The sequence below is a fragment of the Clostridia bacterium genome, assembly GCA_035628995.1.
Classification (GTDB): Bacteria; Bacillota; Clostridia; order Lutisporales; family Lutisporaceae; genus BRH-c25.
The window spans coordinates 1-57,671 of sequence record DASPIR010000028.1; the positions used below are offsets into that span (position 1 = coordinate 1).

The 57,671-nt window shown below is 41.2% G+C and carries 49 protein-coding genes (1 of these 49 running past the window's edge); 4 read left to right on the forward strand and 45 right to left on the reverse strand.

What is annotated here, in order from left to right; translation table 11 throughout:
- Window positions 1-165: 165 nt before the first annotated feature.
- The 18 genes from VEB00_12425 to VEB00_12510 form a co-directional block, all read right to left on the reverse strand.
- Window positions 166-1,452, reverse strand: coding sequence for a sialidase (locus VEB00_12425; GenBank protein ID HYF83820.1), 1,287 nt, complete (start codon window positions 1,450-1,452; stop codon window positions 166-168).
- 221 nt (window positions 1,453-1,673) lie between these two features.
- Window positions 1,674-2,924: a nickel-dependent lactate racemase gene (gene larA / locus VEB00_12430; GenBank protein HYF83821.1), complete on the reverse strand. Its 1,251-nt coding sequence runs from the start codon at window positions 2,922-2,924 to the stop codon at window positions 1,674-1,676.
- 34 nt (window positions 2,925-2,958) lie between these two features.
- A complete protein-coding gene (locus tag VEB00_12435) occupies window positions 2,959-4,131 on the reverse strand; it encodes a malic enzyme-like NAD(P)-binding protein (GenBank protein HYF83822.1) in 1,173 nt (390 codons plus the stop codon).
- Window positions 4,132-4,169: 38 nt separating this feature from the next.
- The gene (locus VEB00_12440; protein ID HYF83823.1) at window positions 4,170-5,150 is read right to left on the reverse strand and encodes a transketolase family protein; all 981 of its coding nucleotides are present in this window, start codon (window positions 5,148-5,150) and stop codon (window positions 4,170-4,172) included.
- Entirely contained in the window at window positions 5,147-5,995 is an 849-nt protein-coding gene (locus tag VEB00_12445) for a transketolase (protein ID HYF83824.1), read from the reverse strand. The genes VEB00_12440 and VEB00_12445 overlap by 4 nt, the downstream gene beginning before the upstream one ends.
- Before the next feature lie 24 nt (window positions 5,996-6,019).
- Window positions 6,020-7,279 carry a phosphoglycerate kinase gene (locus VEB00_12450; protein ID HYF83825.1) on the reverse strand — a complete coding sequence of 420 codons (1,260 nt, stop codon included), beginning with the start codon at window positions 7,277-7,279 and terminating at the stop codon, window positions 6,020-6,022.
- Window positions 7,270-8,292, reverse strand: a complete 1,023-nt coding sequence (locus VEB00_12455; GenBank protein ID HYF83826.1) for a type II glyceraldehyde-3-phosphate dehydrogenase — start codon at window positions 8,290-8,292, stop codon at window positions 7,270-7,272. Before VEB00_12455 ends, VEB00_12450 begins: the two co-directional genes overlap by 10 nt.
- A gap of 46 nt (window positions 8,293-8,338) precedes the next feature.
- Window positions 8,339-9,361, reverse strand: a complete 1,023-nt coding sequence (locus VEB00_12460; GenBank protein ID HYF83827.1) for an alcohol dehydrogenase catalytic domain-containing protein — start codon at window positions 9,359-9,361, stop codon at window positions 8,339-8,341.
- A gap of 155 nt (window positions 9,362-9,516) precedes the next feature.
- Entirely contained in the window at window positions 9,517-11,055 is a 1,539-nt protein-coding gene (locus tag VEB00_12465; protein HYF83828.1) for a tagaturonate epimerase family protein, read from the reverse strand.
- A gap of 30 nt (window positions 11,056-11,085) precedes the next feature.
- Window positions 11,086-11,799 (reverse strand): ABC transporter ATP-binding protein, encoded by a 714-nt coding sequence (locus VEB00_12470; GenBank protein HYF83829.1) that lies wholly within the window; start codon window positions 11,797-11,799, stop codon window positions 11,086-11,088.
- The gene (locus VEB00_12475; GenBank protein ID HYF83830.1) at window positions 11,792-12,553 is read right to left on the reverse strand and encodes an ABC transporter ATP-binding protein; all 762 of its coding nucleotides are present in this window, start codon (window positions 12,551-12,553) and stop codon (window positions 11,792-11,794) included. Before VEB00_12475 ends, VEB00_12470 begins: the two co-directional genes overlap by 8 nt.
- Window positions 12,537-13,511, reverse strand: a complete 975-nt coding sequence (locus tag VEB00_12480) for a branched-chain amino acid ABC transporter permease (protein HYF83831.1) — start codon at window positions 13,509-13,511, stop codon at window positions 12,537-12,539. The genes VEB00_12475 and VEB00_12480 overlap by 17 nt, the downstream gene beginning before the upstream one ends.
- Before the next feature lie 53 nt (window positions 13,512-13,564).
- A complete protein-coding gene (locus tag VEB00_12485; GenBank protein ID HYF83832.1) occupies window positions 13,565-14,434 on the reverse strand; it encodes a branched-chain amino acid ABC transporter permease in 870 nt (289 codons plus the stop codon).
- 174 nt (window positions 14,435-14,608) lie between these two features.
- On the reverse strand, window positions 14,609-15,787 hold the full coding sequence (locus VEB00_12490; protein HYF83833.1) for an ABC transporter substrate-binding protein: 1,179 nt from the start codon (window positions 15,785-15,787) through the stop codon (window positions 14,609-14,611).
- 329 nt (window positions 15,788-16,116) lie between these two features.
- On the reverse strand, window positions 16,117-17,130 hold the full coding sequence (locus VEB00_12495; protein ID HYF83834.1) for a LacI family DNA-binding transcriptional regulator: 1,014 nt from the start codon (window positions 17,128-17,130) through the stop codon (window positions 16,117-16,119).
- 271 nt (window positions 17,131-17,401) lie between these two features.
- Window positions 17,402-19,276, reverse strand: a complete 1,875-nt coding sequence (locus VEB00_12500; GenBank protein ID HYF83835.1) for an ABC transporter ATP-binding protein — start codon at window positions 19,274-19,276, stop codon at window positions 17,402-17,404.
- On the reverse strand, window positions 19,273-21,000 hold the full coding sequence (locus tag VEB00_12505) for an ABC transporter ATP-binding protein (GenBank protein HYF83836.1): 1,728 nt from the start codon (window positions 20,998-21,000) through the stop codon (window positions 19,273-19,275). Before VEB00_12505 ends, VEB00_12500 begins: the two co-directional genes overlap by 4 nt.
- 47 nt (window positions 21,001-21,047) lie before the next feature.
- The gene (locus VEB00_12510) at window positions 21,048-21,473 is read right to left on the reverse strand and encodes a MarR family transcriptional regulator (GenBank protein ID HYF83837.1); all 426 of its coding nucleotides are present in this window, start codon (window positions 21,471-21,473) and stop codon (window positions 21,048-21,050) included.
- Window positions 21,474-21,838: 365 nt separating this feature from the next.
- Here VEB00_12510 and VEB00_12515 point away from each other — a divergent pair, with 365 nt between their 5' ends.
- Complete coding sequence (locus VEB00_12515) at window positions 21,839-22,429, forward strand: protein kinase (GenBank protein ID HYF83838.1); 591 nt, start codon at window positions 21,839-21,841, stop codon at window positions 22,427-22,429.
- 45 nt (window positions 22,430-22,474) lie between these two features.
- Here the strand turns inward: VEB00_12515 and VEB00_12520 are convergent, their stop codons facing one another.
- From VEB00_12520 to VEB00_12530, 3 genes are all read right to left on the reverse strand, one after another.
- Window positions 22,475-23,221 carry a GNAT family N-acetyltransferase gene (locus VEB00_12520; GenBank protein HYF83839.1) on the reverse strand — a complete coding sequence of 249 codons (747 nt, stop codon included), beginning with the start codon at window positions 23,219-23,221 and terminating at the stop codon, window positions 22,475-22,477.
- A 180-nt stretch (window positions 23,222-23,401) separates the two neighbouring features.
- Window positions 23,402-24,049, reverse strand: a complete 648-nt coding sequence (locus VEB00_12525) for a TrkA C-terminal domain-containing protein (GenBank protein ID HYF83840.1) — start codon at window positions 24,047-24,049, stop codon at window positions 23,402-23,404.
- 106 nt (window positions 24,050-24,155) lie between these two features.
- Entirely contained in the window at window positions 24,156-25,520 is a 1,365-nt protein-coding gene (locus VEB00_12530) for an MATE family efflux transporter (protein HYF83841.1), read from the reverse strand.
- Between the two features lie 214 nt (window positions 25,521-25,734).
- On the opposite strand from VEB00_12530, the gene VEB00_12535 reads away from it, so the two are divergent.
- On the forward strand, window positions 25,735-25,986 hold the full coding sequence (locus tag VEB00_12535) for a TM1266 family iron-only hydrogenase system putative regulator (protein HYF83842.1): 252 nt from the start codon (window positions 25,735-25,737) through the stop codon (window positions 25,984-25,986).
- 182 nt (window positions 25,987-26,168) lie between these two features.
- The gene (locus VEB00_12540; GenBank protein HYF83843.1) at window positions 26,169-26,693 is read left to right on the forward strand and encodes an ECF transporter S component; all 525 of its coding nucleotides are present in this window, start codon (window positions 26,169-26,171) and stop codon (window positions 26,691-26,693) included.
- A gap of 45 nt (window positions 26,694-26,738) precedes the next feature.
- Here VEB00_12540 and VEB00_12545 read toward each other — a convergent pair whose 3' ends face one another.
- The 9 genes from VEB00_12545 to VEB00_12585 form a co-directional block, all read right to left on the reverse strand.
- The gene (locus VEB00_12545) at window positions 26,739-27,536 is read right to left on the reverse strand and encodes an XdhC/CoxI family protein (GenBank protein ID HYF83844.1); all 798 of its coding nucleotides are present in this window, start codon (window positions 27,534-27,536) and stop codon (window positions 26,739-26,741) included.
- A gap of 1 nt (window position 27,537) precedes the next feature.
- Window positions 27,538-28,341, reverse strand: a complete 804-nt coding sequence (gene yqeB, locus VEB00_12550) for a selenium-dependent molybdenum cofactor biosynthesis protein YqeB (protein ID HYF83845.1) — start codon at window positions 28,339-28,341, stop codon at window positions 27,538-27,540.
- Entirely contained in the window at window positions 28,334-29,683 is a 1,350-nt protein-coding gene (gene yqeC, locus VEB00_12555; protein HYF83846.1) for a selenium cofactor biosynthesis protein YqeC, read from the reverse strand. The genes yqeB and yqeC overlap by 8 nt, the downstream gene beginning before the upstream one ends.
- Window positions 29,684-29,687: 4 nt before the next feature.
- Complete coding sequence (locus VEB00_12560) at window positions 29,688-30,707, reverse strand: molybdopterin-binding protein (protein ID HYF83847.1); 1,020 nt, start codon at window positions 30,705-30,707, stop codon at window positions 29,688-29,690.
- A 79-nt stretch (window positions 30,708-30,786) separates the two neighbouring features.
- Entirely contained in the window at window positions 30,787-32,307 is a 1,521-nt protein-coding gene (locus VEB00_12565; GenBank protein ID HYF83848.1) for an aromatic amino acid ammonia-lyase, read from the reverse strand.
- Between the two features lie 39 nt (window positions 32,308-32,346).
- On the reverse strand, window positions 32,347-34,608 hold the full coding sequence (locus VEB00_12570; GenBank protein ID HYF83849.1) for a molybdopterin cofactor-binding domain-containing protein: 2,262 nt from the start codon (window positions 34,606-34,608) through the stop codon (window positions 32,347-32,349).
- Window positions 34,608-35,501, reverse strand: a complete 894-nt coding sequence (locus VEB00_12575; protein ID HYF83850.1) for an FAD binding domain-containing protein — start codon at window positions 35,499-35,501, stop codon at window positions 34,608-34,610. The genes VEB00_12570 and VEB00_12575 overlap by 1 nt, the downstream gene beginning before the upstream one ends.
- A 25-nt stretch (window positions 35,502-35,526) precedes the next feature.
- Complete coding sequence (locus tag VEB00_12580) at window positions 35,527-35,985, reverse strand: (2Fe-2S)-binding protein (GenBank protein ID HYF83851.1); 459 nt, start codon at window positions 35,983-35,985, stop codon at window positions 35,527-35,529.
- A 118-nt stretch (window positions 35,986-36,103) separates the two neighbouring features.
- Complete coding sequence (locus tag VEB00_12585; GenBank protein HYF83852.1) at window positions 36,104-38,077, reverse strand: glycine betaine ABC transporter substrate-binding protein; 1,974 nt, start codon at window positions 38,075-38,077, stop codon at window positions 36,104-36,106.
- 342 nt (window positions 38,078-38,419) lie between these two features.
- Between VEB00_12585 and VEB00_12590 the strand changes: the two genes are divergently transcribed.
- Complete coding sequence (locus tag VEB00_12590; protein HYF83853.1) at window positions 38,420-40,039, forward strand: BCCT family transporter; 1,620 nt, start codon at window positions 38,420-38,422, stop codon at window positions 40,037-40,039.
- A 59-nt stretch (window positions 40,040-40,098) separates the two neighbouring features.
- On the opposite strand, the gene VEB00_12595 is transcribed toward VEB00_12590, so the two are convergent.
- The 15 genes from VEB00_12595 to VEB00_12665 form a co-directional block, all read right to left on the reverse strand.
- Entirely contained in the window at window positions 40,099-43,152 is a 3,054-nt protein-coding gene (locus VEB00_12595; GenBank protein HYF83854.1) for an AAA family ATPase, read from the reverse strand.
- 198 nt (window positions 43,153-43,350) lie between these two features.
- A complete protein-coding gene (locus VEB00_12600) occupies window positions 43,351-44,511 on the reverse strand; it encodes a pyridoxal phosphate-dependent aminotransferase (protein HYF83855.1) in 1,161 nt (386 codons plus the stop codon).
- 131 nt (window positions 44,512-44,642) lie between these two features.
- The gene (locus tag VEB00_12605; GenBank protein HYF83856.1) at window positions 44,643-45,368 is read right to left on the reverse strand and encodes an amino acid ABC transporter ATP-binding protein; all 726 of its coding nucleotides are present in this window, start codon (window positions 45,366-45,368) and stop codon (window positions 44,643-44,645) included.
- Window positions 45,352-46,014: an amino acid ABC transporter permease gene (locus tag VEB00_12610; GenBank protein ID HYF83857.1), complete on the reverse strand. Its 663-nt coding sequence runs from the start codon at window positions 46,012-46,014 to the stop codon at window positions 45,352-45,354. Before VEB00_12610 ends, VEB00_12605 begins: the two co-directional genes overlap by 17 nt.
- Before the next feature lie 287 nt (window positions 46,015-46,301).
- The gene (locus VEB00_12615) at window positions 46,302-47,141 is read right to left on the reverse strand and encodes a transporter substrate-binding domain-containing protein (GenBank protein ID HYF83858.1); all 840 of its coding nucleotides are present in this window, start codon (window positions 47,139-47,141) and stop codon (window positions 46,302-46,304) included.
- A 103-nt stretch (window positions 47,142-47,244) separates the two neighbouring features.
- Complete coding sequence (gene larA, locus VEB00_12620) at window positions 47,245-48,540, reverse strand: nickel-dependent lactate racemase (GenBank protein HYF83859.1); 1,296 nt, start codon at window positions 48,538-48,540, stop codon at window positions 47,245-47,247.
- A 257-nt stretch (window positions 48,541-48,797) separates the two neighbouring features.
- Window positions 48,798-49,226 (reverse strand): RQC domain-containing protein, encoded by a 429-nt coding sequence (locus tag VEB00_12625; protein HYF83860.1) that lies wholly within the window; start codon window positions 49,224-49,226, stop codon window positions 48,798-48,800.
- 156 nt (window positions 49,227-49,382) lie between these two features.
- Entirely contained in the window at window positions 49,383-50,228 is an 846-nt protein-coding gene (locus VEB00_12630; protein HYF83861.1) for a DUF368 domain-containing protein, read from the reverse strand.
- Between the two features lie 75 nt (window positions 50,229-50,303).
- The gene (locus tag VEB00_12635; protein HYF83862.1) at window positions 50,304-50,825 is read right to left on the reverse strand and encodes a nitroreductase family protein; all 522 of its coding nucleotides are present in this window, start codon (window positions 50,823-50,825) and stop codon (window positions 50,304-50,306) included.
- Between the two features lie 108 nt (window positions 50,826-50,933).
- Window positions 50,934-51,197, reverse strand: coding sequence for an HPr family phosphocarrier protein (locus tag VEB00_12640; GenBank protein HYF83863.1), 264 nt, complete (start codon window positions 51,195-51,197; stop codon window positions 50,934-50,936).
- Window positions 51,198-51,210: 13 nt separating this feature from the next.
- A complete protein-coding gene (gene ptsP, locus VEB00_12645) occupies window positions 51,211-52,944 on the reverse strand; it encodes a phosphoenolpyruvate--protein phosphotransferase (protein HYF83864.1) in 1,734 nt (577 codons plus the stop codon).
- Window positions 52,945-52,998: 54 nt separating this feature from the next.
- Window positions 52,999-54,255, reverse strand: a complete 1,257-nt coding sequence (locus VEB00_12650) for a zinc-binding dehydrogenase (protein ID HYF83865.1) — start codon at window positions 54,253-54,255, stop codon at window positions 52,999-53,001.
- Between the two features lie 18 nt (window positions 54,256-54,273).
- Complete coding sequence (gene pfkB / locus VEB00_12655; protein ID HYF83866.1) at window positions 54,274-55,209, reverse strand: 1-phosphofructokinase; 936 nt, start codon at window positions 55,207-55,209, stop codon at window positions 54,274-54,276.
- Window positions 55,210-55,650 (reverse strand): PTS sugar transporter subunit IIA, encoded by a 441-nt coding sequence (locus VEB00_12660; GenBank protein ID HYF83867.1) that lies wholly within the window; start codon window positions 55,648-55,650, stop codon window positions 55,210-55,212.
- A protein-coding gene (locus tag VEB00_12665; GenBank protein HYF83868.1) for a BglG family transcription antiterminator crosses the window boundary here: on the reverse strand, window positions 55,647-57,671 show its 3' portion. It continues 33 nt past the right edge of the window; 2,025 of the gene's 2,058 nt are visible here — the last part of the coding sequence; its start codon lies beyond the right edge, outside the window; its stop codon occupies window positions 55,647-55,649. The genes VEB00_12660 and VEB00_12665 overlap by 4 nt, the downstream gene beginning before the upstream one ends.

A 57,671-nucleotide genomic window follows, 5' to 3' on the forward strand; every position in this document is an offset into this window, starting at 1 on the left:
ATGCGGAATGCTTCGTATTTCATCCACCCAGGATAATGTTTCATACCTTTTTTCCCTGCCATAGCAAAACCTCCTATCATAGTTTTATTCTACAATAGGAGGCTTTTAGTTTCACTGTCCGTTTTTTAGGGTTCTATTCAATAAAATATGGTGCTTTCTATACTCTTATACTCTCCAGATGTGCCACAGATGGTCGTTTTGCCCCTTTGCAAATACATCGAGACGATTTCCTCCCCAGGATACTGCTGCAGGTGCTGAGGTTATTGTGCCTCCAAGTGACTGCCATCTGCTCCATTGAATTCCGTTCCAGGTTCTAAATTGCAAATCATTTCTTTGACCTCTTGCAAAGACCTCCAAACGGTTAATGCCCGTAGAAGCTGCCGCTGGTGCAGAATTAATCTGCCCTCCTCCAAGATCCTCCCAAGCGCTCCACCTGGTTCCATTCCAATATTTATGCCATAAGGACTGATTCTGTCCTCTGCCGAAAACGTCAATTCTGTTTGGTCCCCAGGATACCGCTGCCGGTGCTGATGTCAATACTCCCCCAAGATCCTCCCACTCACTCCAACGGGCTCCATCCCAGTACTTATGCCATAATGCCTGGTTTTGTCCCCTTGTGAAGACGTCCAAGCGGTTTGCCTGCCAGGATGCAACTGCGGGCTCAGAAGTCATGACTCCGCCTAGATCCTCCCATGCACTCCATCTAGTCCCGTCCCAATACTTATGCCATAATGCCTGATTCTGCCCTCTGCCGAAAACGTCAATTCTGTTTGGTCCCCAGGATACTGCTGCCGGTCCTGAGGTCAATACGCCGCCCAGGTCTTCCCACTCACTCCAGCGGGTTCCATTCCAGTATCTATGCCATAGTGCTTGATTCTGCCCTCTTGCGAAGACATCTAAGCGATTTGGCTGCCATGATGCAACTGCCGGTGCTGAAGTCAAGATACCGCCCAGGTCTTCCCATTGACTCCAACCTGCGACCGGAACTCCTTCAATATTCGCCAGGGTAAAGCGTATTATATCCCTTATTATTTGGTTGATACGAGCATTTGGAACTCCACGTCTACTCAGTAAAGCGAAAGCTGCTGGATTATCCCTGCGCAAATCATTCAATATAGCATTTGTTCTCTGATCAATTGTTCCGGTGTAATTGTTTTCATTTCTCAACACATAGCTTACTGTGTTTCTAAAGATATTACGCGTATCTGCACGCTGCACCCTATATCGTTGAAGCTCTGCATAGTAATTATCAAACCTTCTGTTTATAAGTGCCATGATGCGGTTTATATCCTGAGGTCTTTGCCTCATCCCTTCATATTCATCTTCTTCGTAACCATCATCCCTAAAATATACCTCGTCGTCGTAATCTTCTTCAGATGAATACTCAAATAAATTCTCATTTTCCAGTCCATCCAATTGATTATAAAATGGACAGAAATAGTTCGGATTCATCGGGCACATGTAAGAATCCTTATATATTTTCATTCCTATCTCCTTCCTCATTAAACGAATCATTACATCATATGCAGCATAAGTACGTAAGGTTAAAAATATGCAAAAAAAGCTTAAGCACCATACCGCACTTAAACTTTTCTCACATTGGCTACCCTGTCATATACTTGGATTAAAATACCCCCGGTTCCAGTTCATCCAATCTGGAATCGGGGGTTACTTTAACCTAACTCAAACACTGGCAGTGTCGAACCTCCTGACGGCATCAACAATACTTTCGCGTTCTCTCCTTGTTCACTTAATGCTGCATCGACCGCCTTTTGTATATCATTAAAGGGTACCATGAATAGCTTTCTGACAAAGTCTGCTTCCAGGTCCGATACAAGGTAAATCTTCGCACCTTGCATCACCATCGCTATTGCAGCCGCTTTATGCCCACCCAGTTCAAACTTCCTTTTAATTCTTTCAATCAAATCCTCGGGTTTCTCAGCTTCCAGCAGCCACTGCTGGAATACTTCTTCCCCAAGACCTTCCTTACAGGATGCTGCAAGAATTACGATACCGCCATCCTTCACTGCATGTTTAGCATTATCGAGAGCTTTTTGTGCTTGATACAAGTTGATATCCTTTGGGTACCCGCCCGGAGTAGTTATAACAATGTCTGCCTTCTGTTGAATTCTTGCCTTATATGCGTTGTCCAGGAATGCGCAGCCTTCTCTGTGCGCTTTGATATAGTGGCCCGCAACCGCTCTAATTATGTTTTTCTTGCTGTCCAGTACCACATTAAGTATAAAATCAATTGTTATGAATTCCCCCACTTGGTCTATGTCCTGCCTTACAGGATTATCTTCAATACTTCCGGCCTTTGCTCTGGGATTCACCATGTTGCTGTGGTTAGCCTGTATCGCTTCTCTTGTAGAGACTCCCGGCATTATGGCTTTTGCCCCGCCGCTGTATCCTGCAAAATAGTGATATTCAATATTGCCTAAGCATATTATCCTATCAGCCTCTGCAACTGTTTTGAATACATCGACAGGTGTGCCATTGTTGCAGGTTCCAAGATGTTTGCAGTTGTCAGGATCACTGTCAACGCATTTGATTCTGCTGTAAACTTCTTCCCCTACAAGATACCGGACTTCTTCCGACTTATGCTTTCTATGGCTTCCCAGAGCGAGTACTATAGTAATATCTTTTTCCTCTACGCCGCCCAGCTTCAGCTCTTCTATAACAAGTGGAAGCACTGTCCTGCTCGGCATTGGCCTGGTTATGTCGCTTGTTATGATTACAACACTTTCACTTGGTCTTGCGATATCTTTGAGTCTTTTTGTCCCTGTAGGGTTTTCTAATGCTCTTTTCACTTCAGCCTCTCCCGTAAGTCCTGTTTCCATTCTGTTCGGAAGAATCTCCCCGAGGAAGTTCTTTTCGTTTATAAAAAACTCAATTTCTCTTTTGTCATAACCAATTTTGAACATTTTACAATATCTCCTCAAACAACAATATTTTGAGCTAAATTCCAGCTGCGCCTGAAGCAACTGCCGCTTTATAGACTGCTTCCGCCACTTTATTTGCAACCCTCTCATCAAAGGCCTTTGGTATCACATACTCCTCATTGAGCTCCTCATCACTTATGAGAGCTGCTATTGCATATGCAGCTGCAATTTTCATTTCTTCGTTTATATCGGAAGCCTTTGCATCCAGAGCTCCTCTGAAGATTCCAGGAAAGGCCAGTACATTGTTGACTTGGTTTGGAAAATCAGATCGGCCTGTACCAACCACCCTAGCCCCTGCAGCTTTCGCATCCTCCGGGAAAATTTCCGGTGTTGGATTTGCCATTGCAAATAGTATGGAATCCTTTGCCATGGTCGCAACCATTTCTTTACTAACTGTATCTGGAGCTGATACTCCGATGAATACATCAGCACCTTTCAACACATCGGTCAGGCTTCCTTTTTCTTTCTTCGAATTAGTCACCTTTGCTATCTCATCCTTGGAGGTATTCATACCTTCTCTGCCATCATATATTGCTCCCTGCCTGTCACATAGAATCACAGTGTTCAGTCCCATTGACATCAGAAGCTTAGTTATGGCGATTCCTGCTGCTCCGCTGCCGTTTACTACGACTTTTATATCCTTAAGCTCTTTTTTAACTACTTTTAATGCATTTATCATACCTGCAAGAACTACCACTGCAGTACCGTGCTGATCATCATGGAACACAGGTATGTCAAGCTCCTTCTTGAGTCTTTTCTCAATTTCAAAACACCTGGGTGCAGATATATCCTCGAGGTTTATACCCCCAAAGGTCGGAGCTATCATCTTAACTGTATTTACGATCTCATCTACATCCTTTGTCGCAAGGCATATCGGGAAAGCGTCCACATTCCCGAAGGTCTTGAACAACACAGCCTTTCCCTCCATTACTGGCATTGCGGCCTCAGGGCCTATGTCGCCCAATCCTAAAACTGCAGTTCCATCGCTTACAACAGCAACAAGATTCCACTTTCTGGTATACTCATAAACCTTGCTTACGTCCTTGTGTATTTCAATGCAGGGTTCCGCAACACCCGGAGTATATGCCGTAGCTAAATCATACTTTGACTTTACTTCAACCCTGCTTGTTATCTCTATCTTGCCTTTCCATTCAGCATGAAGCTTCAATGCTTCCTCTTGTATAGACATAAGACATTTCACCTCTTAAGCTTTTATTTTAATTGAGATCATTTTTTCAATTCTTTTTTTCTCATTACTAGTTTTTCTACCCTATCCACAATATCATCAGACGTCAGGTTAAACCTTTTCTTCAGATAATCTTCAGGCCCCACTTCTCCAAATAGGTCCTGTACACCAACCCTCGCTAAAAGCGTCGGATAATTTTCACTTAATACTTCTGCAACTGCTGAGCCAAGACCATTGATTATATTGTGGTTTTCAGCAGTCACAATAGCACCGGTTTCTTGGGCACACTGAATTATCATATCCTTGTCAATGGGTTTTAAAGTGAAGACATTGACGACCCTGGCGCTGATTCCTTTTTCTTTTAGCATATCAGCGGCCTTCAATGACTCTGCTACCATGATCCCTGTGGCTATTATAGTGACATCCTCGCCATCTCTTATTTTTACTGCCTTACCTATCTCGAACTCTGACCCCTCTTCAAAGACCTTGACTGCATTCTTTCTCAGCAGACGTATATAAAATACACCGTATTTATAAGCAACCTGCTTTACCAAATCTTTGAGCATTACAGAGTCTACCGGCTCCAGTATTGTTATTCCGGGTACATTTCTCATAATCCCCATATCCTCGAAGGGCATGTGTGTTCCTCCGTTGAATGCTGCGGTAACCCCCGGATCACTTCCTATGATTCTTACATTCAGCTTGGCATATCCTGCAGACAGAAATATCTGGTCATAGCATCTTCTGGTTGCAAAAGGAGCAAAGCTATGGGCAAATGGTATCTTTCCTGTTACAGACAAACCGGCAGCAACACCTATCATGTTCGCTTCCTGTATTCCGCAGTCAATAGTCCTGTCAGGAAACTCCTTCATGAAAGCAGCCATGCCCATGGATTTCATAAGGTCTGCGTCAAGAGCTACAATATTCTTATCCTTAGCTGCAAGCTCCATAAGTGACTTGCAGTATACATCCCTCATCATCATCTCATCTTTTTTATTCTCACTTGCAATTACAATACTCATGCTTTCATCTTCCTCTCCAGCTTTTCCTCTAGAGCCTTCAATGCCTCTTCATATTGGTCTTTACTTACAACCATATGATGATTGTCAAGGACTCCCTCAGCAAAGGTGCAGCCCTTGCCCTTGATAGTGTCAAGCACTATGACTGAAGGCTTACTCTTTTCCGCCTTAGCTGCCGCGATGGCATCATATATCTCAGAGACATTTGAGCCGTCTACTCTTTGAGCATGCCACCCAAAACTCTCAAACTTGAGTCGTACATCAATAAGGTCATTTATATCCTTGGTATAGCCGTCAAGCTGCTGCTTGTTGTCGTCCACAAAGGCAATAAGGTTGTCGAGCTTGTGCTGTGCAGCGAACATAGCAGCTTCCCATACCTGACCCTCCTGGCACTCTCCATCCCCAAGCACAAGATATGTAGTACTGCTCCTGCTATCCATGCGATTACCGAGAGCTACTCCTACAGCCAACGAAGCGCCCTGTCCCAGTGAACCCGTAGTCATATCTATTCCAGTTGTGAGGTTTCTGTCGCAATGGCTTGGAAAGTGTGTTCCAGGTGTGTTCAATGTCTTAAGCTCTTCCAATGGAAAATACCCCCTGAGAGCAAGCGCAGCGTACACTGCAGGACCTGCATGTCCCTTTGATACCACAAGCCAATCCCTGTCTTCCCACTTTGGATCCTTAGGGTCTATATTCATTACCCCTCCGTATAATACAGAAAGTGTATCAACAATGGACATTGCTCCACCTATATGCCCGAAACCCAGCCCTCCGATTTCCTTTAACGTCTCTATCCGAATCTTTAATGCAAATATCTCTAATTCCTTAGATCTCTCTTCACTAATCATAATCTACCCCTGCCTATCTCTTTATTAACCCTTATTGTAGGCTTTCTTCATAGCCTCAATAAGCGGAAGCTTCTTTCCTGATAGAAACCTAACCATAGCGCCGCCTGCAGTACAAACGTAGTTTATCTTTTTTGTATCGATGAACCTCCCCGCCGCACTTACAGTATCTCCGCCTCCGATTACAGAGTAGCCCTCTGCATCAGCAATGGCATTCCATATCTCTTTTGTACCGAACTCAAACAACTTGTTCTCATATACTCCTGCAGGACCATTTACAAAAACCGTTCCTGCTTTTTTCAGCTCTTCTCGGAATATCTCAACTGTCTTTTTTCCTATATCGAGGAACAACTCATCCACTGGCAATTGTTCTATAGAAACCTCACACCTCTGTCCGTCCTTTTCATATGCGAGATCTGCTGGATATACTATCTTTTGGGAGTAATTCGCCAGATACTCCTTGGCGGCTGGTATGAATACGTCAAGGGACCTGTCTTTTATGAATTTATCTGTCTTGCCGCCTATTTCATAGCCAGCTGCAATTAGGAAGATGCTTCCTGTGATTCCGCATGCAAGTATCTTATCTGCGGTACCATTCTCCAGCACCTGCTTCATCATACCAAAGGCATCGGATATCTTAAGCCCTCCAAGTACAAAAACAGATGGATGCTCAGGCTTTGACATTACCTTTGTAAGTGCTGTGATTTCCTTCATCATAAGCTCCCCCCCTGCTGAAGGGAGTACCTCCTGGAATGCAACCATCGAAGGTGCATTCCTGTGGGCAGCTGCAAAAGCATCATTTACATAGTAATCAGCCAGTGGTGCAAGGCTTCTTATCAGATATGTGTCAAGCATTTCCTCAGGCCTCAGCTTCACGACATCTTCAAAAGTTGATATCTCCTCTGATAAGTACCTCAAGTTGCCAAGCAATACAGCTTCTCCGGCTTTTAACCTTTTTATTGCTTCCCGGGCAGCCGGGCCGCATACGTCATCTATATATCTCACCTCAACCCCAAGCTTTGCAGTGAGTTTCTCCGCATGCTCATTCATTGGCATCAGGTTGTGATAATCAAGTGTATCCCCCTGATGTGCAATAATTGCCACCTTGGCTTTATTGTCAAGCAGGTACTTTAGCGTTGGTATGCTTTTATTTATCCTGTTTTCACTGACTATCTTCTTTGTATCTGGGTCCAACGGTGAGTTGATGTCTATCCTCAATATTACAGTCTTATTCACATAACTATACTCATTCATTGACCTTATACCTGTCTCTACTCCTACTTCCATCTTCCCATCCCCAAATACTTATTGGTCTCAGCGACAGCCTTGAGTCTGTCGGTCTCCATCCCCATAGCTGCCCTTATCGCATCAATTGTTTCAGGTATGGTTACGGATTCCTGCGGTATGTTGATTGCGTACATTATATCATTTCCAGAGTCTACTATCGATTCTTCCCAGAGTGCTATTTCGTACATGTCTCCTCTGGGATTTCCCAGATCTCTTGCATATCTGAAAAGTGAGGCATTTCCAAGGAAGCCGTCGGCAATCCTTACCATTCTGATTCTGTCATGTTTGCTGAAGCATGCCATTGCCTCTTCCTTGGATACCTTCCTCTTCGGTGTTGCTACAACAGTGATAATGTGACCATGAGTTACCGGAGTATGGACAAGTATCCCTGTTGCGTTCACATGAGGCATTATTGTCATCAAGTCAAGCGCTTGGTGACTGGGAGCTTTGTCTATCTGCAGTGCGTTAGTCAGGCCTCTGTGATAATCTCCAGGGTCCGCTACGCGTCTAATTATTGTTATTGCAACCTTCTCTATGCCAAACTCCCTGTCCAGGCAATCTACAGACCTTATAAGACCAGTAGTGTTACAGGAGGTGAGCTTTAAAAACTGTTTTCCTATACCATTCTCATAGTTTGCATAACCATGGAAAAACACATCTGCAACTGAGTTTTGCTCGCCACCTTGGAATATAGCCTTCTTATTATATTTAGCATAGAGCTCCTTATTCTTGGCTCCCACTCCTGCACTCGTAGCGTCGAGGATCACATCACATTTCTGTATCATCTCCTCCAACGTTCCTGATATAGGTATATTCAAAGCCTCGAACTGAGAAAGATTTTCAGGCATTCCAAGATACAAGCTATAAGGCATTCCCTTTTCCTTCATTGCCCTGATAGCCAAGGTTGGTGCCACATCAGCAACCCCTACAAGCTCCATATCCTTCTGAAGCGCTACTCCATCTGCAAGTCTCTGGCCTATTACGCCATAACCTACTACTCCTACTTTAACCATAATTGAACACTCCTTTACTTATTTTTACTACGATTTATTTAATACCTTATGGTACTAATACAACCTTATAACCTTTTTTACTCATAAAAATATCGAAGCCTTCCTGCCAGTTTTCCAAAGGAACTCTTGCACTTATAATAGACCCCAGGTCAACTTGACCATTTTTCACAAGTCTCAACGCTGTCTCCCATGAGGTTCTCTCTGAAGCAAAGTTGTTTGTTATCTGTAATTCCTTAAACAGGAACTCATCCATATTTATTGATATTTCCTTCCCAAAAAGTCCAACCTGAGAGTATATACCCTGCTTTCTCAAGCTTAGCACACACTGCTTTGCTGAAGCAGCTGCACCAGCACATTCAAAGGCCACATCCACACCATCAGGATCAAGCTCTTCAATAATTCCCTTCAGTTCTTCCGGACTAGTAGCTATCCTGTCGGCACCTAACTCCAGAGCCAACTCCAGTCTGCTTTTGTCCAAAGGTGTCCCTGATGCTATGACGTATGCTCCCTGAATCTTTGCAAGTTGAACAGTCAATAATCCTATTGCACCTGGTCCGGAAACCAAAACGATATCTCCGGCTTTTACAGTAGACCGCTCTATTACACCGCGAACTACACAAGCCAATGGTTCACAAATTGCAAGGTCTTCTTTGTTTTTTACTTCTTTAGGAACCTTAAATGCCAAATTTGCAGGTATTGTCATATACTCTGCAAAAGCTCCGTTCATACCCGATCCGATAGACAGTCTCTCAGAACACAGCATTAGCATTCCGGAGCTGCAATACCTGCAATGCCCACATGTCTTTGCCGCTGTTAGTGAAACAATATAATCACCTTTTTTAAAGTCTTTGACATCTGAACCAACCTCATCGACAATTCCCACATATTCATGTCCCATAACAACCGGAGCATTATAGGAATATTCATCCTTCATGATGTGAACATCCGTTCCGCATATGCCTCCCGCCAGTATCTTAACCTTAAGCTCATTTTCTGCTGGTATAGGCTCAGGTATATCCCTTACTGCCATACCCTCCACACCGGGTCCGAATTTTACTAAAGCTTTCATAATAATTGCCCCCAATTTATAATAATAATTTCAAAGGTGCATTAAAGTCTAACAAATGAAACATTGGAGCTTCCGTAAACGTTACCGTAAATGCTTCCATTTTATATCATACTTATCTGCACATTACTACCGTTATAACTACAGCTATATTCGATCTATTTTACCCCTAGCGACCTCATATGTTTTCCAATGTGCTTCCTCAAAACATCATAGAAGTCTCCTTCATATCTGTTCAATGCAGCATATATCTTATCTTTGTACTTTAGAGAACCATCCGGGTTTTTCTCTTTCAATATATATCCATATGTTATATGCAGTAACTGTCTTGCATCTTCCATATCTAAAAGTCCTAGTAACTCCGTGTCTGTCAGGATATCCACATTAGGCACGTTGGAAAGTTCTGCAGTGACATGATAAAATTTCTTTGCTTCGGCAAAGTATCGAACAGCTTCCTTGTGTATTCCTCTATACAATGCTGGATCCTTCATTGCGATAAGCCTGACTGCCTCCAGCCAATTGGTACCTGAAGTTTTTATGTGAAATTTACCTCCTGTCTCGGCACCAATGATTGGGAATACCAGAAATTTATCGCTGCCTGAGTGGACACTTATCCTATATCCGAAGTGTTCAGATATATTTACATGTCTCTTGAACTCCTGATTGAACAGACTGATATCCCCCTTATAATCAATACCCTTCTGAAACTCACCGGGAAATCTTGGGGCAAGACTTGTAATTCTTGCTCCTCCAGATAATATTTCTTCTGCCACAAAATAATGCGCTTCTGGTGAGGTAGCAATCTGAGTTTCATCTATAGAAATTTCAAAGTCTAACGTTTCTCGATACGTTTCAATAATATTCTTATATATATCTATTGCAAACTTTGAAGCTTCCAGATATATTACTGCGATTCTCATAAGTGTCTCTTCACTGAATTTAATTCTCATATCACTGGTCAATGTGAATTCCTTGTTCAGATACTTTGACTCCAACCTTTTTCTGTCAGCCTCTGCAAGCTTTGAATAAGCTTTACGCAATTCAACCTCAGGCATTTCTGAGGCACTATTGTTTATATAGTCAGAACAATCCAGTGTAATCATTGTATACCCGCTTTCTAAAGCGGTTCGAATGTCATCTGCACTCTTTAAATGATCTCCATCTGCTCCAAACCCGGAAGTATACCCCTCCTGAAATACTGCCCATGACACATCTGCCAGAACATCGGCATAGCTTCTCCCTGTAAGCGTCAACTCTCTCATTGACTGCTGTGCGAGCACAGGAAAAACAGGTAAACCCTTTAGCAGCTTTATATGTCCAGGAGAAGCGATCCCAAGCCTATCGCCCAATCCGAAAGTGATGTTCTTGTCTTCATGACTTACAGGCTTGGTAAAGCTAAATATATTTCTCAGCACTTTGGCATTTTCAATGTTTAACTCACATATTCTTGCCCTTTTTCCCAGGAATATTGATTCTCTATAACGGAACCCCTCACTGGAGTGACTTTCTCCATAAATTATCAGAGCTTTCTTTCCATTATGACGGGCTATGAAAAAGCATGAGCCATCTACTAGCTGAATGGAGTCAGGATAAACTTCAAACTTTTCAAAACCGTTTTTTGCAGCTTGTCCAACCTCATCCATGTCTATACTATCAGTTGTAAGATACTCTATGCAAAACTGCTCCCAACCGTTCATCCCATTATCTCCTTTATTATTGAATCACTATTAATGTCCAAGATAACTTTTCTTAACATCTTCATTTTTAATCAAATTGCTTGCCTTATCTGCAAGTACGATTTCCCCAGTTTCAATAACATATCCTCTGTCTGCAATGCTTAAGGCAGCATTTGAATTTTGTTCAACGAGCAGTATCGGCATTCCATCTTTATTTATTCTCTTGATGATTTCAAATATCTCATTTACAATCAGAGGAGCTAATCCCAATGAAGGCTCATCCATCATCAATAGCTTTGGTTTTTGCATCAGTGCCCTTCCGACTGCAAGCATCTGCTGCTCTCCGCCGCTTAAAGTTCCGCCAAGCTGTTTTTCTCTTTCTCTTAGCCTGGGGAACAGATCAAATACATACTCCAGATCAATCTTAATCTCATTTCCCTTTCTCAAATATGCACCCTGCATAAGGTTTTCTTTAACTGTAAGATGAGGAAAAACGTGTCTGCCTTCCAAAACCTGTGCCAATCCCAATGCAGCAATTTTATGAGGTTTAATTTTATTAAGTGTTGTTCCAAGGAAATCTATGGTACCGTGATTGACACCGTTCAACAAGCCAGATATAGCCCTCAGTGTAGTGGTTTTTCCAGCACCATTGCCTCCTATCAGAGTAACTATCTCTCCCTCCTCTATATAGAAGGAAATGCCTTTAATTGCATGTATTTCTTCATAATAAAAATGGAAATCCTTCACTTCGAGAATTTTAGCCATTGCTACTACCCCCTAGATATGCTTCAATAACTTGTGGATGGTTCTGTATATACTTTGGTTCGCCAAAAGCAATCTGCTTGCCGTAATTCAACACGCTTATTGCATCAGTAATCCCCATAACCAGTTTCATATCGTGTTCTACTATTATAATGGTTATGCCTTTATCACTAATTTTTCGTATTATATCCTTCAAGTCTTCCTTTTCTTTCGAGTTCATACCTGCAGCAGGTTCATCCAATAGAAGAATCTGTGGCTCGCAAGCTAAGGCACGTGAAATTTCCAGTCTTCTCTGTTCACCGTATGATAAGTTCCTAGATAAATAATCCGCTTTATCTGATAGATTCATAAAATCCAATATTTCTTGACATTTTTCTACAATTTGCTTTTCTTCTACCCTTTGGCTTTTTATCCCAAGTATTGATGAAATCAATCCGCTATTGGATTTGCTGTGTCTTCCCACCATTACATTCTCTAGTACTGTCATACTCTTAAAAAGGTTTATATTCTGGTAAGTCCTTGCAATACCCAACTGGTTTATTTGAAAAGGCTGTAAGCCGCTGATTTTCTTCTCTTTGAACAATACCTCACCACTTGTAGGCTTATAGACACCACTTATTATATTGAATAATGTGGTTTTGCCCGCTCCATTGGGTCCTATGAGTCCGTATATGCACTTTTCCTTTACTTCCAGTGACACATCATTTACAGCAATAAGTCCGCCAAACTTTATGGTAACATTATTTAACTTCAGCACTTTTCTTCACCATCTTTCTCATATATGCTTTTAATATGTCAACAATTCCATATAATCCCTTAGGAAGGAACAGTATGACAGCCATTAGGAAGAACCCGTACACAAGCATCTGGTAGTTGCCCACACTCTGGAGTGATTCAGATATTATTGTCAATACTGCTGAGCCTATAATTGGGCCATATAGATTGCCAGTTCCTCCAAATAACAGCATGGTTAAGAATAAAACCGATTGAGAGTACATGAAGCTCTCTGGACTTATGAAACAAATAAAGTGAGCATATAGTGCTCCAGAAAACCCTGTAAAGAACGCACTGATAGCAAAAGCCATGATCTTATAATATCTTACGTTAATCCCCATACCACTTGCAGCATGAGGGTTCTCTCTGATGGCAATCAACGCTCGGCCTACCCTGGAATTGACAATTCTCTGCTTTATCACCAGGAATACTGTTACTAGCACTAGCATTAATGCGAAGAAGCTCAAATTAGTGTCAAAAACCAAGGGGCCAAGCTTGATTGGAGGTATCCCAATAATTCCTGACATTCCGTTAGTTATATTGTCTGCTTTAGATACAAATATGAAGACAAGTTGTCCAAATGAAATAGTAAGCAATGCAAGGAAATGATGCACAAGCTTCGCAGCCGGAAACGCAATCATTATTGCTATCATGGTAGCCAAAGTGGCCCCTAGCAGCATTCCTATCCATACAGGTATTGGAAACTTTGTTGTGAATATAGCTGATGTATATGCCCCAATTGCAAAGAAAGCAGCGTGTCCGAGTGATATTTGTCCCGAGTATCCGAATAATATATCCAATCCCGAAACGGCTATTATATATATGCCTATAATGCACAAAAGCAATATCAGATACTGGCTGCCCCCAAAAGCTACCCCCAACATGCCTACTAAAAATAAAATTATGATATTCGGAAGATACTTTTTATAATCTTGCAACATCTATGATTCCTCCACAATAAAATATTGATAGTGTTTCTTAGGATTACTATTCCTTAATCATATACCTTTGACTTGAATAGACCAGTAGGCATAAATATCATTATTACAATCAAAACGAAGAATGATATAAAATCCTTGAAAACTGAAGAAATATAACCTGCCACAAAGGTTTCAATAAAACCAAGTAAAGTTGAACCCACGATAGCTCCATACATATCTCCGTATCCGCCGATAACTGAGCCCGCAAATCCCTTTAAGCCAACCATCGAACCCATTGTGATGCTTACGCCGTACATTGGACCTATCATTATACCTGCAATACCTGCAAGTGCAGAAGATAATCCCCAGGTAACAGCTGTAGTAAAGGGAACATTGATTCCTAATGAGCTGGCTGCCATTGGATCCTGCGCTGCTGCCCTCATAGATGTACCAAATTTTGTCTTCGACATGAATATATGCAGCGCAACCATGCAAAGTAGTGATACCCCTAGTGCAAGCAATGATTCAGGCACTATATTTATTCCCCCGATATTAATCAGGCTTTTACCAAAAATAGACGGGAACTGAAAAACTCTGCTGCCCCAGATGAGCATTGCTGCATTCTGCAGCAGTATGGAAAGCCCAATCGTCGCCAGCACTATATAAATGCCTGTAGCACCTCTCTTCAGCAGTATCCTGATGAGGAATTTCTCAATCAGCATTCCAAATATAAACATAATTACAACGGTAAGCAGTAAGGCAACCAAAAATGGAAGCCCCATTATGCCATAAAACGTCAATCCTAGAAATGCGCCAAGCATCAAAAGCTCCCCTTGGACAAAGGTCATTTGTCCAGATGCCTTGTAAATCAAGCTGTAGCCTAAAGCAAGCAAACCGTAGACGCTGCCTATCATCAAGGAGCCGATTATTAGTTGTATAAGCATGGGTAACAACACCCCTCTCTATAAACTCAAGTTTCTGTAACTATTCATTTTTCTATTGTATTCGATTTTAATCAATATCAAAGTATCTGAGGTATTTATTTGTAGTTACCGGTGGGCACAATCGCTTTAAAAGGTTTGTGCCCTCCAGTATTTAACTACTTTTAATCGAGAGTACTATTTCTTAGTTTCGAGGTACTTTTCTAATGGTACATTCTTACCACCCTGGATTATATATGCTCTTGCTGTGCTGACACCATCGCCAGTTCCAGCTGTGAAGTCGAATTTGCCAGCTATGCCTTCATAGGTATTGATACTTTTTATAGCATCCCTTATTGCTGTACCATCAAGGGAATTAGCATTCTTTAAGCCCATCGCCAGTATCTTTGCTGCATCGTACGCTCTGTATGCTGTGTCGTTAACAGGCATACGAGCATATTTCTTCACATAAGCTTCGAGGAAGCTCTTTTCAGCTGCATTCATGGCTCCTTCAGGAGATTCAGGAATTACATATCCACATGAGAACACTGCACCGTCAGCTGACTCGCCAGCAACCTTTACTATATCAGGAGTGTTGAAGCCCTCAGGTCCGAATACAAATCCCTTCCATCCAAGCTGTCTGAACTGTTTCATCTGCATCCCCATGTCTTCTGCGCTTGCATAAAGGAACATTGCATCTGCACCGGAACTGATCATTTTTGTCATCTGACCAGTAAAGTCAGTATCTCCACCCTGGAAATTTTCATGGAGTATTACTTCTATTGTTCCATCTTCTTTTAATGCCTTAAGCAGGTTATCAGATCCGCCCTTTGCATATTCTGTTGAGCTTGATAACAAAGCAAGCTTCTTGACACCCATCTTTTTCATTGCCTCAATGAGAGCACCATTGTACCAACCAGAATGTGCGTTTCCTCTGAAAATATACTTATAACCTTGAGCTGTCCACTTTGGACTTGTACCTGTACCTACTTCGGGAATGCCAGCCTTCTCTACGAGATTTGCTGTGGCAAGTATATTTCCGCTTACTAGAGATCCAAGTATAACATTTACCTTATCCTCTTGTATAAGTCTGGTTACTACTTTAACTGCAGTTTCTGCAGAAGCCTTATCATCATATTCAACAAGTTTTATCTTCTTACCATTAATTCCGCCCTGTTCATTGATTTCATCGACAGCTAATCTTGCACCTTCCTGCAGTGGTATACCAATCAATGAAGTAGGTCCTGTGAGTGGAGCGTAAAAACCCATTTTTATTTCTTCTGTAGGTGCTGCAGTTGTGGCTGCATTGTTGGCACAACCAGTGAATGTAAACATAAATACCAAAGCTAAGACCAGACATATTAACTTCTTATACATACCTTACTTCCCCCTTAAACTAATTTATTAGGTTTTCATCTTTAGGAACTAACTGATTCTATAAAATTTATTCCTCACTTGCCCTGTAATCCTCCCTTCTCTGATTTATAAATATATGAGAAATAAATATAGACATTTTAACTGGCAAAACCTCATTGGTCATACATTTAATAACATTTATTCAACTTCCTCAATATTTCTAGTGTTTCCAATGCTTTCCAACTTTTTTGCCATGAATGTTATCGTTTTCGGTAACGTTTCCGTTAACGTGTGCAATTTAGTTCAAAAATAATAGGTTCTTACCTATATTAAATATTAATATTAAATTACTACTTTCCTAATTCACCGGTGGATTTTCTTACTACCAGCTCCACATCTAACAATATGGACTTCACATTTTTTTTCTTCTCCAATAGGTTAATCATAAGATGCGCTAGCTTCTTTCCCTTCTCAAAGGAACGTTGCCTTATGGTAGTAAGTGGAGGATTGTAATATTGAGCTGTTTTAATATCATCGAATCCCACAATAGACATATCTTCGGGTATGTGCATTCCATGTTCCTTTATGGCATTTGCGGCTCCGATAGCCATCATATCTGAGGCGGCAAATATACCAGTCGGCTTCATCCCTCTATCGAATATATTATTCATCGCATTGTATCCATTATCGACTGATGATGTCTGAATTTCCACCAAGTCAGGATCAAACGGAATATTATATTTAGCCAAAGCGGCTTTATACCCATCAAAGCGGCTTTCGCTGCTTGCCAGATTCCCCGGACCATTTCTTATCATCCCTATTTTTCTATGTCCTAGCGAAATCAAGTGTTCAACTGCCATATATCCGCCTAAGTGATTGTCAATGTCCACGTATACAACATTTTCCTCATTAAGTATTCTTGAGGTGGCAACAAAAGGAGCCCCCATTTCATGTAGTAGAGATATGACATTTTTATTATGGCTCATAGGGCTTAGCAGCACAAACCCGTCAACACGGTTTTGGGTAAATGCATATTCTATAAAATCCACCTTTGGATAATAACAGAACATAAGATAATATGAACGTTTATTAAGCTCATTAAGTATTCCCTCTATAACTTCTGCGTAGAAGGGATTCCCCAGTACATAGTTTGCTTCATAAGGTATAACCAAACCTATACAATTACTTTTCTTGGATGATATCCCCTTTGCAAAAGCATTTGGCTGAAACCTGTGCTTTTCTATCAATTCCATAATAGTCTGACGCGTTTCAGGTTTTACATCCGGTTTGTTGTTCAATACCCTTGATACAGTTGTACATGATACATTTGACATTCTCGCAATGTCTTTTATGGTTAGTTTCATATTACTACCTCTATCTCAGTATTTTTGATAGCGTTTCCGTAACCGTTTTCAGTTTCACAATTAATAGATTCTACAAAATATATTATTATCCTTCGTTGTTAAAAAATTATCTTTTAATTTTGAATTTTATAAACAGGGCTTTTAAACCATTTTTTAGAATCGAATCTGGCACAAACCTCCAAACTGTTTGGCTGCCAGGGTTATACTGCAAATAAAAAAGGACACTGTACTATTCATTAATACAGTGCCCCCCGTCTAAAGCTTGAAATCGTTATACAGCCTCATTACCCAAGTCTGCTTCTGTAAACTGACTGTTGTAAAGGTCAGCGTAGAAGCCGCCCTTGACCAAAAGCTCTGTATGGCTGCCTTGTTCTATTATTGTTCCATGATTCATAACCAGAATAAGATCAGAATCACGAATGGTAGACAATCTGTGGGCAATTACAAAGCTGGTTCTGCCCTGCATCAGATTTGTCATTGCTTTTTGTATAAGCAGCTCTGTTCTAGTATCAACATTGCTTGTAGCTTCATCAAGAATCAGCATCGAAGGGTCTGCAAGAATCGCACGAGCGATTGTCAGAAGCTGTTTCTGTCCCTGCGAAATATTAGAAGCCTCTTCATTCAATACTGTTGCATATCCTTCCGGAAGTGTCTTGATAAAGTGATGCGCGTGCGCTGCCTTTGCAGCATCTATAATATCTTCCTCTGTTGCTCCTTCACGTCCGTACGCAATATTATCCCTTATGCTTCCATTGAAAAGCCAGGTGTCCTGAAGAACCATTCCGAACATGGTACGCAGATCTCCACGCTTGATATCCTTTATGTCAACTCCATCAACAGTAATTTTCCCTCCCTGGATTTCATAGAAACGCATCAAGAGATTTACCAGTGTGGTTTTACCTGCACCTGTCGGACCTACGATAGCGATTGTCTGGCCCTCTTTGACATCGATGCTCAGATCCTCCATAAGTATAGCATCTTCCTTGTAGCCGAACCTTACATGCTCAAATTTGACTTCACCCCTAGGGGCCTTTATTACTGAAGAATCCTCTCTATCCGCCGTCTCTTCAGTTTCATCCAGCACTTCAAAAACTCGTTCAGCAGATGCTATTGTGGATTGTATCACATTGGCTATATTTGCCAACTGTGTAATAGGATGTGTAAAATTCCTTATATATTGTATGAATGCCTGTATATCTCCGATTTCAATTTTCCTTTTTGCCACCATAAGGCCACCTATAACGCATACAATTACATATCCTATGTTGTTTACAAAATTAAGTGCGGGGAATATCACTCCTGACATAAACTGTGCCTTCCAGCCTACGTTATAAAGCCTCTCATTTATTTTCTCAAACTCAGCTATTGAATCCTCTTCATGACCGAAAGCCTTTACTATCTTGTGTCCTGTGTACATTTCCTCCACATGACCGTTCAATGCCCCAATACTTTTTTGCTGGTCTGCAAAGTATTTTTGCGACTTCTTTGCTATGAATGCAGTTATCAGTAAACTCACAGGCAATGTTACTATAGCAATAAGTGTCATTACCGGACTGATTGTCAGCATCATAATGAGTATCCCTGCTACCGTTACAAATGATGTAATAAGCTGGGTAAGACTCTGCTGCAGTGTTGCTGCAATATTGTCCATATCGTTTGTGACACGACTCAAAATCTCTCCGTGGGTATGTGCATCAAAATACTTGAGAGGAAGCCTGTCAAGCTTTGACTTTACATCGTTTCGCATAGTATAAACCGTTTTCTGGGATACACTTGCCATTATATAAGACATCATGTAGCTGAAAAGTGCACTTATAATATATAGTGCGACCATCATGAGCAATATCTGCCCGATATAAGTGAAATCAATACTTGGCGCAGACGGATTCTTGAGAATCCCCTCTCCAAGCTTGGTAGTGGCTTTCCCCATTACTTTTGGTCCTAGTATATTGAAGACAGTACTCGCAACAGCAAATATCAGCACTGCTAAAAAATTATATTTCTGTGGCGACAAGTATTCTACAAGTCTTTTAGTTGTTACTTTAAAGTTCTTCGCTTTTTCCACTGGCCGACCCATACCGCCCATAGGACCTCCATGTCCGCCGACCGGTCCTCCGCCAGGTCTTTGCGTTCTTTGCTGCGTCATGCTATCTCCTCCTCTGACAACTGGGAGGATACGATTTCACGATATACCTCGCAGGTATTCATTAACTCCTTGTGCCTGCCCATTCCTACTATTGAACCGTTATCCAGTACGATTATCCTGTCGGCATCCATAACTGTGCTCACTCTCTGAGCAACAATAATTACTGTCGATTCCACCGTTTCTTTCCTTAGGGCTGCACGCAGTCGGGAATCAGTCTTAAAATCCAAGGCTGAAAAGCTGTCATCAAAAATATATATCTCAGGCTTTCGAACTAATGCACGGGCTATTGAAAGTCTCTGCTTCTGACCACCCGAAATATTAGTGCCGCCCTGAGCAATTTCAGAGTTGAATCCATCCTTCCTCTCTGCAATGAATCCTTTTGCCTGCGCAGTTTCGGCAGCATGTCTTATTTCCTCATCGGTCGCATCATCCTTGCCATATCTGATGTTATCGGCTATAGTACCTGAAAACAGCACCGCAGTTTGTGGAACAAAACCGATTTTTGCTCTCAAATCCTTCTGTGTCATATCCCTGACATCTATGCCATCCACCAGTATACTTCCGCTTTCAATATCATAAAAGCGCGGTATAAGATTGATAAGCGTTGATTTTCCTGAACCGGTGCCTCCTATAATTGATGTTATCTCCCCTGGTTTAGCCACAAAGGAAATGTTGCTTATCGCTGGTTCTTCTGCGCCAGGATAGCTGAAGACAACATCCTTGAATTCCACATAACCTCTCTGCTGATCGGCTTTATTGGGTTGATGAGGGTTAACAATCTCCGGATTCATATCAAGAACTTCATTGATTCTTGCTGCAGACGCCTGTGCACGGGGAACCATTACATACATTATGGATACCATTATGAGAGAAAACATTATCTGCATAGCATACTGAAGAAATGCCATCATATCTCCCAGCTGCATCTTGCCGCTGTTTATCCTTAGTCCGGCAAACCAAATAATAGCCATAGAGGTAACATTCATGAAAAGCATCATTATTGGCTGCATTGCTGCCATAATCTTATTAACCCTTATAGATGTATCTGTAAGATCTCCATTAACTTCCGCAAACCTGTGCCGTTCTATATCCAGTCTGTTAAATGCACGTATTACTCTTATACCTGTAAGGTTTTCACGTAATACAAGATTGACCTTATCAAGCTTTTTTTGCAGTGACTTGAATATTGGTACTACCGTAGCCGCAAGAATACCAATCAGTATCATAAGCACAGGTAAAACGATAGCAAGAATCATGGTCAGTGGCTTATCCTTGGATAATGCCATAATAATACCTCCGATGCACATGATAGGGGCATATATCATAAAACGCATACCCATGACAATAAGCGTCTGCACCTGATTGATGTCATTGGTAGTCCTCGTAATCAACGAAGCAGTACCAACCTTATCAAATTCATGCAGTGAATAGCTTTCTACCCTTTCAAAAACCTTGCTTCTTATAATTCTGCCATAACCCAATGCAACTCTTGCAGATAAATAACTGCCAACAATCGCACAAATGCTGCTTCCCAATGCTACAACAAGCATGTAGCCGCCGTATCTCCATATATAGCCTGTATCGCCCTTCATCATTCCATTATTTACGACATCTGACATAAGCGTCGGTAAATATAGCTCCGCCATAGCCTGAAGAAATAAAAACAATACAACGAAAAATACAGACCATATGAATGGTTTTAAAAACCTAAATAATCTAAACATAAATAACCCTTTCCATCAGCTAAAGCTGCATAACCCGCTAGTATAATTTAATCTAATCTATCAAATATTTCCTTCATTTCCAGTATAAGCTCATTTAACCTTTCAATGTCTTTGTCATTAAACGAATCCAGTCTCTCCATCATCTCTCCCTTGATTCTTTTAATATTTTCATTAATATATTCTTCGCCTTTTTTTGTCAAAGCTAAAATAATTACTCTTCTGTCATTGGAATCAAATGCTCTCTCCACAAAACCGTCATTTATCAGCTTATCTGCTATAACAGTGAGATTAGGTTTTGGAACCATCATTTTTTCACTGTAATAGCTCATTGGCTTTCTATTTTCCTTGCTGATATGGAATAAAAGCCCCATCTGCTGCTTTGGCATTTCAAAAGTAGGATGAACCCTCATAAGTTTTTTGAACATTGCAGGTAAAAAATTCAACAAGTTTTCAGCTAGTTTCTCCCTATCCAAGAATGATGCACCTCCATTTATTACTCTTCTTACGTAATTTACTATCTATAATTATAACTACTTATAATAGTTACGTTTTATAACTATTATATAATATCACTATTATTATTATATGGCAAATACTTTTTCATACAAAAAATAATAGTGCTGTACTCATTTTGCTGAGTACAGCACTATTATTTTTTGCATATGTTAATCAAATCTATTTTGTGGGCAATTATTGAGTTAATTCCATAAATTAGCTTATTTTCTATAAGAAATTTTCAAATTTTGCGTCAAGACATGTATATAGCACATATCATGGAAGTGTACGCACTAAAGACTCCCTTATGCGTACTAATTTAGCAGTATACCTGGAGGGTCTTATGGATAAGAAATTATATAAGCGATATATTGAGAACTTCGATATCAATCTGTTGGATTGCAGACCCCTTGGTGGAGGCCACAACGGAATTGTATATCTACTGCCCGAAGGGAAGGTTATCAAGATATGCTATGAAGCCAATAGCTGCAAAAAGGAATACGATATTCTAAAAAGAATAAAGAGAAATAATTATTTCCCTCGAGTATACGGCATGATGGGAAATTACATGATAAGGGACTATGTGGATGGAATCACTCTCAGTAAACATATCAAGCACTATGGCTTTGACAAGAAGCTGGCGGTGAACCTGATGGAGCTTTTAGAAGAATTCAAAAGATTGAATTTTAAGAAGCAGGATATACGCTGCAAGGATATAATGATTCAGCCTGATGGTCGACTGATGGTCATTGATCCTAAAAAGTTCTATTCAAAACAACGTGATTTTCCCAAACACCTGTCCAAAGGTTTGTATAAACTGGGGGTGCTTGACAGCTTCATGAATATTGTCAGGGAAGAGAAGCCGCAGCTATACAAGCAGTGGCACAGCAAGGTTAATGACTATATCTATCAAAAACAAAATGAGTATAAATAGCAAAAAAGACTGTATCAGGTGAAATTGCACCTGATATAGTCTTTCTTAATATGCTAAAGCATCTTCAAAACGTACATAGTTCAGTAATTTGCTCTCCTTAAACAGCCACAAACCAACAAAACCTTCATTTATCAATTTTCCCTGCTGCTCAAGATCACCAAGGGGTATGCTTAAAAGCTTGCTTGTTTTCTTTTCTGCCATTGGCTCCAGATCCATGTGAAGGATGAACCTCCACATCCCATCTTTTCCATCTTTATCAGTTCCATATTTTTTCTTGAGTGCTTTTATTCTTAAACCGCTTTTAATTATATTAAATAAGCTGAAAACATTCTGAGGAGATACAGTACAAAGCAAATGACTGTAGCCAAATTCCTTCACCATTGGTATGGCTTGCTGCAGTGTCAAGCTCTGCAGCGAATTTCCCCTGTAATCAGGATGTACAACTGTCGTTTCAAGATGAGCCACCTTTGCCAGCTCTTTCTGCGGCATATTTATGTCATTTCCCAGATTTTTCTCAGACCAGCCCGGAAAACCTATATAACGATAAGCAATCAGCTCTCCTGCTTTATTGTATACACCAATTATTTTTGCTCCGTTTTTCATATCCTCAAGCATATCTTCGTAAGAATCCATGTATAGTACCTGCTTGTTGGGAAGCTGGTTATAGACATATTTCTGGAGTTCAACTGCAGCTTTAAGCTCTCCTGTTGTTATAAGTCGCATAGCATACTCATCCTGTTCTATTCTATCATCCTTGTGTTTAATTAGTTGTCCTGTCTTTAATACCATCATATGTCGGCCTCCTTTCAAAATCCCTTTGGTTTTAGCAGATTCTCCACAGTGTGACAACTTTTGTCATATTATCAAGTTGTCTCTTTAATTAATAATATCACAGACAACTCATTATTGTCAATCAAGTTGTCTGTTAGATAAAAAATTAACTGCTATCTTCTCAGATAACAGTTTTTTAAATTAAACTTTATTTACGTATTTATCTACCTTGTCAGAAATATTAGCATCATTCCCTACATAAAGAATAATATCATTTGAGTAAAACACCAGTTTCGGTCCCGGTGACAGATACAGGTGTCCGGAGCGGTTTATTCCTATTATCGTCGCACCTGTATGATCCCAGAAACGCACCTCCCCGATTGATTTTCCTATGAGATGGCTTTTTTCAGATATTTTCAGCTCCAAGGGATATATAATTCCAATATTTCTAAGAAGCATAGCCTGCTCAATAACCGAGTCCACCCGTTCAATAACAGATTTTTCAATGGACCTTTTTTCATCCATTAGTTTGTAAATATCCTCTCTAAGGGACAAAATTCTATCTTTTGACTGGTACTCCTTTATGAAAGTATTAGCTGCTTCTTTGGATTTTATTAAAATACCTTTTTTTTCGATAACATTCACAACCCGCAGCTCTTCCAGCAGCTTCAATGCTCTTCTGATTGTTTCCGGAGAAACGCTGTACTTGCCCGAAAGTGTAGATCGTCCTTTGACCATTTCGCCAACTTTCCATTCGTCGTTAAGAATACTATAAGCTATATCCAGTGCTATCTTCTCATATTTTGCAACAGATTCACCTTTATCTTCCAAATGGTTTTTCAAATTCATTTCAACACCCTCTGCAATTCTTAATTCAAATTATTAAATATTACATACTCTAATTCTTCTATTCTTGTAAGCAGTTGTCAAGCAAATTATACTTTACACCAAGGAACTATTCCTGTTCTTGGCTTTCTAAATGTCTTGCATCCAGATGCCTCATTTCCATTATAAGAAAAATTCCTGTTATTATTGACGAAGTTAAATCTGCTACAGGTCCAGCCATCAGCACCCCATCCAAACCATAGAACCTTGGCAGGATAAGCAATGCAGGTATAAGTATTAAAACCTGCCTTGATAATCCTAAAAAGGATGCATGCTTTGGCTTTCCAACCGCCTGGAAATAGTTTGAAGATACTATCTGGAATCCAATAATCGGAAGGAAGATTAGAAATATCTTTATTGCTCTAGCTCCAAATTTTATCAGTTCTGCATCTTCCCTATTAAACATAGCAACTAGCTGGTAAGGAAATATCCTTGTAGCTATAAATCCGATAAATGCAATGGATGTAGCAGCAAAAATCGCCAGCTTCAAAGCTTTTTTCACCCTGTCAAACTTTAGCGCACCATAGTTATATCCAATTATGGGCTGGGCTCCTTGATTTATACCAAATATCGGCATGAGTATCAGCATAGTGATGCTCATAACTACACCCATTCCTGAGACCGCAATATCTCCGCCATATACAGTCAGGCTCTTGTTCATGATAACATTTAACAGGCTTGCAGCCATCTGCATCAAGAATGGAGCCGCACCTAAGGTAATGATTTTAACAACCATCGGCAAATGCAGCTTCAAATTTTTCAGATGGACCTTAAGAATGCTTTTGCCTCCCAGAAAATGATAAAGTACCCATACCGCTGATACCGTCTGTGATAAGACAGTTGCTATAGCAGCACCCTTGATGCCCCAGCCAAATACAAAGATAAAAATGGGGGCTAATATTGTATTCAAAATGGCACCTATCAGCATTGTGAACATAGCGATTTTGGGATTCCCCTCAGCCCTGATGAAGTTGTTCATTCCAAAGCCTATTGTCTGGGCTACAGTCCCCCAGAGTATGATTCCTAAATAGTCCTTTGCATACGGGAGCACCGCCTCACTGGCTCCAAAAGACCTTAAGAGCGGCTCTAAAAAAATCAGGCCTATAGCCGATATTATCACTGCTGCGACAATTAACAGCACCATTGCATTTCCTAAAATGAGCTCAGCTTCTTCCTTTTTTCCTTCTCCCAGTCTAATAGAAATCAATGAGTTTGCCCCTATACCTATAAGCATGGCAAAGGCCATAATCGCCAACATAATCGGAAAGCCTATAGTTATTCCGGCAATTCCTAAAGAACCTACACTATTCCCGATAAAAATACGGTCTACTACATTATATAAAGCATTTACCAGCATTCCTACAATTGCCGGTATTGAAAACTTCACTAGAAGTTTTGATACTTTCTCTTCTCCCAGCTGTCTCGATCGATCCATTCTGCTCTCCTCTACTTGAAACAAATATTATTTCAGTTTATAGCATTTCCATTTTTGCGCATATAATTACTGATTGATATTGTAATAATACTAGCTATATCCAAGAAAATCAAGCATTGCTTGTGGGTTTGAGGATATTTCTTAAACTGCCTTGCAGCAGATAGTTGAATTCTGATATAATGAATATATAGTTAATTATTTAACGAGGTGTGCAATGGAAAGTGATAGCAGGATTGCCGTAATAGGCATAGTGGTACAGAACAGAGAAGAAACAAGCAGAAAGCTTAATGAAATATTGAGTACTTTCGGCAATATAATTGTAGGAAGGATGGGCATACCCTATAAAGAGAAGGATGTGTCTGTTATGTCCATAATAGTTGATGGTACGAATGATGAAATCGGCGCATTGGCCGGGAAGCTTGGAAGTATAAATGGTGTTAAGGCAAAGGTTGCATTGACACATTAACAAATTGACCAATACTCTAAGATGGCGGAGTTTTCCAACATCAAGGAGAATATTTAATCCTGACGAGATGGAAGGCTCTTATCGAAGGGGGAATACGCATGTTGAATACTGCTGTAAACTCCTCCTGACAAATACAGGAGGTTTATTATTTATCATATTATTATTTTAATGGAGGTTTTATTGTGAGTAGTAATTCTAAGAAAATACAATTTATGACTAGAACGGCACTTTTGCTTGCATTGGTAATCACTGTACAAATGGCAGGAAGGCTTATACCCAATAGCAACTTCGTGGTAGGCCCACTTGTGAATGCATGTCTGCTTATTTCTACTGCCCTTGCAGGAGTGTGGAGCGGAATCATAATTTCTGTTATCTCACCTTTTGCATCACTTATTAATAATCATGCCCCTGTAGCAGCAGCACTGCTGCCCTTTGCCCCTTTCGTCGCAGCTGGCAACGCTGTATATGTTCTATGCTACTATTTGCTAGGAAAGAAAAATTCCGTTGTAGGTGTGGGTATCGGATCGATATTGAAATTTGCTTTTCTCTATTCATCTATAAATATATTCCTTCAGTTATTTAGCTTCCCTAAGTTCGCTAAAGTACTGACATTCCTCTTTGGATGGCCTCAGCTGATAACAGCCCTGATAGGCGGTATACTCGCCCTCGCTGTTGTGAAGATATTAAAAGGCCATATTACAGAGTAAAAAGCATAAAAAATGAAGAGAATCTTTGAAAAGATTCTCTTCATTTTATTTTATTTCCCTCATATGTTTTAAGTGACCGTTGTTTTTTACAAGCAATATCTCAGAGAGAATACCAAAGGCTATCTCGGAGGCAGTATCCCCGCCCAGGTCCAGACCTATAGGCGCATATACCTTTTCAAGTTCAGACCTGTCGCAGCCTTCGTCCAAAAGCTGGTCAAAGACATATTTCGTCTTCTTACGGCTTCCTATCATTCCTACATAAGCAGCGTCCCTTCCTATTGCAGCCTTCAAAGCTTCAGTGTCGCATATATGTCCTCTTGTTACAATTACTACATAGCAGTTGTTGTCCAAGGGATAATTACTCATGCATTCACCGATATTCCCAATAAAGATATCGCAGCCGGGAAACCTTTCAGCATTTCCGTATTCCTCCCGGTCCTCAATAATCACTGCATGAAAGCCCATCAGCTCTCCAAGCTTATATAATTCAAGAGCTATATGTCCGCCGCCAGCTATAACCAGCCTGTCCTTTTCCTTGAATACCTTTATGAAAACACTTGCTTTTCCCCCGCACTGCATATGCAGTTCGCCGGATTCCGTAAGCTCCAGCTCCAGAAGTCTGTTTTTCCCTTCTTCCATGCTCTCAAGTGCGTATTTCCTGGCTGTATTTTCAAAGTTTCCTCCACCAATTGTACCCATGGTTGTTCCATCCTCAAACACAGCCATCATAAAGCCTTGCTTGCCTGGTGATGACCCTTCTTCCTCTACTAAAGTAACAAGAGCTGCTTTCCTGTTAGCCTTGATTTCCGCAGCCAGCTTTTCCATAAGTGCGTATTCCATCATTTCACCTTCCAAATCTTTCTTTTCTTAGGTATAGTATTGCTTCCAGCACACCACCTGCCACCGACCGTGCCTTATCCGAAATGGTATAGCAATATTCCCTTATTCCCCTTGGATCCACATCGCCGATTTTCAGTCCTTCTTTTACATAAGTATTATCAGCAATTAGTCCTCTTATAACCCCTGCAATGGATGACTTCACCGGCTCATTATCTATAAGCGCAACTACATCCCCCTGCTTTACTATATCACCTATTTCAAGAACGTTCTTTATTATACCGCTTCTAGAGGCACGAAGCAGCCTCTCCTGTGAATAGCCCATGATGTTTCCGGGTATTCCTGTATCTGCTGCAGCCGAGCCTTTATATATAGCCATTCCCAAGTCATGTCCTCTTTTTGTCTCTACTACGGCATCCACATCCACGCCTGCTTCAAAACCTGGACCAACACCTACTGTAATAGGCGCCATTCCCCTGTTAGTCCCAAGATTCTTTTTAGCCATTATTGCATCAACGACTGCTAACGGCTTGACTTTATCAAGAATACAGCACTCACTGTCGCATAATATGGGAATGCTATTGTTGTCCCATATTCCAGCAATACTATCACTGCTCAATGCCTTTACAGCCCGCACCCCTTCAATCTCGGCCTCACCTATAAGAATTGCATTTGCAAAGGACGCACAGCGCCTTACAACCAGAGGCTCCTCGATATCAGTGAGAAGCAGTCTGAAGCCGCTTTTATAAAGTCTGTGGGCTATACCGGTAGCCAGATCTCCCGCGCCTCTAATAACAATTACATCATCCATTTTCATCCTCCAGCTTTAGGGCTGATTTGTATTCCTCTGGGGTATCGATATCAAACCCTATAGTATCATTATCAAATTCAACTGCGACAATATGCCCTTCAAGTCCCTCAAGCAGTGTACGCCCTCCCGCATCTCCTCTGAGACTTAAAAGCCTATCTCTTAGTAAAGAGGAAAATATCACAGGGTTTCCCCTGTTTCCATTATATAATGGGACAACCGCACTGCAGTTCTCCTGTGAAAAGCTTTCAATGAGCTGATTTATTATGCTGTCTGTGATAAAGGGCTGGTCTCCCACTAAGAACATGAATCCCTCCGCAGCCGGGCAGGAATTCTCTGCTCCAAGCCTCACAGACTGGCTTTGTCCTAACTCGGGAGCAGGATTATGCACAAGCTTTGCTCCATATTTTCTGCCGATGGAGGCTATTTCATCACTGGCACATACCAAGACAACCTCTCCAAGTTTTGAACGGTCAGCTGCTGCAAGTATTCTCTCTATTACGGGAACACCGCCTACAGGAAGCAGAAGCTTATTTCCGCCCATTCTCTTTGACAAACCTGCTGCAAGTATAATGCCGCTTATTTTCTTGACTGCATTCGTAAAGATGCAATTCTTCATACTGGCAATTACTATTTGTTCAGGATTATACCCATTATACAATAGCTTTTGTGCAATATCAAAAGCAGCTCTTCTCTCCTTTTCCCCCTCAGCCTTATTCACAATAAGGTATCTTTCAGAAAGAATCGGAGCAGCTTTGAAAAGTCCCTCCTTGTGCAGTATGAGCCTTAGTATCATATCTGCATCAATAATATCTCCTTCAGTGCACCCGAGCAGCTTGCAGAATAGCTCCGGCCTATGTACATTATCCGCACATACCTCTTTACCAACACAGTCCAAACCAATCAACCCTATTACCTTAGTGGTAGCAGATGGAATTACCGGCTCATGTTCTGCCGGTGCCTTTACCGGCCTGCCCTTTGAACCATCACCCTCGACCAGTATATAGTCAAATATACCCTTTGAGAATACAGTATCAAGAAACCCGGGACTAACTCCCAACAGCTTGCCTTCAGCGGAAAGCGACCTGCCAAGGACAGTTATTCCGCATTTATTTTCATTATCAAACAGCTCTAATGATTCTTCTTCAGAAATTACTATTTTGTCATATTGGCTCTGCTCAGGATAATAAATTGCAGTAGTCGTTGTGGCAAGAATCTTCTTTCCATCTGATGAAAGCTCTCTGGCAAGGCGGAACATTGTCGAGGTTTTGCCCCCTGCTCCTATGAGGCAAATCATATCTGCCCTTTCTAGTTTGATATTTATCATACTGTATAGGTTTTCCATACTATTACCTTCCAAATGTGCAATTGGGATATCTGCAGATATCGCAATTCTGGCATAGTCCCCCATGTCCCATCATCGTGAAATCCTTTTTGCAGAAGACCTCTCCCGCAAGAATTCTTGGCAATACAATATCAAGAACAGTAATTTTGTGATACATTCCACAAGCAGGAATACCCAACAGCGGAATGTTATTCTTATATCCCAGCATAAACATCGCCCCCGGAAGTACTGGTGATCCGTAAGTGACTATGCTGTCAGCAACCTCTCTAATTGCAGAAGGGGTAACATCGTCAGCATCGACAGACATTCCACCCGAAACAAACACTAATTGCACACCGCTTTTTATTTGTGCTTCAATGGCGGCTTTTATCTTCTCTTTACTATCAGGAGCATATATAGTATCTGTGAGCAGGCAGTCATAATCCGTAAGCTTCTTGGCAAGTACAGGCCCGAACTTATCTGTTATTCTGCCCTCAAACACTTCAGTACCAGTTACAACTATTCCTGCCTTAGGCTTTTCCAGCTCCTTGATCCAAATTACCTTGCCAAGTCTGCTGCATATTTCTTCAACCGCCTCTATGCTGCCCTTATCGATACAAAGTGGTATGATTCTTGTACCCGCTATAATTTTGCCTATATTGACCATTGTATTGTTATGAAGTGTGGAGAATATAACCATATCTATAGCATTTATACATTCAAGTGCCTCAAGGTTTATTTTCAAAAGCCCTTTTTTGTCAGCCTTTAAACTGATTTTACCTTCGGTGGGGCCTGTCAGAATAATTCCCTCCCCTGCTGCCGCTTCAGCTATCCTCATGGCAGCATCATCCTCATGGAGAGTATTGCAGTCCATTTCAAGCACGAATATATTATTTTTTCCCATCTTTTTAAGTTCTTCGATATCTTCAGCCTGTATTATATGCCCTTTCTTAAAGGCCGCTCCCTTGAATTCGCCTGGTACAATTTTCGTAAGATCATGAGCCAGTATAGTTCCTACAGATTCTTCCACCCTAATGCTTTTCATGAATTCTCCACCTCCTTATTATAATTGTAATTGAAAAACAGACATGGAGCAAGATGCATCCATGTCTGTCAATAAACCTTTATTTGGTTATTCTCATTGCTTCTTTTACATCTGCAATTAACTTACCCGAGCGTAGAACCTCATATGCTTTTTTTATATCTACGGAAAGGTTTCTGTCCTTATCATAGAAGGGTACTGCTTTTCTTATAGAATCAAAAGCGGCTTTTGTACCTTTTCCCATATGTATGTCGTTTCTCAAATCAACGGCCTGAGCAGCATGTATGGCCTCTATCCCCAATATGTAGAACATATTGTCAACTATCTTCCGTGTCTTCTGTACTATGTATGGAGCGTTGTTTGCATGATCCTCCATGTCTCCTGCCAATGAAAAGAAATCAGAAATTGCAGGGTTGGATAAATGTCTTATCTCAGTATCAAGGGATGTATAAGTCTTCTGTATTGTTGCAAATGCAAGTACATTATCCGCAGGTGAAAGGAATCTGGACAGCTTTGTAAATGCCGGATTACCAAGTTTAATCATCCTGTGGCATGAGACCTTTGAAAGCTGACTTAATGCCAAACCCAGCATTTCAAATCCCAAGGACCAATTGGTGACCTCGAAATTCGAGCAGGATATTATCTTTTTGTCATCCATTATTATGCATGGATTATCATCTGAGGAATTCAGCTGTATGTCCAGCAAGCCCTCAACATAAGCAACTGCATCCCTGACTGCTCCATGTACATGAGCTGAGCCTCGGAAGCTTAAAGGGTCCTGAACGGGCTTTTTCCAATCCGGTTCCCAAATATAGCTTCCCTCAAGATATTCTGTAATTCTCTCTGCACTGTATGCCTGTCCTTTATATGGCCTTATACGGTGCGTCCTTACATCCAGAGGAGAAACATTTCCATTTAGTCCTTCAAGGGATAATGCATATATTACATCTGATATATCTAAAAGCTCTTTTATATCATTTAATACAAGGGCTCCTTGTCCGGCTGAAAGTGCATTGGAACTCACTATAGCAAGACCATCCTTTGGTCCTAGCACCACAGGCTCCAAGCCCGCTCTTTTCAAGGCTTCAGCAGAAGCTATCCTCTCTCCGTTATAGAAGGCCTCCCCTTCTCCCAGCATTGCAAGTCCTATATGAGAAAGACAGGTTATATCTGCTTCTCCGATAGAGCCTCTTTCCGGAATAACCGGATGCACCCCTGCATTGAGCATATCCTTATACATAACAGCTATCTCAGGCTGTATTCCTGTCGCACCTACCAACAGTGTATTGAGCCTTGCGAGCATTATTGCCCTTACTTCATCCTCGGTCGCAATCGGGTCTACCCCAAGGCAGTGGGAGTATATGAGATTCCTATTATACTCCTGGAAGAACTCCTTAAAGACTCTTTTGTCTTTATTCCAACCAACGCCTGTATTGAAGCCGTAAACCGGCACATTACTGTCAACAAGATCGAACACCAGCTGTCTTGACGCTTTAAGTGCATCAATGGCTTCGGGAGTAATTTCCACCTTAAGTCCTTCCCTTGCGACCTTGACAACCTGCTCTATTGTCAAATCTCTGCCATTCAAATTCACAGTATCCATATGCTATCCCCTTCCACTGTTTTAAAACAATCTTTGATTCTATTTACATTTCTCTTTGATTTTTTCCATTATGCGCTCCGGAGTTGCCGGCAAGACATCTAGCTTTATATCAAGAGCATTGTTTATAGCATTTATTATTGCAGGGGCTGCAGCAACAGTTGCAACTTCTCCTACACTTTTTGCACCATAAGGGCCGTATTCCTCCCCTTCTTCAATAAGTAGCACCTTAACATCAGGCATATCTGGAGCATTAACAACAAGGTATCTGCCAAACCGGTCATTTTGAATCCTTCCCTTGCTGTCAAAAGTGATTTCCTCTGATAGAGCCATACCCATTCCCATCTGTATCGATCCCTGAATCTGCCCTATAACGAATTCCGGATTTATTGCCTTTCCAATATCATGAGCTGCCAGAAAATCCAGTACCTTTACCATTCCGGTAACTGTATCCACCTCAACCTCAACAAAGTTAGCACAATAGCTTGCAGGATTTCCTGGTGACTGGTATGTCAAAGTTTCTCCCGCCTCATCGCCATATTGGGTTTGAATAATCGATGCAATATCCCCATAGGACATTTTATTTGATTCCTTCTGTCTATCCCATATGAAGCCTTTTTCCATAACCACATCTTCTATATTGCATTCAAAAATACCTGCGCTGTACCTCTTAATTTTTTCTTTGACCAACTGTGAAACCTTCATTGCCGCTCCACCGCATACAAATGTCACTCTGCTTGCCTGGGTACCGGCAGAGTCAAAAGGACTTGCAAGAGTATCGGCTCCAGGTACGTATATCTTATCAATATCCATATCCAGAGTTTCAGCGACAATCTGCATCATAGTTGTATTTGTACCACAGCCCAAATCATGCAATGCACCTTTAAGCACTGCATACCCATCTGCGGAAATTCTCAGTGACATGGTAATAAAGTCCGGATATGCGCCAAAATACCCGTTCCCGTGAGCACAGCAAGCCATACCCACTCCGCGTACGAATCTGCCTTCATCCTTCTTTCTTGTATACCTTTCTTTCCAATTAAAAGCCTCAGCTCCTTTAGCAACACAATCGATTACTCTCGCATTGCCAAGATCGGGCCCTCCAATCGGATCCTTTTCATAAGGATGAACAAGATTCTTAAGCCGAAGTTCCACAGGGTCCATCCCAAGGCCTCTGGCGACATTCTCGATGTTTATCTCGGTTATAGCGTGCAGCTGCGGTGAACCATAACCTCTTGCTGCTCCACCTATCGGTGTGTTTGTATAAACGCTTGCAGTACTATACTTTTGATTCTTTATCCTGTACAACTTAAAAGCTTTTTTACCCATTGCCATTGCAATAGCGCTTCCGTTTGTAAAATATGCCCCTGCATCCACAAGAACGTGGATGTCTCTTGCCAGAATATTTCCTTCCTTATCCACAGCAGTTTTTACTGTGCCTATGGTTTTGGTCCTTGTTCTAGTTCCAATTATTGCTTCCGTCCTGTCCATAACAAGCTTAACCGGCTTTTTCAATTGTTGAGAAATATAAGCACAAACCGGCTCAATTGTCGGCTGGCTCTTTCCCCCAAAGGAACCTCCAAGAGTGGTTTTTATGACACGGACACTGCTGTCTGGTATTCCTAATGCTTCTGATATAATAAGCTGTACCTGAAAAACAACCTGGCAAGGCGTCCATACGGTAATATTCCCACAAGGGTCGGTATCTGCAATGCAAGCGTGGGTTTCCATTGCTGCATGATGCACTTTGGGGGTTTCAATCCTATCGTCCACAACAAGATATGCATTCTCCATTTCCTTAGCGGGGTTTCCGCAGCCAAACTCTTTACTGAATACAACGTTGCCGGATTCATGAATCTTTACAGCATCAGCCTTTAATGCATCCTCCGGATTTATAATAACAGGAAGTTCTTCATATTCAACCTCAATAAGCCTAACCGCCTTCTCTGCTGTATGCTTATCAACCGCTACTACAGCGGCAACTCTGTCCCCATAATAGCGGATTTTGTCTGAAAACAAGCACTCATCCTTTACAACCTCTAAACCGCTTATCCATCTATGCGAATTATAGAGGTTATGCGGAGAATTCTTATAGGTAAATACAGCCTTTACCCCGACTAGGGCTTCTGCTTTTGATGTATCTATATTCTTTATCCGACCATGGGCAATATTGCTAAGCAGGAGCTTGGCATGGAGCATCCCCGGCAGTACCATATCCCCTACATACTTGGTTTTCCCCGTAAGCTTCTCTCTTACATCATGCATTGGAACATAAGTCCCGACATACCTCAGATTTTCTGCCACTATCTTTCACCCCCGGTAAGCATATCCCCAAACAGCATATTATAAATATCAATACCAGCACCTGTTACTTCATCTATCTTGTTCTCATATCTCTTTACCCCGTTTATTGAGTCTTTGACATGATCCTGAAGCGCAGATACAAACCTATAGCCCAGTTCCACAGTCGGTTTGCTGCCCCTTAAGGCGTTCTCCGCCATTACCGCATGATATGGAATCGGGGCTGCAGATCCAATTACAATACTTGCATCTTCTATTACACCAGTGCTGCTATCATATTTTACTGCAGCAGCTACATTGATGTTTGCAATTACAACTGTTGTTCTGCTGCTTTCCCTGCCGTACTTGCTGAAAGCACTTCTACAGCCGCCATTTACATATGGAATCAGCATCTCTATAATAGCCTCATCTTTTTTTAGGCTGTTTTTACTTATTCCTATGACAATTTCATCTATAGTTCTTAAAGTTGTTTTACCATTGCTGTTAATTGTTCTAATCAGTGCATTTACGGCAAGAAGTGCAGGAATGGAATCCCCTCTGGGAGAGCTGTTTGCAATATTTCCTGCCATGCTCGCAGCATTCCGTATCTGCTGTGAACCAACCTGCCTTGCGGCTTGCCCAACACATGCAGCATATTTGTTTATGATTTCACTTTCTCCTATTTCAGCGAAGGTAACATTTGCACCTATCTTTATAAAGCCGTCATCAATTTTAATATGCTCAAGCTCACTTATTCCGGACATATCGATTATCCTGCCGGAATAGATGCCGCGGTTTCTGAGCTTTATTGTTAAATCGGTTCCGCCGCTTAAAATATATGTGTTGACATCCGCATTTTTAAGGTAGACTATAAGCTCCTTTACACTCCTAGGAGTTTCAAACAGAAACTGTTCCATTATATCCCCCCCTGGTGTTTTTAACTTATGCATCCTGTGACACCTCTTTAACTGCCGCTACAATTTTGGTATAGCCTGTACATCTACACAAATTTCCAGATATGGCGACCCTTATTTCTTCCTCTGTAGGGTGAGGGTTTTTCATCAAAAGTGCTTTACTGGACATAAGCATACCCGGAGTACAATACCCGCATTGAACAGCACCATTGCTTATAAATGCCTTTTGAAGCCTGTCAAGCTCCCCGTCCTTTTCCAGCCCTTCTACAGTGATAATTTCCTTTCCGCCTATCTGTCCAATCATTATCAAGCAGGAGTTGACTGCCAGACCATCCATTATCACAGTACATGCTCCGCACTCGCCTTCTCCGCAGCCTTCCTTCGTACCCGTCAGGCCAATATCCTCCCTCAGTACATCCAAGAGCCGTCTTTCCGGCTCAACCTCCAGCGAATACTTATTACCATTTACTATCATTTCAACCCGCATGGATAAACCTCCGTATCAATTTCTACAATAAAATATGCTGATTCTTATAAATCAGCATATCATAAAATCGTCAAGAAAAAGTCTAATATGTATTAACTATATCCCATTCCTCAACTGCTTATTTTATAATTGAATCTGCCAGCTCGGAAGCTGCCTGGGCACGTGACATGCCTGTATGCACTTTGCATATGGCTGTATTTAACACCTGAATATCCAACTTGAAGTCCTTAAACAGCTTATAAAGCTCTGGATTTTCTTCCTTAAGACCTTTACGGACAATGGTTGCAGTATATTCCTCCGGTCCCATGGTCTCCTTGGGATCCTGCAGGAATTTAAGCTCATAGAAACCAAATTTCCAGTGTGGCTGCCACCCTGTTACTGCCACCCATTCCTTGTTTTTGTAGCGTTTATCCAGTGCTTCCAGCATGGTATTCTCAGTGCCGAAGTCCGGCTCAAAACCTGCCAGACCGTACTCATTAATGGTATTGATAAGCTGCATCCCGGTAGCCAGCTTTCTTTCAGGTGAGTATATCCTGCCTCCGAACTCACGGACATACTTATTCATATCCGCTATCCTATCTATGCTGACATATCTTGGTACAATAATCCCGCTTTTGCAGCCATGCATATTGGGTCCCAAGTATTCAAAATCCTTCTGGTATTTTTCCATGAAAGCCTTACCGGACAAGGGTAGCCATGGACCTAAAGTACCATCTATGCTTCCGTCTGCAACTGCTTTGTACAATGCCCCCGAGGGTACGGGAATACCTTCCACAACCAGCCCCAGCTTCCTTCTCACCAACTCCTTGAACACTTCAACCTGCATTATGGCGTCCTCATATTCTCTGTGGGCTACTTTAATATATTTGAACTGTTTCATCTGTTCTGATATTTTGACTGTTTTTGAGCTAAACTCTGCGACTCTCTCATTAATCATAGCTATTGAGAACACCTGCTCCTGTACGCTGGCTGACACTTCCTCAGCCCCGGCTGCTGTTTGCTCGGTTGCTGCAGAAATATCCTCCATAACGCCACTGATATTCTTACTGAAGGTTGTCAGCTGATTTGTCTTTCCGCTAATACTCTCAACCTGGTCAGTAATGGCCTCAATAGACGAATGAATATTCCCGAAGGCTTTTTCTGTGTGTTCAATAGCAACCCGCTGCCCCATTATGGTTTCGCTTCCACTCTGGACGGTCTCAACTATGGATGAAACCTCATTTACTATTTTGTCAATAAGTCCTTTAATCTCCAGAGTAGAGTTCTTGGTGTTGTCTGCCAGCTTTCTGATTTCACCAGCCACAACAGCAAATCCCTTACCCGCCTCTCCTGCCCTGGCGGCCTCTATTGCGGCATTCAGCGCAAGCAGATTGGTCTCCTCCGATACCTGAGAGATAGTTCCGATAATATTCTTTATTTCCATGGTACTTTGGTTAAGACCTGAGACGGCATGTTGAATGTCATTAAATTTCTCTGTTGTATCTAACACTACCCTCTTCTGCTCCTTCAGAACCTCATTACCTTCTGTAACTGTTTGAACCGAGTTCTGCATGCCTTTTCTAATGGTTAAAGCATCCTTATCAATGGATTGTATAAAATCTCCAGTACGTATAATTTCCATGGCCGCATCCTGAACCATCTCCGCTATATGAGTATTACCCTGTGCTACGTCATTGACCGCTGCAGCTACATGTTTTGCAGACTCTTCTATTGCTTTTGTATCCTCGTACAGAAGATCCCCAGAGCTTTCAACCGTTTTGGCTGCCGCCATTACATCCACAGAAATTGCTTTCAGGCTGTTCATAATCTCTAATATTTTTCCATCTTCAGAAGAAGCACTTTGCTTATTATTCTGAATAACGTTGAAATTGTAACTGCTCAGCTCATCCAAAAGCCCATCATCCTTTTTACCGCGGCTTTCCTTCATGAACATGATAACAGCTATGCAGCAGAGGACCTGAATCCCTAAAAAGGAGACTTCACTTACAGTCCCCGCCAACTTTGCCAACGCTAAATAATGGACCAGGTTCAATGCTACTATGACAAAACATAGTAAAAGAACTCGATGCAAACGGTGACTTTTTTCTCTCATTGTATACCTCCTTAAAGTTGTACTATAATCACTGGTTTATCCATAATTTTATACATTTGGTGTAATTATACTATCAAAACGTCAACAAATAATCTAAAAATACTACATAATATTACATGTGTATTTTAAAAATATGTATGTCATCTGAATAAACATAATATTGAGAATATATAGAAAGTTTATTTTTTTAGACCTTTTATTGACGTTTCTATTATAATATAATCATGAAAACCATTTATTAGGTGGGGCAGGATTGGTAATACAATCAAATATATCTAGGGAGGTGGGGATTTAAAGGCATCTCTTGCTATGAGTAAAAAATAGAAACAAGGAGGTATATTAATGAAATCAAAAATCAGACCGATAGTTTTTTGGCCATCTTTCATTATTCTTATTGCGGCTGTGATCTTTAGTTTAGTAAATCTTGAAACATTTTCCTCCACTCTTTCAAAGGTTACCGTGTGGTCAATGGGTTTCTTTGGAGCAGGTTATGAATTGCTTACTGTCATAATGATGTTTGTGTGCATAGCAGTCTTTCTAATGCCCTTTGGCAGAGTCCGAATAGGCGGTGGTCAGGCTCAGGCACCTTATGGACTATTTTCTTATTTTACTATGTGTCTTGCAATGACAGTAGCAACAGGTATCCTTTTCTGGGGCGCATTAGAGCCTATATTCCATGTGACACAGCCTCCGGCATCATACGGAATTACCCCTGGATCACCTGAGTCAGCTGTCTTCGCTATGTCCACCATATTCCTTCACTGGACATTTACGCCCTATGCCATATATGGCGTACCGACAGTATTATTCGCATTCGTATATTACAACATGAAAAAGTCATTTACAGTATCCTCCATGCTATCCCCTATATTGGGCGATAAAACAGAAGGCAGAATAGGTCAGATAGTAGACTCCATCATAGTTCTTGCAATGGTATGTGGTGTTGCCACAACCCTTGGCGTTGGAACAATGATGATTACCGGTGGTCTCAGAACTGTATTCGGCATTCCGAGCAATATTTGGATTTGGCTTTGTGTATGCGGCGGCATCGTGCTTGCTTTTGTAATTTCAGCAATAGCAGGCATTTCAGATGGTCTGAAGCACTTGGCAAAGTTTAATTTCTTCATATTCCTTTTCCTGTTGGGCTGGGTCATCGTATTCGGTTCCGCTCTCTACTGCATCAACCTTGGACTGGAAGGCTTCGGAGACTTCTTAGGCAATTTCTTCCAGAAAAACTTCTTCACAGGCGCAGCAGCAGGCGATCAATGGCCTGTATGGTGGACTATATGGTATTATGCAATATGGATGGCATGGGCGCCTGTCAGCGCAGTATTCCTTGGCCGTATCTCCTACGGCTACAAGGTCAGAACTGTTATCGGCATCAATGTTTTCGTATCTGCACTCTTCAGTGTAATTTGGTTCACTTTCTTCAGCGGTACTGCAATCCATATGGAAATAGTACAGCAGTTAGGTCTTGGACAAGTGCTGGCGACTCAAGGAAATGAAATGGTAACCTATGCATTCTTCGGAGGCTTGCCATTAGGGAAGCTTATAAGCGGTGTATTCGTTATTACAGCTTTTATAACCTTTGTTGCCGGTGCAGATGCAATGTGCGCAACACTGGCTGGTCTAAGCACCTATGGTATTTCTCCTGATAATCCGGAATCCTCACGTTCTTTGAAGATTATATGGGGTGTTGTACTTGGTGCCGTTGCCTGGATTACCATGAGCTTTGCAGGTCTTGACGGACTTAAGGCACTCTCCAATTTGGGCGGTATTCCTACCTTGCTCTTACTGGTACCTGTAACCTGGGCATTAATAAAGGTAGCAGCAAACCCATTCAAGTATGATACTTTCAAGGAAGACTATGATGTTTACGGACAGCCTAAGAGGGAGATTGTAAATCCTCTTGCTGAGGCTGCTGCTTCAACAAGTGCTGAAGCAGCAAGCACAAACAACTAAGAAATGTTTAAATCCCTTGGCATTCAAAATGCCAAGGGATTTTTATTTTATGTTTATTATTATGCATTTCTCAGATTCAACATGATGTCGGACTCATAACAGTTCTTTGCCTTCTTCATCAGCCTAAGGCCTGTATCGCAGTACTCCTCTGCGGATTTATCCAGTATATCAGAAAGAATCTGTCTCATTTCAGTGTCATATTCCATAAGCCTACTGATTTCTCCCTGGGACCTAAACAGCAAAGCCTTCTCATAAGGGCTTTTTACCAGGTCGGCATAAACCTGTGCACTCTTCAGGCAATTCTTGGCCTCATCAAAGCTGCGCTCCTTAACTAATAGCATCGCCATGTAACCATATGCAGTGGAACGCTCCCACAAGGTATTCAGCTTATTATATCCTTCTATGGCCTGTGCCAGATAAACTTTTGCCTTTTTGTAATCCTTCATGTCGTAAGCAGTTTGCCCCGCATAGGTACTGATTACCGGCAGCCCCTGCTCAAAGCCTTTTTCCTTGCATATTGCGATTGCCTTGTCATAATAGGGTATAGCACTGGAGAATTCTTTTCTTCTTCGTCTGCATTCACCAATAAAGTTATAAGCAGCAGCAATATTCAGAAGATAACTCTCCTTCTCCTCCAGCTGCTCAAACATCACTATAGAATGCTTCAGGATTTCCTCACCTTCAGCAAACCGCCCATCCATTACCCTATGCATGCCCTTAAGCCGTGTGAGTATTGCCAGTTCTCCCTGCAGCTGACACCGCTCCGCAGCCTTGATTGCTTCTTCAATGTGGTTTTCCATCAGCTTCACATTGCAGGTATTGATGGCAAAATATATCATTTGACGGTAGCCCTTTAGGGCAAAGCTGCATTCTCCCAGAACCAAAGCCCTGTCCGTCATCCTTCGGATGGCCGCCAGGCCTTTCCGGTACTGCCCAGACCAGACATATCCTCTGCCAATCATGTGTATGTATGCCAGTTCCAATCTATCCAGCTCCCTGCTGTTTCCTTCCTCATTCCTTATCTCCGCTATCATATTCTGAACCTGAAGCAGTTCCTTCTGCCTTTGTTCCTCACTCATTTCCATGAATGTCATCTTGGGAATGTTCTCCTCTGAAAATACGGGGAATATTTCCTGGCTCAGGCATAGATAGTATTCGAGGTTCTTGATGGTATAATTCAGTGCAGGAAGCCTTTTGCCGGCACTTTTGTAATGGTGTATAAGCCTTGAATAAAGGATGCAGTCTCTCCTGTCACCTTTGAGATTTTCCTCCAGAAGCCTTGCTATCCTCGAATGAAGGATTTTCCTTTTCGAATTTGAAAGCTGGGAATACACAAATTCTCTAAGCTTCTGGTGGGTAAATGCAAAACCAACGTTGTTGATTTCCCCTATCTCCTTGATGAGATTCTTTTCCTCAAGCCCACTTATTATATCCAGCAGCTCCAGTTCACTTTTCCCACTGACTTCCAAGAGCTCCTCCAAGGTAACCATATCAAAAAACAATGAAGTAATGTTAAGTATTTTCATACCTTCTTCAGATACGCTTAGGAATCTGCTCTGTATAATGTCCTGCATCTTAGGCGAAATGGAATAAAACTTTTCATTATGCTTTAAATTGTTTAGAAACTCTACTATAAAGAATGTGTTTCCTTCAGTTTCTCTATATATCGAATTCCCCATCTCGCTGTTAATGTTGAGCTTTGGCATCATTCCACTGGCGAATTCCATTGTCTCTTCCCTATTGAAACGTTTTAGTTCAATTGACTGAATCAAGCCATACACTTTAGGGTCCACTAAAAGCTTTTCAATTTTGCCCCCATGGCCTGTCCTGGCAGAAATAATAAAAGACATTGTTTGGTTCTTATTATCCATAATTATTTCATTTATCAGAGAGAAGCTCATTGTGTCAGCCCATTGAAGATCTTCAAATACAAGCACTATCTTCTTTTTCTTAGCGACATGCTTGAAAATATCTATGATGGCTTTTTCTGCCACTTGATATTTCAGTATGTCTATCTGTTCAATGGGGTTTTGCTCTACATAATCATCCTTTACCGCAAAGGCTGGGAATATATGACTGACAACTCTCTGCAGCAGTACAGGAATTTCGATATTTTCCGCTTCAATCACCTTGGAAAGCTGGTATAATATATCGCTCCACGGTTTCAGCAAGTAATTCTCCTCAGCCTGGTAGCAGTTGGTTTTCATTACTATGAGCTTTTCATCCTCCATAGCCTTTAGATGTCTGTTGATCAATGCAGTTTTACCAAGTCCGGCCTCGCCAAGTATCACAATTGATTTTCCCTTTTTCTCGCTTATAAATCTATAATAATTCTCGCCTAGAAGCTCTAGCTCCTCTTGTCGTCCGTAAAAGAACTCCTCTGCTTCATTCCTTGAAGATGTCTGTCTTGTAGCCTTTTCCTTCAAAATCTCTCCAAGAAGCTCAGTAGTTCTTTGATCAGGAGTGATTGAAAGCTCGCTTCTTAATAGCTTTAAAAGGTTGTTGAACACATCTATGCTCTTGTCATAGAGCCCCATTTTCCTGTAAACATTCATCAGAATCCTATAAGCTTTTTCGTTGAATTCGTCTATTTTGATAAGATTCTTGCAGAAGAACTCCACTTCTCCAAGTTTTTTCTCTTTTATACACTTTTGTATCTGCTTATGGAGTTTGTTAACGTATGCGTCACTATATTGATCCCTTGCAGAAAATATCCATTTGTCAAAGCTGTCCGCATCCTTTACTAAAAATCCTTCCAGATATTCGCCCGTATAAGCCTCTATGCTCCCACAGTCCTCCCCTGCTAAAAACACTTCAACATCCGTTATAAATTCATATTCGGGGTTCAACATGATTATTGCACGTTTGGGGGAGACCAGTACATTATCTCCAAAGGTTTTGTTCACAACATACATTGCATTTCTGAGACTCTTCTTGGCTATCTCTTCTTCTACCGATCCCCATAGCATTTCCACAATGGTATCTCTGAAGCATTGTTTCTTGACCATGAGATAATAAAAGAGCGCCTCCGCCTTTTTATATGGGAATATTATCTTTTCTCCGTTTTTCAGTACTTCGGGTGTTCCAAAAAGCTTGCAGGTAACAGTATTCATAAACTTTACCCCCATTATATTCATACTCTAATTATATAAAAGGCCTCTATTGAAACATTTTAATGATTAAGGAAGCCTTTTATGAAATGTATTTAACGGAAAGTGTTACACTAAGGAAATTTATTCTTTCCTATACATTATAACCTAAAAAAAGACAATAGATAGTCAAAATTTAACTATCTATTGACGTTTTTTAGTTTATATGAATATTCCCATACTTCCGATTCTATTAAAAGCGTCTCTTAATATATCAACATTTACAGTACATGCAATGCGTATGTATCCCTCTCCACTTTTTCCAAAGGCGTTTCCCGGAACCACCAGTACATGAGCTTCTTCCAGAATTCTTCTGCTTACCTCAGCAGATGTCAACCCTGTCCTTTTGATATTGACAAAGAGATAAAAGCTGCCTTGCGGTGAAAGCACTGATATTCCAGCTATCTTATCAATATGCTCGCAGGCATAAAATACTCGCTTTTTATACTCAGCTACTAGAGCGGGCTGTATTTTCTCCCTCTGCCTCAGAGCATGGATTGCAGCCCTTTGAGATATGGAGGGTGCAGAAAAGCATACTCCCTCGTTAATATCCCTGATACAGCTTATCAGATAGTCAGGGGCTAATATATAGCCTATCCTCCACCCTGTCATGGCGTAGTCCTTCGAAAAGCTTCCTACTGTGATTGTTCTCTCCTTCATTCCTGCTATTGTTGTTATAGGATAAAATTGCTCAATAAAGCTAAATGCACCATATACATCATCCGAAATGATTAGTAGGTCATTTGCGATCGCTATTTCCGCAAGAGCTTCAAGGGTTTTCCTGCTGTAGTACGCCCCTGTGGGATTATTGGGCGAATTTATTATAATAGCTTTTGTACGGTTAGTAATTAAAGCCTCTAATCTTTCATTATTAATCTGAAAGCCCTCTTCTTCAAAGGTTTCTAAAGTAACCATCCTGCCCCCCGCAAGCTGTATCTGGTGTGCATAAGGTGTAAAATACGGCTCCGGTACGATAACCTCATCTCCATCATCCAATATAGCTTCAAGTGCGAGGTACATTCCATGACATGCGCCCACTACCGCCATAACCTCACTCATGCCTACCTGATATCCATAAGAATTCTTATAGTAATTGCTGATCTCTTCCCGCAACTCCGGGTCGCCTAAAGAATCAGTATATCTGGTATGACCCTTCGATGCATCCTTGAAAGCCTCAGTGATAATTCTGGAGTCCGTTGTCAGATCAGGGTCCCCCAGGCTAAGATTGATGATATCATCATATCTGTAGGCAAGCTCAACCACTTCAGCCATAGGTGTTGAAAAGTTATTCCAATATCGCTTTGAAAGGAACTTATGCTTCATAGCCTCACCTTCTTTTATAAATTATTAATGTGCCTCTTAACAGTAAGAATTTCTAATCCTGTAGAGGCACAACATCAAGGAGGTGCATTTTTAACACTTGAATAGCTGGATAAATGTTGTGTTAAAAAGCACTAGCTCAATACTTTTCCCAGGAAATCCTTTGTCCTTGAGTGCTTCGGATTGTTGAACACCTCATCCGGACTTCCTTCCTCCACAATTTTTCCTTCATCCATAAACAGCACCCTGCTGCCTACTTCCTTGGCAAAGCCCATTTCATGAGTAACCACAACCATTGTCATACCCTCTGAAGCCAGCTTCTTCATGACATCCAGCACCTCCCCCACCATTTCAGGGTCCAGAGCGGAGGTGGGCTCATCAAAAAGCATCACATCCGGCGACATGGCTAATGCTCTTGCTATTGCTATTCTTTGCTTCTGCCCTCCAGAAAGCTGATTGGGATATGCATGGGTCTTATCTTCCAGCCCTATTCTCTTCAGCAAGCCATTAGCAATTTCTCCTGCTTTTTCCTTAGACAGTTTTTTGACTTTCATTGGAGCCAGGGTAATGTTCTCCATGACAGTCATATGAGGAAACAGATTGAACTGCTGAAATACCATTCCCATTTTTTCCCTCAGCTTGTTAACATCATTATGCTTGCCCGTTGTAGAAGTGCCTTCAAATATTATATGTCCACTTGTAGGTTGCTCAAGTAGGTTGAGACACCTTAGGAAGGTGCTTTTCCCAGACCCGCTGGGGCCAATTACGACAACAACCTCACCTTGCTCTATTTTGGTATTAATGCCCTTTAATACTTGCAAGCTGCTAAATTCCTTTTTTAGATTAAATGCTTGAATCACCGGTCCTCAGCCTCCTTTCCAGTAAACCCAACAGTTTTGACAACGTAAAGGTTATCGTAAAATAAATAGCTGCCGCTACTACAAGCGGTGCAAAGGGCTTATAAGTATTACCCCTCACCGTGTCTGTGTTATACATCAAATCATGTATGCCAATAACGGATACAATTGCCGATTCCTTTATCAATACGATAAATTCATTTCCCAGAGCAGGCAGTATATTTTTGAAGGCCTGCGGGATTATGATATTGATCATTGCCGTTCTATGAGACATTCCCAGTGAACGTGCCGCTTCCATCTGACCTTTATCAATTGATAGAATTCCTGCCCTGATTATTTCTGCTACATATGCAGCACTATTCAGGGAAATCGCTATAATACCTAATGTGATATCGTCAAAATCAATCCCAACAAGCCTGGGAAGCCCATAGTAAACTATATATAATTGCACCAGCAGCGGCGTTCCCCTCACTACCTCGATATATGCCGCAGAGAAGCTCTTAAGCAATGGATTCTTTGACAGCTTCATCAAAGCAAATACCACGCCTAAGAGTGCCCCAAAAGCTACGCCAAAGAAGGATAAAAGCAAAGTTGTTATTGTTCCATCAATGAAGAATCCGTAATATTTCTGTAAAAATGAAAAGTCCAATCCTTACACCTCCAGCATATGGACATTAGTACGTACATCTAATAGATGCGTAATAGGGAACTGAGAGACGGGAACCACTGAACACACGGATGTTTCACGGATTCCTACGGAATAACACGGTTAATTTTATATAATATATTGCGACTTTAGAGAATATTTTAACTTACTTCATTATCGAATATTACTAGTGTTTCAGAGTATTTTTCCCGCCGTGTATTCAGTGGGTTCCCGTGTTTTTCCGAAGGAAATCCGTGGTATCCGTTCCCTATTTACTAGTTCGTATTATTCTACTGTTCCGACAGTATTGTTGCTTCCCCTATGAACTTATCTATTGAGCCGTCTTTCATTAATTTGTCCAATGTTTTATCTATAGCTTCCAGTAAATCGGCATTCCCCTTGTTCACAGCCACTGCGACTCCGTCTTCCTTGCCAAAGGTGATATCAGGAACAATCAGGTCCTGGTTCTGTTTCGCATATGCTGCAGCTACTGGAGCTACTAATACGATTCCATCAATTTTATCGTTTTTCAACTCTAATACCAAATCTGTTATTTTACTTAAGGACTTTACTTCTGATGCTTCTATCTTTGTTTTCGCAATATCTTCCTGCACTGTTGATTTCTGAGCTCCGATCTTCAGTCCCTTCAGATCAGCAATTGTTTTTATTTTCTCGGCAGCGGCAGTCTTAATAAGCATCTTTTGTTCTGCTTGATAGTATGGAATAGAAAAGTCCACGCTCTGCTTTCTCTCTTCCTTAGGAACCATACCTGCAATTATGAAATCTATATCGTCAGCTACCAACGCAGCCAATAGTCCATCAAACTTCATATCCTTTATCTCCAGCTGAACCCCCAGTTCTTCTGCCACTGCTTTTGCAATATCAATATCAAAGCCTACGATTTCATCCTTACCATTGATTTCCTTGTGAAACTCATATGGTGGATAATCAGCTGACGTACCAAGCACTATTTTCCCTTTTGCCTTTATTTGCTCCAATTTTCCTGCCACTTTTTGATCTTCAGCAGTCTTTGCATCACTGTCTGCTTTTGCGCTGCAGGCTGCAAGTGTGAACAGCATCACCAATACAAGGATTATTGAAGCTGCCTTTTTTACATTATTCTTTATCATTTTATTTCCCCCTTAATTAATTAAAAATATTAATAATAGTAATAATTTATTATAAATATGCATGCATATTTATAACTTTCTATGCATATATAGTCCACATTCTTCATTTCATATCATCCGCCCTAAGGTATAATGGCCTGGGCAGGGTGTTTGCACCGCATGGCATGAAGTATGTCGTTATGCTGTCCCCCTTTAGCTGCCTGGCAATATCCAACGCTTCCATAACAGTGGCTGTCACCGTAATACTTGTATTTTTCAACGTCTCGGGCTCCAGTGAGGATACCAGAATCACATTGAAATTTTCTGCGATCTCAGCAATCAAATATCCTGTATATTTCTCCACGGTATAAGCTTCTCTCAAAGCTCTTTCTCTACCGATGTTCTCGCTGAACTCTTCAATAATCCATTGTACTTCTTCGCCTCCAAAACCCTCAATGCATTCAGCCAGAAGTATAATCACTCCACCTTCATTTACTGCTTCCTTTGCATTGATCAAAGCCTTTGAAGCCTGGTACAAATTTATATCCTTCGGGAATCCCCCAGCCGAAACCACAATCATATCAGCTTTTTCTTCTATGTAAGCGCTATCGATTTCATCCACCATTTGCCGCCCAGCTTCGTGGGCTTTTAAATAATCTCCTGCCACTGCCTTTCCTATATTCCCATTCTCATCAATGATTACATTGAATAAGAAGCTAGGTTTAACAAAGGCAGCCGCCTCAAGCATATCCATATGCACAGGGTTGTTCAAAACATTTCCACACCGCACAAGAGGATTCGTACCCTCCCCTTTTTGAGGGTTAAGAGACAAGGAATGATTAGCCATAATGCTCTCGTATGCACTTATGCCCGGCAATATGGACTTTTTTCCTCCTCCCCACCCGACCAAATCATGAAATACAATTGCTCCGGTCAAAATAATATGGTCGCTTTCCACAGCAATCTTGTTCACTATAACGGGGGTGCCGAAGCTCGTTGTGCCCAACCTTGTCAAGTTAGCTTCGTCCCTGCAGTTATGCTCAAGCACTTCAAAACGATGAGACAGTTTCTCTCCCAAAAGAGTCCTGTGCTCTTCCTGAGTCTGTGGTCTGTGAGAGCCGGTAGCACATAGGAAAGTAATGTTCTTATCTTCAATGCCTGCCTTATTCAGCTCTTCAACTATATAAGGCAAATATGCGTCCATCTTCTGCCACGCACGGGTTGTATCAGATATTATTATACATACCTTCTCCGGCCGCTTGACAATATCCCTCAGCCTTTTACTTCCGATAGGATTCTCAAGGGCTTCCATAATGACCTGTTCTTCCGGCTTTATATCTACCATGCCTTTGCTCTGTATCAAACCAAGAAAACCGCCATTTTGGAGCTCAATATTTACTTCTTCCCTGCCATATTTCATCTTTATTGCTTCCAGCTTTACCACCCCCTTTGTCAGTGCAGTTGCGATTATTCACAATATGCATTAAACAGACCTTAAACACACATTTTTATTCACAATTTAAACTCTCATAATGCATATATATAATATATAATGTATATTTATGCTTGTCAATAATAACTTTCATGGTTTTCACCCGAGCAAACCTCTCATATACATAGCAGGCAAAAAGAATAAAAGGACTGCATTCAAAAAGAATACAGCGCTTTTTAACCTTTTTATACTGCATCAGGCAAAGAATCCGGCTGCCCCGTCAAATCCAGCATCAGCCTGCTTATATCTATAATTTTGATGTTTGATTCAAAAACCTCCTTCAACCTATCGCTGAACTCACTATCCTTCTCATCCAAGAACTGTTTCGCGGCTTGGTCCAGATGAAGCAAGGGATAAAGAAACCCATCCGTCAGCCTGTTATTTTTTATTTGCAGGACTTTGCTTTCTATCAGCTCATCATACATTGCTTCTACACTGCTCCTGCTCAGCAAGCCTAACAAATTATAATAACCCCACAAGGATTTCTTGTTCAGCATATATAAAACTTTTTTCTGCTTGGAACCTCGGAGCAGACTGATGAAAAATGCCTTTCCCCTCTCGCCGTTCAGTTCGGATACAAGAGACAGCAATATGTATTTATAGAATTCATCCACTATTTACCCCTCCTTTTACGAACATATGTTCTTATACACAATATACCATATATGTAATTTTTGTCAATATATACTAATTAATTTTTTTATATAACGACAAAAAGCACTGCATTTTCTTATCAAATGCAGTGCTTTATATAAGTTGCTTTAATTATTCTATTCTTCTTTCATATAGTTGCTTAAAGTAAGGGACAAGTAAAATCCTGCAGCAAAAATGAATATGCTGATCAAATATTTGGAACTGAAGGCCACCCCTGGGAATATTGCTATAATTGAGCCCATTACAAAACCCAGCACGGCATAATATGTATATCCGTAAATTCTCTTGAAAAGCAGGCTTATCAGCTTGGCAAACAAAATAATGCTCACTACAAATCCAATTCCAACAGGCACAAGAACTGCCAGATCAATATCTGCAATTCCTTCAAGTACTACTTGATATGCTCCGATATACATCAGCACAAATGAGGCACTTATACCAGGCACTATTGTCCCGATGCCTATGATGGCACCGTATGCAGCAAGATGCAGTATCCCCGGCTTTACCTCCGGATTAATATTAATACCACCATTCTCCAGCGCTATGGCCAGTAAAGTCACACCAAATGCGATAATGCAAGGTATTATATAAACCCTTTTGAAGCCTTTCTTGTTAGCTTGTTTAAGTACAGAGGGAAGTGTTCCAATCATGAGCCCTATAAAAAGGTACTTAACCTGTACATCATAGTAACGAAAAAGATATTTCATAATCCTGCTGAAAGCAAGTACTCCAACGGCACCCCCAAGAGCTAAGGGAAAAAAGAAAACTACTTTTTTTCTAAAATCCTTAAAAACATTTGCGATGGCATCTGTTATTTTTTCATATATTCCGAATATTACCGCAAGAGCCCCCCCGCTTACGCCAGGGGCAACTGCTCCAATACCTATAAATAATCCTTTAATAAAATCAGATAAAAATCTCATTGTTGTCTCACTCGCCTTTACGCTTTTACTTTTATCCATCAGCTTTCTTAGCATATTATAACATAGAAGTATAAAAAAATACTGCATCTAATTTAGAATGCAGTATTCCGCATATTATTTATACGATTCATTAAACACAAAATCTTCAAGAGGCAATCTTAGTTCGTCATGTCTATCCGGTGATTCAGCAGCTCCAGCAGCATAGCCCATGGCTAGAATATTAAACGGCTCAACGTTCTCAGGGATATTAAACTCCTTCTTGAGTACCTCTGGATTAAAATGACATATCCACAGTGTTCCCAAGGCCAACTCTGTAGCTTCAAGCATCATATGATCAGTCACAATAGCAGCATCTATGTCAGCTATATCTTTTTTATCATAATGCCTTTTCCAAGAGATATTATGATCTGCACACACTATGATAGCCAAGGGAGCCCCATATACATTGGCTGCTTTTTTCAGTCTTTCCAAACCTGACGCTTCCCGAACGACAATCAGTCTGTGGGGCTGCCTATTAGCTCCTGTAGGTGCTACCCTTCCCGCCTCCAATATTTTCAAAAGCTTTTCTTCCTCAACCATCTTTGGTTGGTAGCTCCTTACAAAGTATCTTTTTTTCGCAAGCTGTAAGAAATCCATATAATACACCTTCCTTAACAGATATCCTTTTATACTATTTTACCCCATTGCCATTCAGAACAAAAGCACCACATCTCGAAAAGGCAGTGCTTTTGTTCTATATTTCTGTTATTCGTTAAATTTCAGTTGAATTAGTTCCACAAGCTTGCTTACAGCTTCTTCTTCGTCAGGTCCCTGCGCTGAAATTGTAATTTCTGTTCCTTTGGATATACCCAGGGACAACACAGCCAGTATTGATTTTGCGTTAACCTGTTTTTCCCCTTTCTGTACCATCAGTTCAGATTTGAATTTCGCTGCCATATTGACGAATATTGATGCTGGTCTTGCATGCAGTCCGGTTTCATTTATTATTGTAACCTTCTCTGATTTCATGTTTTCACCCTCCCTAAACGAGTTCGACATTAAGCTGCTTTAAAATCTCTCGTGAATACTCCAGCACCTCTTCCGGTGTTTCCATGGCAAGTGCATGCTCTGCAATTACTTCAGCCTTTTCGCAACTGATTTTCCTTACGATATTTTTAATCACCGGTATTGATACAGCACTCATACTGAACTCGTCAAGTCCAAGTCCAAGGAGTATGACGCATGCCTCAATGCTCCCTGCCATCTCCCCGCACATTCCGGTAAACTTACCATGCTTGTGGGATTCATCTATAACATTCTTTATGAGCCTCAGTATTCCCGGATGCAGCGGTTGATACAGCTTTGACACCTTCGGATTCATCCTGTCTACTGCCAATGAATATTGACACAAGTCGTTGGTTCCTATGCTGAAAAAATCCACCTCTTTAGCAATTACATCCGCCGTCATGGCAGCCGATGGTATTTCTACCATTATACCAACCTTTATATTTTCATCAAATCTTATGTTCTCACTTCTTAGCTCAGTCTTGGCCTCCTCAAGCACTTTCTTTGCTTCCCTTACTTCCCCAACCCCAGAAATCATAGGAAACATGATAAGAATATTACCTGATATGCTCGCTCTAAGTATGGCTCTAAGCTGTGTTTTGAAAATATCCTTCCTCTCCAGGCAGATTCTAATAGCTCTCCACCCCAGGAACGGATTCATTTCTTCAGGCAGCGGAAGATAGCTCAGTTTCTTATCTCCCCCTATATCCAGAGTTCTTATTATAATAGGCTTGCCTTCAAGTCCAACCGCAGCCTTTCTGTATTCATCGTACTGCTCCTCCTCAGTGGGAAGAGCATTCCTGTTCATATATAAAAATTCAGTTCGGAAAAGCCCGACTCCATCTCCTCCATTTGTTCTGACACTGTCAATGTCCTCTGGAGTCCCGATGTTGCCAGCAATTTCTACTCTTCTTCCATCAATGGTGACCGCAGGTAAATAAGCCTGGTTTTCAAGGTTCTCCCTATATTCTCTATATTCTCTGATTTTCTGTTTGTATTCAGCTTGCTGCTCATTGTCAGGGTTTATTATTACCAAACCTTCAAGACCGTCAATTATTACATAATCGCCGTCGCTGATTTTCCTGCTAATATCCCCCATTCCGAGAACCGCCGGGATTCCCAGACTTCTTGCCATTATTGCAGTATGTGAGGTGCCGCCCCCTATATCAGTTGTAAAACCCAGTACAAGGTGCTTGTTCATCAATGCTGTGTCAGAGGGTGTAAGGTCATGGGCCACTACAATAACCGGGGCTCCTATCCCACTCAAACCCTGTAAGGATACCCCTGCAATATTTCTTATCAGTCTGCTGCTTATATCCTTAATATCGGCAGCTCTTTCCCTCATATAAGCATCCTCTATATTCTCGAATATCGAAATATAAAAATCTGCAGTCTTCAAGACGGCATATGCAGCATTTGCCAGATCGGTTTTTATTGCTGTCTTGATAGCGTCAACAAACTCAGGATCCTCCAGCATCATCATATGTGCCTCGAATATTTGGGCTTTTCCCTCATCAAGCTCTGCAGCAACCCTCACCTTAAGCTCTTCAAGCTGTGCTTTGCTATTCCTTATTCCCTCATCCAGCCTGTTCAATTCAACCGTTATAGACTCTGCTGATATGCTTGCCTTATCTATCTCAGCCTGTTCATTCTTATATACATAAGCTCTTCCGGCTGCAATTCCTTCCGAACCGGCAATACCCTTATATATCACGGATATCCCTCCAAACTTTTTTTCAGTATTGGACTAAAACATAACCGCTTCTTATTTCCAGTTTTCAAGCAGATATCTCTCGGCTTCGGCGCACCATAGGCCTTTATTTCGGTTTACTATTTCTGCGAGCTTTGTAAAATGAGGGTTGTCTTTACCCTTTTTTTCAAAATCGTTAATAGCTGTCAGCTCCATTTCAATATGAGTGTATATGAGCTTTTTCCCCCCCGGAATCTTTGGCAGGTTCAGGACTGTATCGGCAACTGAGTCCAAGCCTCCAATATGCGTAACCATTACAGCGGGGTTTATAAACTTCTTCTCTGTAAGCTTCAAGGATTCTATAAGATCCTCTGTGTTCCCCCCTGTAGTGCCCATTACATGAGTAGAGGCATAGTGTATATTGTAAAGGTTCAATTCTGCTGAAAGGTCCGTATTTGTCGGTCCGGCAAAGAAATTCAAGCAGCCATCCCTGGCAAGAATACTGTCTCCTTGCTCAAAAACAGCCTTCACAGGTGCAAAGACAAGTACATCGTCATACCCCACTCCACCGGTCAATGATTTAAGATAGCCAGTGACATCAGCAATTTTCGCAGTATTTACAAACATCAGCTCTACACCGCAATTTTGTGCTTCCTCTTGTGTAAATATTTTTTTTGCCCGCTCTATTCTGTCATCGTCTATATCCGTCACAACTAAAAGGCCAGGCCTTCTATCACAATGCAGCGCGTAGTCTACAGCCCCCAGCCCCATTGGTCCGGCTGCTGCCAGCAATGCCATCCTGCCGCCTTCAGCTATTCCCATCTTGTGTACATAATTGCCCATATCTGTATGGTAATTTGCATGAAAAGCGCCAATTATACAGGACATGGGTTCTGCCAAGGATGCCTCATAATAGGTTTCTCCCTCATAGTTCAGCAGACAGCCTATCTCCATGACCTCCTGCGGTATGATGTTATATGTGGCATCTCCTCCGAAATACATATAAGAGTAGCCCGGAGACCACATTGTTCCTTTGTAGTTCAAAGCAGGCTGCTGTGCAAATTTGCTTCCTTCTTTGAATTTATTCTTCCATTTGGAACCGACTTTGATTATATTGCCGGAAAATTCGTGTCCCACAATTATCGGGTTCTCCGAAACGTCCTTCGGTACCCTTTTATGTTTTTTTCCCAATATCGCAGCCTTGTACGTCGACATGCAAACACTATCAGAAATTATCTCTACAAGTATTTCATCTTCCTTTATTTCCGGCAGCTCGAAAGTTTCCAACCGCAAATCGTTTTCTCCATATAATCTTACTGCTCTTGTTTTCATATACGTGACCTCCAAACGTTATTTCAAGGAATTTAAACGCACCTGACTTTCATACCTGAGCACATCCTCCAGTCTTGGGGGCTGAGTACCGGAGCTGGCTACATTTGCTGCTGCTGTCGCAACAGATAGAGTTACAGCCTTTTCAAAGGTATAATCTCGAATAAATGCAAGCGCCAGGGACGCGACCATTGCATCCCCTGCCCCCACTGTGCTTCTGACATCCACCGTAAGCCCCTCGGCATATATGGCTTTATCCTTTTTCACAAATACAGCCCCATCAGCTCCCAGAGAAACAGCAATTATCTCTATCCCAGTATCAAGCAGGCTCTTTGCTGCGTAAGCAACCTCATCTATATTCGCAAGCTTCCTGCTTAATAATCTTTCCAGTTCGTTAATATTAGGCTTTACTAAGCAGGGTCTTGCTTTTATGCCTTCCCTCAGCAGCTCTCCGTCCGCATCAAGTAAAACTTTGACACCAGATTTTCCAGCTCTCTCGGTCCATTCTCTATAAATGCCCGATGAGACATTGGAAGGTACACTTCCGGATAATACCAGAATATCATCCTTACCCATGCGGTCGAAAATACTCCTCTCAAGGGAACTCAAATCCTCCTGAGTAATATCAATAATACCTGGCTCATTTATGTCAGTATTGGTGTGGTTCAATCTGTCAACTACCTTTACATTGGTTCTCGTCTCTCCCTTTACAAAAGTGAAATCATTGTCCACTCCCATTTGATCAAGATAGCTCTTTATGTATTCACCGGTTTTGCCCGCAAGAATTCCTGTTGCCAGACTGCTGCCGTCCAATGCCTTTATAGTCTTTGAGACGTTGATGCCTTTTCCCCCTGCATCAAGTTTTAAGGATGAAATCCTATTAACGGCACCAACCCTAAAATTAACAATCTCAACAGTTTTATCTACAGCAGGATTCATAGTTACTGTTTTTATCATCTACACATCACCCTCTGTCAGTATTGATATGATTTCCTCCTTGGTGCAGGCGTTTCGAAGCTTATCAACATTTTGCTCATCCGAGCACACAAGTGCAATAGCAGACAATATTTCCAAATGCTCATCGTTTTGCCCTGCAATCCCAATCAGTATAAACGCAACATTCCCAGCTCCGAAATCTACTCCTTCCGGATACTGCACAACAACAATCCCAGATTTCCTTATATGCTTAATATATTCAGATGTCCCGTGGGGAATTGCTATTCCATTTCCGATGTACGTTGTTATCTCGTCTTCTCTTTTTTTCATACCCTCTACATATTCTATAGCTACATATCCGTTATCTGCCAGCAGTCTTCCAGCTCTTTCAATAGCATCGTATTTACCCTCTGCTGCAGTGTTCAGCAATATGTTTTCTTCATTCAATATTAGATTGTTCATCTACTTTCCTCCCTGTTGATTATTTCTACAATTTCATTTCTTATGTCCTTTATATCACCAAATCTTAGAACATTTATAAAGCTATTTTCTTCTACAAGGGATGCACTGATTTTTCCCAGGGCTTCCAATATATAATCGCTTTCACTCTTCCTCGCAAGCATAACTAAAATGGTATCAACATTTTCTATGGAAAACCCGGCGCTTTTCATTTCTATAAAATGCTCTAGCCTGAATACTCCAACAAATGGCTCATCGATTTCTTGTGTCCTGATGTGAACCAAGGCCACATGGCTTCCCGGAATTACAACACTGCCCTTTTCTTCTCTCTTTTTTATTTGTTTCTCTACCATCTCTCTTTCTGCAATGACATTGGATTCAAAAAGCTCACGCACAACTTCCTTTATTGTGCTTTGAATATCTTCGGAAGCAATGGTCTTTAGTTTGAAATTCTTCAGCATATTGTCTGCTGCAATGAAATCCACTTCTGTCTCTGCTACATCATCGTCGAAATTCACAGACACATTCTTCTTCAGCTTGCTGTTTTCCCCCGCTTTGCTTTTAATCATCGCGCTTACCTTCTCAATATCCTTGTTCGGCAGAAATGGTGATATCATAATTATCCCGCTATCCGGCTTCTTACTGACCTGAACAGTTGACAGAACAATGTCATAGTCCTCTTTGATCTTTTCATCCATTTCCCGCAGAGAGCATATATCTATTATATCTATCTCTGGAAACTTGCTTTTTAGCTTACCAAACAATATCTTAGCTGTGCTCATGCCATTAGGGCAAATAACCAATACCCGCATTCTGCTCTCAAAGCCATGTTGCCTTTCTATTGCCGCACCGATATGCATAGTTACATAACCTACTTCATTAGCCGGAATAATCAGGTTATACTTTGAAAAAACAAGCCTGCATGCATAATCTACAGCGTCAAATAAATCACTGTAATACTCTTTTATCTCATTGATTATAGGATTCCTTACCTCCAACCCCATCGTCAGTCTATACAACGCAGGGTTAATATGTTGTCTAAGTCCGACTATCAGCTGATTGTCACACTCTATTGCTATATTCAGCCTTTTTCCTGTAATATGTATGATTTCCCTGATGGAATCCTCAAGGTCGAAGCCTAATTCTTTGGGTACCTTGTCATCTGTATATATATTGTTATCTTCCGTCAGGTGAATTGCAAGATAAGCAAGTTCACTGTCAGGAAGCTTGATTCCGTTTTCATCAAGTACATTTTCAATGTCCTTTATAAAGGAAAACTCATTCATCGATAATGTGTCTTTTATGAGATAATCAGGAAGCTCGATAGGCATACCGCTCCGAGTTCTCTCAATTGCAAGCAGCAAATGAATAAAAGTGCTGAAATAGTCCACATCGTTGGCCTTCAGCATATTGCTTTCAGAATACAGTTTTTTCAGCATACCTTTCACATTAGAAACAAGTTTTTCACCAAATGTAACACTGAAAAAGGCATGGAGTGAATAATCATTGTTGTCTTCATACAAAAACGCCAGAAGCTCGCTTATAGACTTATAATTGTAAAGAAGCTCGGCAAATGCATTTCTCTTATTCCAACCGGAACCGATAATTTCCAAGCCATACCCTCTTCTTCTTATGAGCTTCAAATTCTTAGTCCTAAGCCAGCTTTCAATTTTATCAAGATAAAAAATTATGGTGCCTTCCACTACATTGAATTGGCAGCTGAAATATGCTGATTTTATAGGTTCTCTAGATAGCAGAAGCTGAGCTGTTATCAGTACCTGTCTTTGCTCCTGGGTAAGCATCCACAAAAGGGGTACTCCCCCGAAAAGCTTTAGAATCATATCCAGTTGTTCCGGGCTTCCGCTTAAATGAAGCTTGCCTCCGATATCCGAGATACGTAGGCTGTACTGCTTCAGCCAATCATTAATAGAGGACACCTCCCTAAGTATGGTGCGCTCGCTTACATCAATCTGCTGAGAGAGGCCCTTGGTAGTTAAAGGGCCTTTCTCAATCAGATTATTCAA

Coding starts and splice junctions, on each gene's coding strand:
- VEB00_12425 (HYF83820.1), bottom strand. CDS start 1,452: ATGAATCCGAACTATTTCTGTCCATTTTATAATCAATTGGATGGACTG.
- larA (HYF83821.1), bottom strand. CDS start 2,924: ATGTTCAAAATTGGTTATGACAAAAGAGAAATTGAGTTTTTTATAAAC.
- VEB00_12435 (HYF83822.1), bottom strand. CDS start 4,131: ATGTCTATACAAGAGGAAGCATTGAAGCTTCATGCTGAATGGAAAGGC.
- VEB00_12440 (HYF83823.1), bottom strand. CDS start 5,150: ATGAGTATTGTAATTGCAAGTGAGAATAAAAAAGATGAGATGATGATG.
- VEB00_12445 (HYF83824.1), bottom strand. CDS start 5,995: ATGATTAGTGAAGAGAGATCTAAGGAATTAGAGATATTTGCATTAAAG.
- VEB00_12450 (HYF83825.1), bottom strand. CDS start 7,279: ATGGAAGTAGGAGTAGAGACAGGTATAAGGTCAATGAATGAGTATAGT.
- VEB00_12455 (HYF83826.1), bottom strand. CDS start 8,292: ATGGTTAAAGTAGGAGTAGTAGGTTATGGCGTAATAGGCCAGAGACTT.
- VEB00_12460 (HYF83827.1), bottom strand. CDS start 9,361: ATGAAAGCTTTAGTAAAATTCGGACCCGGTGTGGAGGGTATGGCAGTA.
- VEB00_12465 (HYF83828.1), bottom strand. CDS start 11,055: ATGAACGGTTGGGAGCAGTTTTGCATAGAGTATCTTACAACTGATAGT.
- VEB00_12470 (HYF83829.1), bottom strand. CDS start 11,799: ATGGCTAAAATTCTCGAAGTGAAGGATTTCCATTTTTATTATGAAGAA.
- VEB00_12480 (HYF83831.1), bottom strand. CDS start 13,511: ATGTTGCAAGATTATAAAAAGTATCTTCCGAATATCATAATTTTATTT.
- VEB00_12485 (HYF83832.1), bottom strand. CDS start 14,434: ATGCTTATACAACTAATAATCGGCTCCTTGATGATAGGCAGCGTCTAC.
- VEB00_12490 (HYF83833.1), bottom strand. CDS start 15,787: ATGTATAAGAAGTTAATATGTCTGGTCTTAGCTTTGGTATTTATGTTT.
- VEB00_12495 (HYF83834.1), bottom strand. CDS start 17,130: ATGAAACTAACCATAAAAGACATTGCGAGAATGTCAAATGTATCATGT.
- VEB00_12500 (HYF83835.1), bottom strand. CDS start 19,276: ATGACGCAGCAAAGAACGCAAAGACCTGGCGGAGGACCGGTCGGCGGA.
- VEB00_12505 (HYF83836.1), bottom strand. CDS start 21,000: ATGTTTAGATTATTTAGGTTTTTAAAACCATTCATATGGTCTGTATTT.
- VEB00_12515 (HYF83838.1), top strand. CDS start 21,839: ATGGATAAGAAATTATATAAGCGATATATTGAGAACTTCGATATCAAT.
- VEB00_12520 (HYF83839.1), bottom strand. CDS start 23,221: ATGATGGTATTAAAGACAGGACAACTAATTAAACACAAGGATGATAGA.
- VEB00_12525 (HYF83840.1), bottom strand. CDS start 24,049: ATGAATTTGAAAAACCATTTGGAAGATAAAGGTGAATCTGTTGCAAAA.
- VEB00_12530 (HYF83841.1), bottom strand. CDS start 25,520: ATGGATCGATCGAGACAGCTGGGAGAAGAGAAAGTATCAAAACTTCTA.
- VEB00_12535 (HYF83842.1), top strand. CDS start 25,735: ATGGAAAGTGATAGCAGGATTGCCGTAATAGGCATAGTGGTACAGAAC.
- VEB00_12545 (HYF83844.1), bottom strand. CDS start 27,536: ATGATGGAATACGCACTTATGGAAAAGCTGGCTGCGGAAATCAAGGCT.
- yqeB (HYF83845.1), bottom strand. CDS start 28,341: ATGGATGATGTAATTGTTATTAGAGGCGCGGGAGATCTGGCTACCGGT.
- yqeC (HYF83846.1), bottom strand. CDS start 29,683: ATGGAAAACCTATACAGTATGATAAATATCAAACTAGAAAGGGCAGAT.
- VEB00_12560 (HYF83847.1), bottom strand. CDS start 30,707: ATGAAAAGCATTAGGGTGGAAGAATCTGTAGGAACTATACTGGCTCAT.
- VEB00_12565 (HYF83848.1), bottom strand. CDS start 32,307: ATGGATACTGTGAATTTGAATGGCAGAGATTTGACAATAGAGCAGGTT.
- VEB00_12575 (HYF83850.1), bottom strand. CDS start 35,501: ATGGAACAGTTTCTGTTTGAAACTCCTAGGAGTGTAAAGGAGCTTATA.
- VEB00_12580 (HYF83851.1), bottom strand. CDS start 35,985: ATGCGGGTTGAAATGATAGTAAATGGTAATAAGTATTCGCTGGAGGTT.
- VEB00_12585 (HYF83852.1), bottom strand. CDS start 38,077: ATGAGAGAAAAAAGTCACCGTTTGCATCGAGTTCTTTTACTATGTTTT.
- VEB00_12590 (HYF83853.1), top strand. CDS start 38,420: ATGAAATCAAAAATCAGACCGATAGTTTTTTGGCCATCTTTCATTATT.
- VEB00_12595 (HYF83854.1), bottom strand. CDS start 43,152: ATGAATACTGTTACCTGCAAGCTTTTTGGAACACCCGAAGTACTGAAA.
- VEB00_12600 (HYF83855.1), bottom strand. CDS start 44,511: ATGAAGCATAAGTTCCTTTCAAAGCGATATTGGAATAACTTTTCAACA.
- VEB00_12615 (HYF83858.1), bottom strand. CDS start 47,141: ATGATAAAGAATAATGTAAAAAAGGCAGCTTCAATAATCCTTGTATTG.
- larA (HYF83859.1), bottom strand. CDS start 48,540: ATGAAATATGGCAGGGAAGAAGTAAATATTGAGCTCCAAAATGGCGGT.
- VEB00_12630 (HYF83861.1), bottom strand. CDS start 50,228: ATGGATAAAAGTAAAAGCGTAAAGGCGAGTGAGACAACAATGAGATTT.
- VEB00_12635 (HYF83862.1), bottom strand. CDS start 50,825: ATGGATTTCTTACAGCTTGCGAAAAAAAGATACTTTGTAAGGAGCTAC.
- VEB00_12640 (HYF83863.1), bottom strand. CDS start 51,197: ATGAAATCAGAGAAGGTTACAATAATAAATGAAACCGGACTGCATGCA.
- VEB00_12650 (HYF83865.1), bottom strand. CDS start 54,255: ATGAAAACAAGAGCAGTAAGATTATATGGAGAAAACGATTTGCGGTTG.
- pfkB (HYF83866.1), bottom strand. CDS start 55,209: ATGATAAAAACAGTAACTATGAATCCTGCTGTAGATAAAACTGTTGAG.
- VEB00_12660 (HYF83867.1), bottom strand. CDS start 55,650: ATGAACAATCTAATATTGAATGAAGAAAACATATTGCTGAACACTGCA.